General features: G+C 30.7%; 51 protein-coding genes (1 of these 51 running past the window's edge). 46 read left to right on the forward strand and 5 right to left on the reverse strand.

The window, feature by feature from the left end:
* The first annotated feature begins 352 nt into the window (after nucleotides 1-352).
* From L3B96_RS21590 to L3B96_RS21710, 25 genes are all read left to right on the forward strand, one after another.
* Complete coding sequence (locus L3B96_RS21590; protein ID WP_238948537.1) at nucleotides 353-1,147, forward strand: phage replisome organizer N-terminal domain-containing protein; 795 nt, start codon at nucleotides 353-355, stop codon at nucleotides 1,145-1,147.
* 303 nt (nucleotides 1,148-1,450) lie between these two features.
* Entirely contained in the window at nucleotides 1,451-2,659 is a 1,209-nt protein-coding gene (locus L3B96_RS21595; RefSeq protein WP_238948538.1) for an NADP-dependent isocitrate dehydrogenase, read from the forward strand.
* Between the two features lie 813 nt (nucleotides 2,660-3,472).
* On the forward strand, nucleotides 3,473-3,682 hold the full coding sequence (locus tag L3B96_RS21600; protein ID WP_012060355.1) for a FeoA family protein: 210 nt from the start codon (nucleotides 3,473-3,475) through the stop codon (nucleotides 3,680-3,682).
* Between the two features lie 13 nt (nucleotides 3,683-3,695).
* A complete protein-coding gene (locus tag L3B96_RS21605) occupies nucleotides 3,696-3,917 on the forward strand; it encodes a ferrous iron transport protein A (protein WP_012060354.1) in 222 nt (73 codons plus the stop codon).
* A 74-nt stretch (nucleotides 3,918-3,991) separates the two neighbouring features.
* The gene (feoB, locus tag L3B96_RS21610; RefSeq protein ID WP_238900576.1) at nucleotides 3,992-6,151 is read left to right on the forward strand and encodes a ferrous iron transport protein B; all 2,160 of its coding nucleotides are present in this window, start codon (nucleotides 3,992-3,994) and stop codon (nucleotides 6,149-6,151) included.
* Between the two features lie 63 nt (nucleotides 6,152-6,214).
* On the forward strand, nucleotides 6,215-6,379 hold the full coding sequence (locus tag L3B96_RS21615) for a FeoB-associated Cys-rich membrane protein (RefSeq protein ID WP_012060352.1): 165 nt from the start codon (nucleotides 6,215-6,217) through the stop codon (nucleotides 6,377-6,379).
* Between the two features lie 397 nt (nucleotides 6,380-6,776).
* The gene (locus L3B96_RS21620) at nucleotides 6,777-7,823 is read left to right on the forward strand and encodes a sulfate ABC transporter substrate-binding protein (protein ID WP_275297309.1); all 1,047 of its coding nucleotides are present in this window, start codon (nucleotides 6,777-6,779) and stop codon (nucleotides 7,821-7,823) included.
* Nucleotides 7,824-8,365: 542 nt separating this feature from the next.
* Complete coding sequence (locus L3B96_RS21625; RefSeq protein ID WP_343073104.1) at nucleotides 8,366-9,409, forward strand: sulfate ABC transporter substrate-binding protein; 1,044 nt, start codon at nucleotides 8,366-8,368, stop codon at nucleotides 9,407-9,409.
* A 199-nt stretch (nucleotides 9,410-9,608) separates the two neighbouring features.
* Entirely contained in the window at nucleotides 9,609-10,433 is an 825-nt protein-coding gene (gene cysT / locus L3B96_RS21630; protein ID WP_238900577.1) for a sulfate ABC transporter permease subunit CysT, read from the forward strand.
* 27 nt (nucleotides 10,434-10,460) lie between these two features.
* Entirely contained in the window at nucleotides 10,461-11,276 is an 816-nt protein-coding gene (gene cysW, locus L3B96_RS21635) for a sulfate ABC transporter permease subunit CysW (protein WP_238900615.1), read from the forward strand.
* 5 nt (nucleotides 11,277-11,281) lie between these two features.
* Nucleotides 11,282-12,346, forward strand: coding sequence for an ABC transporter ATP-binding protein (locus tag L3B96_RS21640; protein ID WP_012060347.1), 1,065 nt, complete (start codon nucleotides 11,282-11,284; stop codon nucleotides 12,344-12,346).
* A gap of 46 nt (nucleotides 12,347-12,392) precedes the next feature.
* On the forward strand, nucleotides 12,393-14,099 hold the full coding sequence (locus L3B96_RS21645; protein ID WP_238948539.1) for an adenylyl-sulfate reductase subunit alpha: 1,707 nt from the start codon (nucleotides 12,393-12,395) through the stop codon (nucleotides 14,097-14,099).
* Nucleotides 14,083-14,400 (forward strand): ferredoxin family protein, encoded by a 318-nt coding sequence (locus tag L3B96_RS21650; protein WP_236896386.1) that lies wholly within the window; start codon nucleotides 14,083-14,085, stop codon nucleotides 14,398-14,400. Before L3B96_RS21645 ends, L3B96_RS21650 begins: the two co-directional genes overlap by 17 nt.
* Nucleotides 14,401-14,472: 72 nt before the next feature.
* Entirely contained in the window at nucleotides 14,473-15,372 is a 900-nt protein-coding gene (gene cysD, locus L3B96_RS21655) for a sulfate adenylyltransferase subunit CysD (RefSeq protein WP_023973163.1), read from the forward strand.
* Nucleotide 15,373: 1 nt separating this feature from the next.
* The gene (locus L3B96_RS21660; protein ID WP_238948540.1) at nucleotides 15,374-17,062 is read left to right on the forward strand and encodes a GTP-binding protein; all 1,689 of its coding nucleotides are present in this window, start codon (nucleotides 15,374-15,376) and stop codon (nucleotides 17,060-17,062) included.
* Nucleotides 17,063-17,328: 266 nt separating this feature from the next.
* Nucleotides 17,329-18,375, forward strand: coding sequence for an HD-GYP domain-containing protein (locus L3B96_RS21665; RefSeq protein WP_238948541.1), 1,047 nt, complete (start codon nucleotides 17,329-17,331; stop codon nucleotides 18,373-18,375).
* A 666-nt stretch (nucleotides 18,376-19,041) separates the two neighbouring features.
* A complete protein-coding gene (locus L3B96_RS21670) occupies nucleotides 19,042-19,467 on the forward strand; it encodes a chemotaxis protein CheW (protein WP_238900581.1) in 426 nt (141 codons plus the stop codon).
* Nucleotides 19,468-19,478: 11 nt separating this feature from the next.
* Complete coding sequence (locus tag L3B96_RS21675) at nucleotides 19,479-21,635, forward strand: chemotaxis protein CheA (protein WP_238948542.1); 2,157 nt, start codon at nucleotides 19,479-19,481, stop codon at nucleotides 21,633-21,635.
* Between the two features lie 33 nt (nucleotides 21,636-21,668).
* Nucleotides 21,669-26,090, forward strand: a complete 4,422-nt coding sequence (locus L3B96_RS21680) for a methyl-accepting chemotaxis protein (protein ID WP_238948543.1) — start codon at nucleotides 21,669-21,671, stop codon at nucleotides 26,088-26,090.
* Nucleotides 26,091-26,250: 160 nt separating this feature from the next.
* A complete protein-coding gene (locus L3B96_RS21685) occupies nucleotides 26,251-27,063 on the forward strand; it encodes a protein-glutamate O-methyltransferase CheR (protein WP_238900584.1) in 813 nt (270 codons plus the stop codon).
* The gene (locus L3B96_RS21690; RefSeq protein WP_343073105.1) at nucleotides 27,063-28,127 is read left to right on the forward strand and encodes a chemotaxis response regulator protein-glutamate methylesterase; all 1,065 of its coding nucleotides are present in this window, start codon (nucleotides 27,063-27,065) and stop codon (nucleotides 28,125-28,127) included. Before L3B96_RS21685 ends, L3B96_RS21690 begins: the two co-directional genes overlap by 1 nt.
* A 240-nt stretch (nucleotides 28,128-28,367) precedes the next feature.
* A complete protein-coding gene (locus L3B96_RS21695; RefSeq protein WP_238948545.1) occupies nucleotides 28,368-29,183 on the forward strand; it encodes a MerR family transcriptional regulator in 816 nt (271 codons plus the stop codon).
* Nucleotides 29,184-29,336: 153 nt separating this feature from the next.
* Entirely contained in the window at nucleotides 29,337-30,014 is a 678-nt protein-coding gene (locus L3B96_RS21700; protein WP_238948546.1) for a DUF554 domain-containing protein, read from the forward strand.
* 35 nt (nucleotides 30,015-30,049) lie between these two features.
* Nucleotides 30,050-30,373, forward strand: a complete 324-nt coding sequence (locus tag L3B96_RS21705; protein WP_238948547.1) for a hypothetical protein — start codon at nucleotides 30,050-30,052, stop codon at nucleotides 30,371-30,373.
* Nucleotides 30,374-30,765: 392 nt separating this feature from the next.
* Complete coding sequence (locus L3B96_RS21710; RefSeq protein WP_238948548.1) at nucleotides 30,766-30,906, forward strand: hypothetical protein; 141 nt, start codon at nucleotides 30,766-30,768, stop codon at nucleotides 30,904-30,906.
* A gap of 272 nt (nucleotides 30,907-31,178) precedes the next feature.
* Here the strand turns inward: L3B96_RS21710 and L3B96_RS21715 are convergent, their stop codons facing one another.
* A complete protein-coding gene (locus tag L3B96_RS21715; protein ID WP_238948549.1) occupies nucleotides 31,179-31,793 on the reverse strand; it encodes a transposase in 615 nt (204 codons plus the stop codon).
* A gap of 319 nt (nucleotides 31,794-32,112) precedes the next feature.
* Nucleotides 32,113-33,201 carry a PrpR N-terminal domain-containing protein gene (locus L3B96_RS27355; RefSeq protein WP_275297311.1) on the reverse strand — a complete coding sequence of 363 codons (1,089 nt, stop codon included), beginning with the start codon at nucleotides 33,199-33,201 and terminating at the stop codon, nucleotides 32,113-32,115.
* Between the two features lie 265 nt (nucleotides 33,202-33,466).
* Here L3B96_RS27355 and L3B96_RS21730 point away from each other — a divergent pair, with 265 nt between their 5' ends.
* Complete coding sequence (locus L3B96_RS21730) at nucleotides 33,467-33,967, forward strand: hypothetical protein (protein WP_238948550.1); 501 nt, start codon at nucleotides 33,467-33,469, stop codon at nucleotides 33,965-33,967.
* Between the two features lie 198 nt (nucleotides 33,968-34,165).
* On the opposite strand, the gene L3B96_RS21735 is transcribed toward L3B96_RS21730, so the two are convergent.
* Both L3B96_RS21735 and L3B96_RS21740 read right to left on the reverse strand, forming a co-directional pair.
* Nucleotides 34,166-34,855: a ribulose phosphate epimerase gene (locus L3B96_RS21735; RefSeq protein ID WP_238948551.1), complete on the reverse strand. Its 690-nt coding sequence runs from the start codon at nucleotides 34,853-34,855 to the stop codon at nucleotides 34,166-34,168.
* Between the two features lie 113 nt (nucleotides 34,856-34,968).
* Entirely contained in the window at nucleotides 34,969-36,375 is a 1,407-nt protein-coding gene (locus L3B96_RS21740; protein WP_238948552.1) for an MFS transporter, read from the reverse strand.
* Between the two features lie 549 nt (nucleotides 36,376-36,924).
* Here L3B96_RS21740 and L3B96_RS21745 point away from each other — a divergent pair.
* The 9 genes from L3B96_RS21745 to L3B96_RS21785 all read left to right on the forward strand — a co-directional run bounded on the left by L3B96_RS21745 (nucleotide 36,925) and on the right by L3B96_RS21785 (nucleotide 47,230).
* On the forward strand, nucleotides 36,925-37,998 hold the full coding sequence (locus tag L3B96_RS21745; RefSeq protein WP_238948553.1) for a zinc-binding dehydrogenase: 1,074 nt from the start codon (nucleotides 36,925-36,927) through the stop codon (nucleotides 37,996-37,998).
* A 300-nt stretch (nucleotides 37,999-38,298) separates the two neighbouring features.
* Nucleotides 38,299-39,678, forward strand: coding sequence for an MFS transporter (locus tag L3B96_RS21750; protein ID WP_238948554.1), 1,380 nt, complete (start codon nucleotides 38,299-38,301; stop codon nucleotides 39,676-39,678).
* A gap of 76 nt (nucleotides 39,679-39,754) precedes the next feature.
* Entirely contained in the window at nucleotides 39,755-40,798 is a 1,044-nt protein-coding gene (locus L3B96_RS21755) for an NAD(P)-dependent alcohol dehydrogenase (protein ID WP_238948555.1), read from the forward strand.
* Nucleotides 40,799-40,832: 34 nt separating this feature from the next.
* Nucleotides 40,833-41,669, forward strand: a complete 837-nt coding sequence (locus L3B96_RS21760) for a ketose-bisphosphate aldolase (RefSeq protein WP_238948556.1) — start codon at nucleotides 40,833-40,835, stop codon at nucleotides 41,667-41,669.
* Nucleotides 41,670-41,671: 2 nt separating this feature from the next.
* The gene (locus tag L3B96_RS21765) at nucleotides 41,672-42,646 is read left to right on the forward strand and encodes a sugar kinase (protein ID WP_238948557.1); all 975 of its coding nucleotides are present in this window, start codon (nucleotides 41,672-41,674) and stop codon (nucleotides 42,644-42,646) included.
* A gap of 32 nt (nucleotides 42,647-42,678) precedes the next feature.
* The gene (locus L3B96_RS21770) at nucleotides 42,679-43,659 is read left to right on the forward strand and encodes an aldo/keto reductase (RefSeq protein ID WP_238948558.1); all 981 of its coding nucleotides are present in this window, start codon (nucleotides 42,679-42,681) and stop codon (nucleotides 43,657-43,659) included.
* Nucleotides 43,660-43,926: 267 nt separating this feature from the next.
* The gene (locus L3B96_RS21775) at nucleotides 43,927-44,685 is read left to right on the forward strand and encodes a DeoR/GlpR family DNA-binding transcription regulator (RefSeq protein ID WP_238948559.1); all 759 of its coding nucleotides are present in this window, start codon (nucleotides 43,927-43,929) and stop codon (nucleotides 44,683-44,685) included.
* A gap of 942 nt (nucleotides 44,686-45,627) precedes the next feature.
* The gene (locus tag L3B96_RS21780) at nucleotides 45,628-46,107 is read left to right on the forward strand and encodes an RNA-binding domain-containing protein (protein ID WP_238948560.1); all 480 of its coding nucleotides are present in this window, start codon (nucleotides 45,628-45,630) and stop codon (nucleotides 46,105-46,107) included.
* A gap of 208 nt (nucleotides 46,108-46,315) precedes the next feature.
* The gene (locus tag L3B96_RS21785) at nucleotides 46,316-47,230 is read left to right on the forward strand and encodes an AEC family transporter (protein ID WP_017211410.1); all 915 of its coding nucleotides are present in this window, start codon (nucleotides 46,316-46,318) and stop codon (nucleotides 47,228-47,230) included.
* A 9-nt stretch (nucleotides 47,231-47,239) separates the two neighbouring features.
* Here L3B96_RS21785 and L3B96_RS21790 read toward each other — a convergent pair whose 3' ends face one another.
* Nucleotides 47,240-47,791: an XRE family transcriptional regulator gene (locus L3B96_RS21790; RefSeq protein ID WP_017211411.1), complete on the reverse strand. Its 552-nt coding sequence runs from the start codon at nucleotides 47,789-47,791 to the stop codon at nucleotides 47,240-47,242.
* A 120-nt stretch (nucleotides 47,792-47,911) separates the two neighbouring features.
* On the opposite strand from L3B96_RS21790, the gene L3B96_RS21795 reads away from it, so the two are divergent.
* The 11 genes from L3B96_RS21795 to L3B96_RS21845 form a co-directional block, all read left to right on the forward strand.
* Nucleotides 47,912-48,646 carry an AzlC family ABC transporter permease gene (locus L3B96_RS21795; protein ID WP_238948561.1) on the forward strand — a complete coding sequence of 245 codons (735 nt, stop codon included), beginning with the start codon at nucleotides 47,912-47,914 and terminating at the stop codon, nucleotides 48,644-48,646.
* Entirely contained in the window at nucleotides 48,643-48,963 is a 321-nt protein-coding gene (locus L3B96_RS21800; protein ID WP_012060333.1) for an AzlD domain-containing protein, read from the forward strand. The genes L3B96_RS21795 and L3B96_RS21800 overlap by 4 nt, the downstream gene beginning before the upstream one ends.
* 124 nt (nucleotides 48,964-49,087) lie before the next feature.
* Nucleotides 49,088-50,332, forward strand: a complete 1,245-nt coding sequence (locus L3B96_RS21805; protein ID WP_236896400.1) for a sensor histidine kinase — start codon at nucleotides 49,088-49,090, stop codon at nucleotides 50,330-50,332.
* Between the two features lie 27 nt (nucleotides 50,333-50,359).
* Nucleotides 50,360-51,250: a response regulator gene (locus L3B96_RS21810; RefSeq protein WP_236896402.1), complete on the forward strand. Its 891-nt coding sequence runs from the start codon at nucleotides 50,360-50,362 to the stop codon at nucleotides 51,248-51,250.
* 274 nt (nucleotides 51,251-51,524) lie between these two features.
* Nucleotides 51,525-52,247 (forward strand): amino acid ABC transporter ATP-binding protein, encoded by a 723-nt coding sequence (locus L3B96_RS21815; protein WP_077855316.1) that lies wholly within the window; start codon nucleotides 51,525-51,527, stop codon nucleotides 52,245-52,247.
* An 83-nt stretch (nucleotides 52,248-52,330) separates the two neighbouring features.
* Nucleotides 52,331-53,143 (forward strand): transporter substrate-binding domain-containing protein, encoded by an 813-nt coding sequence (locus tag L3B96_RS21820; protein ID WP_012060329.1) that lies wholly within the window; start codon nucleotides 52,331-52,333, stop codon nucleotides 53,141-53,143.
* Nucleotides 53,143-53,871, forward strand: a complete 729-nt coding sequence (locus L3B96_RS21825) for an amino acid ABC transporter permease (RefSeq protein ID WP_238948562.1) — start codon at nucleotides 53,143-53,145, stop codon at nucleotides 53,869-53,871. The genes L3B96_RS21820 and L3B96_RS21825 overlap by 1 nt, the downstream gene beginning before the upstream one ends.
* 2 nt (nucleotides 53,872-53,873) lie before the next feature.
* Nucleotides 53,874-54,506: an amino acid ABC transporter permease gene (locus L3B96_RS21830; protein WP_012060327.1), complete on the forward strand. Its 633-nt coding sequence runs from the start codon at nucleotides 53,874-53,876 to the stop codon at nucleotides 54,504-54,506.
* Nucleotides 54,507-54,874: 368 nt separating this feature from the next.
* Nucleotides 54,875-55,546, forward strand: a complete 672-nt coding sequence (locus L3B96_RS21835; RefSeq protein WP_023973148.1) for a response regulator transcription factor — start codon at nucleotides 54,875-54,877, stop codon at nucleotides 55,544-55,546.
* Nucleotides 55,543-56,556, forward strand: a complete 1,014-nt coding sequence (locus tag L3B96_RS21840) for a sensor histidine kinase (protein WP_238948563.1) — start codon at nucleotides 55,543-55,545, stop codon at nucleotides 56,554-56,556. The genes L3B96_RS21835 and L3B96_RS21840 overlap by 4 nt, the downstream gene beginning before the upstream one ends.
* A 381-nt stretch (nucleotides 56,557-56,937) precedes the next feature.
* Nucleotides 56,938-57,671, forward strand: partial view of an ABC transporter ATP-binding protein gene (locus L3B96_RS21845; RefSeq protein WP_017211416.1) — the 5' portion only. 34 nt of this gene lie beyond the right edge of the window; only the first 734 of its 768 coding nucleotides appear in the window; it begins with the start codon at nucleotides 56,938-56,940; its stop codon lies off the right edge, out of view.

Genomic DNA, 57,671 nt, shown 5'->3' on the forward strand with positions numbered 1-57,671 from the left:
CGATGCCTCTAAATATAAATATTTATTTTAAAAAACCTACTAAAAAAGTGTTGATTTTTCTTAGCAGGTTTTTGCGTATATATTAATTGGAAGGATAAATATGCACCGATAAAAAGAGCAGCTATGCACTACTGAAAAGAGCAGCTATGCTGCAATACGGAACATTTCTGCAATCAGTAACTTTTTTTGAGGGTAAGAACCTTTTTTGGATTAACTCGATAAGATGTAAATATGAAAGGGGATTGATGAGTATGAGAGAAAGAAAGTATGCACATTGAAAAAGAGCAGCTATGCTGCATATAAGAACATTTTTTTGAATTAATTAGTGGTATATGAGTATGAAAGGGGATTGATGAGCATGAGAGAAAGAAAGTATGTTAAATTTAGAGTTGATATGTATGATGACACAAAATTTAAAATAATAGATAGAATGTCTAATAGAGATCTTATTCACTATGTTTGGAACAGGATGGTTGTTTTAGCTGGAAAGGTAAATCAAGAGGGAGAATTATATATGTCAAGAAATATTCCATACACAGTAGAGAGCTTATCAATAGAATTTAATAGAGAGATAAGTGAAGTAAAAGCTGCGTTAGACGTTCTAGTGAATTTAGAAATGATTGAAATCGTAGATAATAATGTATACAAGGTGAAAAATTTTGTAAAGCATCAAAATATCAAAGTCAAGGAAAAATCTGAAGTTGTAAAAAAAGAAAATGAGATAGAAATTTTAGAAAAGACTGATATGGATAAAAGTAAGAATATAGAAGTAAGTTCTAAAGGTATGACTAACATACAAGGAAAAGTAGATATTAAAGAAAATAAGAATGATGAAATAGCACTTTTAAAGGTAGATAATCCAAAACTAAATAGTGAAAATAAATTTGATAACAATAGTAATGTGACGGAAGTAAAGAAGGATGAGATTGATCAACATAATAATTCTCCTGTAATTTTTGAAGTTAAAAAAGATGTAGGTAAGAAGAGAAAAGTAAATAAAAAGAAAAATGAGAGTATTATAGAAGTGTATGATGAGGATGATTCTACAGATAATAGACATAGGGATGATGCTATTTGCTGGCTTAGTGACGGTAATATTACTTTAGGAGAAGGAGAAACTATAATAGCTGAGTGGTCTTTTGAGTAATTGTAATATATATGGCAATTCACAATTACGGTTAAAATTCTTGCAATATTTTTAGAAGTATCATGAAGAATTATTATATATATTAAAATTGAGTTTCGATATTTTGCCTTAATTAAGTGCTTAGCCTATTAGAAATTTAAATATGAATTTATTATTAAAACATATATAATAATGCTAATTGTTTGAAAATAGGGAGTTAATATTGTATAATTATTTATAGAAATTAAGATATCTAAAAGGAAAAAGAAAGTTAGTTTCTAAAGATTTTTAAAGTAAATATAAGCAATATAGGAGGCAATAAATATGGAAAAAATAAAAATGTCAACTCCGTTAGTTGAAATGGATGGAGATGAAATGACAAGAATTATTTGGGGCGCAATAAAAGAGGAATTATTAAATCCTTTTATCGAATTAAATACAGAATATTATGATCTTGGATTAGAGTATAGAAATGAAACTGACGATCAAGTTACTGTAGATGCTGCAGAAGCTATCAAAAAGTATAAAGTTGGTGTGAAATGTGCAACTATTACACCAAATGCAGCAAGAGTTAAAGAGTATAATTTAAAAGAAATGTGGAAAAGTCCTAATGGAACTATAAGAGCAATATTAGATGGAACAGTATTTAGAGCACCAATTATAGTAGAACCAGTTAAGCCATATGTTAGAACATGGAAAAAGCCTATTACGATAGCAAGACATGCTTATGGGGATGTATATAGGGATGTTGAAATGAAAATAGAAGGTAAAGGTAAATGTGAACTTGTATTTACCTCTGAGACTGGCGAAGAAAAAAGAGAGTTAGTACATAACTTTGCAGGTGATGGAGTAGTCCTTGGTATGCATAACCTTAATAAGTCTATTGAAAGTTTTGCAAGAGCTTGCTTTAATTTTGCACTAGATACTAAACAAGATCTATGGTTTGCAACTAAAGACACAATTTCAAAGAAATATGATCATACATTTAAGGATATTTTTCAAGATATTTTTGATGATGAATATAAAGCTAAGTTTGATGAGGCAGGAATTGAATATTTCTATACGTTAATTGATGATGTTGTTGCTAGAGTTGTTAAATCAGAAGGTGGAATTATCTGGGCTTGTAAGAACTACGATGGAGACGTAATGAGTGATATGGTTGCTACAGCATTTGGTTCACTTGCAATGATGACATCTGTACTTGTCTCACCAGAAGGAAACTATGAATATGAAGCGGCACATGGAACTGTTCAAAGGCATTATTATAAACACTTACAAGGTGAAGAAACATCAACAAATTCTATTGCAACAATATTCGCATGGTCTGGAGCCTTAAAGAAAAGAGGAGAATTAGATAATAATTCAGCTTTAGTGGATTTTGCAGATAAATTGGAAAAGGCTTCAATTAAAACAATTGAAGATGGAATAATGACTAAAGACCTAGCATTACTTGCTGAGCATGATAACATTCAAACATTAAATACATTTGACTTTATTAAAGCTATAAGAAAGACATTAGAGGAGATACTTTAATCTTATTTTGTGTGATTTAATATTTAAGAATGAATACACACAATGTTATATCTGTGTTTTAATAATAGATTTATATTTAAAGTCTAGCACAACAAGTGCTAAGTTATGTTGAAAATTTAGAAATTTAACTAATATATATATAAAGTATAAATGAAAATAGGCTGTGCAAGATAGAATGTTTTTCTATTTTGGATAGTCTATTTTTTATATTCATTTTGAATAAAATGAATATAAAAAATATAGGAAACTTAGTTGATGATGTTATGTATATATATGTTGCAATTTAAAATGTACATTTTACAATTCACAATAATTCTAAAAAAATTTTGCAATATTTTTAGAGTTAGGATGAAGAATTATTTTGGTAATATATATTGAAATACACGGCATATGTTTGAGAATTCTAGTTAATAAAGTTTTTGAATAAGAGTAGAGTCTATATATTTAGCTAATAAAAATATATGTTTCTATAGTAAGAATTCTTATTTTTTATGAAAAAGTCATTTAAATTATTGAAGTTCATAGAATCAAATAATATATTAATAATTATAAATTTATTAAAATAATTAAGTAAATTTAACAAAAAAAGCAAAAATGCAATAATAAAACGTTACCAATTAATGAAAATATAATTTTTTAAAAAAGTCATTGAAAATCATTTTCAATGAGAGTGAAAAGTGCTATTATTATTTATAGAGAAGTTAATTAAAATCATTATCAATTGATTGTGACTTTAATTGGCGATAAAATATAAGGAATTATACATAAATAATTTATGCAAAAATTAGTGAATCTAATTAAGGGGGAAGCATTATGCCATTAATATTAGCTAATAAGGGAAATGAAATGAATATTAAAAAGATTACTGGAAATGATGAAACAAAAAGATTTTTAAACAGTTTAGGGTTTGTTACAGGTGAAACGGTTAAAATTATTTCTGAACTTGGAGGAAATCTAATAATAAATGTTAAGGATAGCAGAGTTGCATTAGATAAAAGAATGGCAAGTAGAATTATAGTTTAGGAGGATTTTTATAATGAACACATTAAAGGAGATTAAATGTGGACAAACTGTTAAGGTTAAAAAGGTTGATGGGTTAGGACCAGTCCGTAGACGTATTATGGATATGGGAATAACAAGAGGGTGTGAAGTGTATGTTCGTAAAGTGGCGCCACTTGGAGATCCAATAGAAGTAACAGTTCGTGGATATGAATTATCACTTCGTAAAGCTGATGCAGAAATGATACTTGTAGAGTAATTCAATACAAAAAAATATATACCATAGTTCAATTTAATAAAGAAAGGTATATATAGTGATGAGGAGGAATAGAAATGTCAATTAAAATAGGGCTTGCAGGTAACCCTAATTGTGGAAAGACAACTATGTTTAATGAACTTACAGGTTCATCACAATATGTTGGTAACTGGCCAGGGGTAACTGTTGAAAAAAAGGGTGGTAAGTTAAAAGGACATAAGGAAGTTGAAATTGTCGATTTACCAGGAGTTTATTCTCTATCACCATATACACTTGAAGAAGTTGTAACACGTAATTTTATGATAAATGATAGACCAGACGCAGTAATTAATATTGTGGATGCATCTAATATAGAAAGAAATTTATATTTAACAACTCAGATTTTGGAATTAGGAATTCCTACAGTTATAGCACTTAACATGATGGATATTGTAGAGAAAAATGGAGATAAAATAGATATTAATAAATTATCAAAAACTCTAGGGTGTCCAGTAGTTGAAACTTCTGCACTTAAAGGGAATGGTGTTAAAGCAGCAGCGGAAAAGGCTATAGAAATAGCTAATTCAAAGAAAAAGCCAAATTTTCAAGTGCCATTTTCAAAAGAAGCTAGAGATGCTTTTAAAGAGATAGAAAAAATTGTCCAAGGTAATATACAAGGTAAAGATACTAATATTAATTGGCTTTCTATAAAATTATTTGAGCGTGATAAAAACATAATAGATAATTTAAAAATTCCAGAAAAAATATTAAGTGATATAGAAGCAGTAATACAGAAATATGAAAATGAACTTGATGACGATAGTGAAAGTATTGTTACTTCAGATAGATATGCATTTATAGGAGATGTAGTTTCAAGTGCGATTAAAAAGAGCAGTAATGGAAGAGAAACAACATCAGACAAAATTGATAAAATTGTTACAAATCGTTTCTTGGCATTGCCAATTTTTGTGGTTATTATGTATGCAGTATATTATATTGCAATAACAATAGGGACAATAGGAACTGATTGGATTAATGATACGTTATTTGGAGAGATAATTCAAGGAAGTGCTTCAGATTGGATGGCAAGTGCAAATGTAGCTGACTGGTTACAAGGATTAGTCATTAATGGAATAATTAGTGGAGTAGGTTCGGTAATTGGATTTGTACCACAGATTATACTTTTATTCTTATTCTTATCTGTACTTGAGGACTGTGGATATATGGCCCGTGTAGCATTTATTATGGATAGAATTTTCCGTAAGTTTGGTCTTTCAGGGAAGTCATTTATACCAATGCTTATTAGCTCTGGTTGTGGTGTACCTGGTATTATGGCAACACGTACAATGGAAAATGAGAGAGATAGAAAAATGACAATTATGTTAACTACATTTATTCCTTGTAGTGCTAAGTTGCCAATTATAGCTTTAATTGCATCAGCATTCTTTAATGATTCAGCGTGGGTAGCTCCATCAGCATATTTCTTGGGAATAATAATGATTGTTGTTTGTGGAATTATATTAAAGAAAACAAAATTATTTTCTGGAGATCCTTCACCATTTGTTATGGAATTACCACAATATCATATACCAAGCGCAAAAAGTGTAGTCATTCATATGTGGGATAGAGTAAAAGCATTTATAGCAAAAGCCGGAACAATAATTTTAGTTTCTTGTGCAGCAGTATGGTTCTTACAATCATTTAATTGGTCATTCGAAATGGTAGACGCAGATAATAGTATATTAGCAAGCCTAGGAAATATTATTGCACCTATATTTGCACCACTTGGCTTTGGAAATTGGCAATCATCAGTTTCAACAGTTACAGGACTTGTTGCAAAGGAAAATCTTGTTGGAACATTTGGTGTCTTATATGGAATAGCAGATGCATCTGAAACTGATCCGACATTAATTAATAATGTTGGTGCAATGTTTACAGCAGCAAGCGGGTTTGCATTTATGGCATTCAATTTACTTTGTGCTCCTTGTTTCGCGGCAATTGGTACAATAAGACGTGAAATGGGAAATTGGAAATGGACATTTATTACTATAGGATTCCAGACAGCAACTGCATATATAGTGGCACTTGTTATTAACCAAGTTGGTAATTATATATTGGGGGTTGGAAGTTTAGTTGGAGCTGTAGTTTCAATTATAATTGCAGTAGCTGTAGTATTTATAGTTATAGCAACAGGAAGAAAAGGATCAAAAGGATCAAAAGAAAAAGTAGTTAATGCTAATTTAAGTTATACAAAATAATGTTTATACAACTAGATTTAAGTATAACGGTTTACTTAGATTAAGATTTGAGGAGTGATAATTATGGTGGCAACAATTATATTAGCTGGTATAATATTTGGATTTATGGCATTTGTAATAGGGAAGCAAATAAAAAAAGCTAAAAATGGAGAAAGTGGTTGCGGATGTGGATGCTCCGGTTGTTCATCAGCTAATGCATGCCACGGAATAAAAATAAAGCAAAAATAGAATGCTAATAATTAAATATGTTGCAATTAGAAACCTATATTTTAGTATTAAATGAGCAATTAGTTTATTAGTATATTAGATGTAAATATTGCGGCATATATGTTAAGTAGTTGTTTAAGGCAACTACTTTTTTTATTCTCCAGATTCTAAAGTCTCCTATGATTTTGTTCTTTTCTTGAATAAATGTATTGACAAAGTGAATAATATAAACTATAGTATAAATCATATAAATCCTATTGAAATAATAGGGATTAAAACAAATATGAGTATAACCAATAAAATAATACGAATTATTGATGTTGTTATAAATTCTTTAATTGAGATTTAGATAGGCAATTATAACTAAAAGCCTACTAAACATATATGATAAATAATGGATTTGAAAGGGGCAAATGTTATGAAGAAGAGAAGAATATTAAGTGTTACGCTTTCTATAGCTTTAATAATGGGGGCTTTTATAGGTTGTGGAAAGCAAGAAGCTAATAGTGAAAATTCAGACAGTAAAAAACCTGTAGAGCTTTTGAATGTATCATATGATCCAACAAGAGAATTATATACAAAATTTAATGATAGTTTTATAAAATATTGGAAGGAAAAGACTGGACAAGATGTAACAATAAATCAATCTCATGGAGGCTCTGGTGCACAGGCGCAATCAGTAATTGGCGGATTGGAAGCTGATATTGTAACCTTAGCTCTAGGCTATGATATAGATGCTATAAGTCAAGCTGGTCTTGTAAATAATGATTGGCAAAGTAAATTTAAAGAAAATAGTTCACCATATACATCGACTATAGTTTTTCTTGTTAGAAAAGGAAATCCTAAGAATATAAGGGATTGGGATGATTTGACAAAGGATGGAGTTTCAATAGTAACCCCGAATCCAAAAACATCAGGAGGAGCTAGATGGAACTACTTGGCAGCTTGGGCCTATGCATCGAAAAAGTATAATGGTGATGAAAAGGCTATAAAAGATTTTATGTCAAAATTATACTCAAATGTAGTAGTATTGGATTCAGGAGCTAGGGGGGCAACAACAAGTTTTGTTGAGAGAGGATTAGGTGATGTACTTATAGCATGGGAAAATGAGGCCCTTTTATCACTTAATCAACTTGGAAAAGATCAGTATGAAATAGTAGTGCCATCATTAAGTATTTTGGCAGAACCGCCTGTTGCTGTAGTTGATAAAGTTGTTGATAAAAAGGGAACTAGAGAAGTTGCGCAGGGGTATTTAGATTATCTATATACTAAAGAAGGACAAGAAATAGCAGCAGAAAATTACTATAGACCTAGAGATAAGGAAGTTGCTGAAAAGTATAAGAGCACATTTCCAGAAGTTAATTTAGTTACAATAGACAGTGAATTTGGAGGATGGGCGAAAGCTCAGGAAACTCATTTCTCAGATGGAGGAACATTCGATCAAATTTATATTCCTAAAAAATAATGATTCGATGAGCCCAATAAGTTAATATTAAGTTTATAATCATAAATACAAACTTTGGTAATTTCAAAATATAAACAAGATTTTACAAAATAATAATTTCAAAAACTTACTAAATAAAATTTAACATTTTCATTTGGTAAGTTTGGTTTTTGTTAAAAATTAATATTTTTAAGTTAATTTTATTGACAAAAACATAAATTTCCCTTATAGTATATTTCATATAAAGTTTATAAAATTAGTAGGAAATAAAAAAGACATTATACATATTTAGTTAAACGGTGCAATCATCACATCAAGCATTATTTTATATAATACATTGAGATAAAGTTTTAATAATATGTGAATTAATTAGGTTTCTATATGGCAGTCTCAATTGGATCTTAGATTAATAAAACTTTAAGTGTAAATTTATTACTGCAACGTATACTAAAGCTTGTTATTTGCAGGGCGTTATTTAATTAAAACCCTACTAAACATATATGAATATTGATTTTTTACATATGAGCAATAAATATTTATGAAAAAAGATTGGGGAGAATATTGTGAAAAAAACTGGGATTTTATGTTTGATGCTTTCTATTACATTAATTACTGGGGCTTTTGTTGGATGTGGAAAGCAAGGAACTAATGGCGATAATAGCAAAAAACCAGTGGAACTCTTGAATGTATCATATGATCCTACAAGAGAATTATACACTAAGTTTAATGAAAGTTTCATAAAGTACTGGAAAGAAAAAACTGGACAAGATGTAACAATAGATCAATCTCATGGAGGATCTGGTTCACAAGCGCAGGCAGTTATGGGAGGATTAGATGCTGATATTGTGACTTTAGCATTAGGATATGATATTGATGCCATAAGCAAAGCTGGTCTTTTGAATAGTGATTGGCAAAGTAGGTTTAAAGAAAATAGTGCACCATATACTTCAACTATTGTTTTTCTTGTTAGAAAAGGAAATCCAAAGAATATAAAAGATTGGGATGACTTAACAAAGGATGGTGTTTCGATTGTAACACCAAATCCAAAAACTTCAGGTGGAGCTAGATGGAATTACTTAGCGGCCTGGGCTTATGCATCAAAAAAATATAATGGTGATGAAAATTCTATAAAAGAGTTTATGTCCAAGTTATATTCGAATGTAGTTGTATTAGATTCAGGATCAAGAGGAGCAACTACTAGTTTTGTTAGAAGAGGATTAGGTGATGTTCTTATAGCTTGGGAGAATGAAGCTATGTTATCACTAGAGCAGCTTGGAAAAGATAATTATGAAATAGTAACTCCATCTTTAAGTATTTTAACAGAGCCATCGGTTGCAGTTGTAGATGAAGTTGCTGATAAAAGAGGTACTAAAGAGGTTGCTGAAGCATACTTGGGCTACTTATATACTAAAGAAGGACAAGAAATAGTAGCTCAAAACTATTACAGGCCAAGAGATAACGAAGTTGCTGAGGAATATAAGGATACATTTCCTAAATTGGATCTTGTAACAATAGATGATTCCTTATTTGGAGGATGGAAAAAAGCTCAAGAGACTCATTTCTCAGATGGAGGAACATTTGACCAAATCTATATTCCTAAAAACTGAGAATATTAGAGTATAAAGTGAAAATCGATTTAGAGGGGGATACCAAAAGGAATTTTAGTTGGACTTATACCATCAAGGAGAATCAAATCTGGGAGATTGCCAGTTTTATATCCAACTTAAATAAGAGGAAGATAAAAGTGGCTAGGTATCAGAGAAATTCTTAAATATAGTAATTATTTTGTTAGAGTGGGGGATGAATATGAGCAAGACAAAAAGAGTTATTCCTGGATTTAGATTGACAATGGGTTTTTCTCTTGTTTACCTAAGCCTTATAGTTTTAATTCCTTTATCAGCTTTAGTCATAAAGTCAGGGGGAATGGGATTAGATAAATTTCTTAGTACAGTATTAAATGCTAGAACATTACACGGATACTTGGTAAGTTTTGGTGCTGCATTTATAGCAGCGATAATAAATAGCATATTCGGAGTTATCTTAGCGTGGGTTTTAGTCAGATACGATTTTCCATTTAAAAGATTTATAGACGGAATAATTGATTTACCATTTGCACTGCCAACAGCTGTTGCAGGTATCTCACTTACTACCTTATATTCTGAGAATGGTTGGATAGGAAAAATACTTTATTCATTTGGAATAAAATCATCATTTTCTATTTTAGGAATTGTTATAGCTTTAACATTTATAGGAATTCCGTTTGTTGTAAGAACAATTCAACCGGTTCTTGAAGATTTAGATGGACAATATGAAGAAGCGGCGGCAATGCTTGGAGCCAGTAGAGTAAGAACTTTTTGCAAAGTAATATTTCCAGAAATATCAGCACCATTATTAACTGGATTTGGTTTAGCCTTTGCAAGAGGTGTTGGTGAGTATGGAAGTGTAGTGTTTATCGCAGGAAATCTTCCAATGAAAACAGAAATTGCACCTCTTTTAATTATGTCAAGATTGGAACAATACGATTATAGTGGTGCTACGGCTATAGCTTTAGTTATGTTAGGTGCTTCATTCTTAATATTATTCGTTATAAATGGAATTCAACTATACAATAGTAAATTAAAGCAGATATGAGGTGAGTAGTAAGTGAAAAAAACATCGATGAATAGAAGTGAAAATAAATTATTGAAATACGGTTTGATAGGTATAAGTATAGTTTTTCTTACATTAATGCTTATTATTCCACTGATATCGATAATTTCTGAAGCTTTGGCTAAAGGATTTAGTGCATATATTAAAGCAATTTCAGATGGATATACTCTTAAAGCTATGAACCTCACATTAATAGCTACGTTAATAGCAACAATCATGAATACTATATTTGGTATATGTGTTGCATGGACTATAACAAAATTTAAATTTAGAGGGAAGAACTTGCTAGGAACCTTAATTGATTTACCATTTGCAATATCACCTGTTATTGCAGGATTAATATTCGTATTAACATTTGGAAAAGGGAGCTTTTTAGAAAATATTTTAGTTCCAAATAATATAAAAATAGTATTTGCTGTACCAGGGATAATATTAGCAACTATATTTGTAACCTTTCCGTTTGTAGCGAGAGAGATAATACCTTTAATGAATGCTCAGGGAACTGATGAAGAAGAAGCAGCAGCGATGATGGGAGCTAATGGATTTAATATATTTAGAAAAATAACTCTTCCTAATATTAAATGGGGACTTATATATGGAGTAATACTTTGTGCAGCAAGAGCAATGGGAGAGTTTGGGGCAGTATCAGTGGTATCTGGTCATATTAGAGGAAAGACAAATACTCTTCCATTACACATTGAAATCTTATATAACGAATATCAATTTTCAGCAGCTTTTGCAGTTGCTTCAATATTGGTAATCATTGCAGTTATTGTTTTAATATTGCGTAATATTGTGGAATGGAAAACTAAGAAGGGGGTGTAGTATCTATGTATGTGGAACTAAAGAATATTAATAAAAGATTCGGAGATTATAAGGCGTCTGACAATGTTAGTTTTAGGATAGAGCAGGGAAAATTAATTGGTCTTTTAGGCCCAAGTGGAAGTGGTAAGACTACTATACTTAGGATGATAGCAGGTCTTGAAACTCCAGATGAAGGAGATATCATTATTAATGGAGTTAAAGTCAATGATATAGAACCGGGAAAAAGAGGAATTGGCTTTGTATTTCAAAGTTATGCTCTATTTCGTCATATGACAGTTTATGATAATGTAGCGTTTGGTCTTGTGGTACAAAAAGCTAAAAAAGATTATATACATGAGAGAGTTATGGAACTTATAGAGCTTATTGGTCTTAAAGGTCTTGAAAAAAGGTATCCAGGCCAATTGTCTGGTGGACAAAGACAACGTGTAGCTTTTGCTAGAGCACTTGCTCCTAATCCACAGTTGTTACTACTAGATGAGCCTTTTGCAGCAATTGATGCGAAGGTAAGAAAAGAACTTAGAAGATGGCTTAGAGAAACAATATCGAAATTGGGAATAACAAGCATTTTTGTAACCCATGATCAAGATGAAGCTGTAGAAGTGGCAGATGAAATAATAATAACAAATAGAGGGAAAATTGAGCAGAAAGGTAGCCCAGTTGAGATATATAAGAATCCAAAGACTCATTTCGTAGCGCAATTTATTGGTGAATCCAATCTAATAGATGATTATACTAAGCTAAAAGGATTTGAAGTTGTGAACCCTAAAGAAACAAAAGCAATAGTACGTCCTGAGTTTATACAAATTGCTAAAAATGATAAGGAGATTTTGACTCCTCTTGCAGCAGAAAAGGGAATTGTAAAAGGTATTGCATTTAGAGGAAATAATCTTGAAATAGACGTACAGGTAGGGAACCAAATATTTTATGGATATCGTAGTTTGGAAGATGAAGAATTAAAAATTGGTGAAGAAGTTTTCGTTTTAATCCATAGAGTTTATGCATTTGATGAAAAAAGTGCAAATGTTGTGGAAAATAAGATTAAAACAGAAGAAATGTCTGTATTTATTTAACACGGCACAATCAAAAAATATTGACCTTAAAAAAAGGAGATATGCTATGAGTAAGAACGTTCAAGTAAAACAATTAGAAACTGATATATTAATTATTGGAGGAGGTACTGCTGGGTGCTATGCGGCCTTAACCATACGTGAAAATTCTAATGCATCCGTACTTATACTTGAAAAAGCTAATATTAAGAGAAGTGGGTGCTTAGCAGCCGGAGTAAATGCAATCAATGCATATATAGTTAAAGGAAGAAAGCCTGAAGACTATGTGGATTACGCTAAAAAAGATGCAGATAATATTGTGCGTGAAGATCTACTTCTTACAATGTCACAAGGTTTAAATAAGGTAACAAAAAAGTTAGAGGATTTAGGGCTTGTTATCTTAAAAGATGAAAATGGCGAATATGTGGCTAGAGGAAATAGAAATATAAAAATTAATGGTGAAAATATTAAACCTATTTTAGCAGATGCAGTGCAGGAACTAAACGATGTTACTGTTATGAATCAAGTTAATGTTATTGATTATATTGTAAAAGATAATCAGATACTTGGCGCTTTTGCAGTTGGTGTAGAAGAAGAAATTCTATATGAAATTAAAGCAAAAAAGGTAATATGCGCAACTGGTGGAGCAGCAGGTCTTTATAAACCTAACAATTCAGGTTTTTCAAGACATAAAATGTGGTATCCTCCGTTCAACACTGGTGCAGGGTATGCTATGGGAATAAAAGCAGGGGCTGAAATGACTACTTTTGAAATGAGATTTATTGCTTTGAGATGTAAAGACACGATTGCACCAACGGGTACAATTGCTCAAGGTGTAGGCGCAAAGCAGGTAAATTCAAAAGGAGAAGTTTATGAAACAAAATATGGTCTAACTACATCAGAAAGAGTTTATGGAACAGTAAAGGAAAATCAAGAAGGAAGAGGGCCTTGTTATTTAAGAACAGAAGGTATTACTTCCGCTCAAGATGAGGAATTAAAAAAAGCATATTTAAACATGGCTCCTAGTCAAACTTTAAAATGGATAGAATCAGGAAAAAATCCAAGTGAGCAAAATGTAGAAATTGAAGGAACAGAACCATACATAGTAGGTGGACATACTGCTAGTGGATATTGGGTTGACACTAAAAGAGAAACAACAATAAAAGGTCTTTATGCAGCAGGTGATGTAGCTGGTGGATGTCCACAAAAGTATGTTACAGGAGCATTAGTAGAAGGCGAAATTGCAGCAAAGGCAGCAGTTGAAGCAATAAATAATAGTGATAAAAATGTTATTACTTTATCAACAGTTGAAGAAGATTTACTTATGAAGAAAAAGAAATTAGAAGTTGAAAAAGTATTAAACTCTGAAAATCAGATATTTAATTTTGAACAACTTGAAGAAGCAATGCAGAAGGTAATGGACACTTATGCAGGTGGAATTGGAAGTAGTTATCAGTTCAATGAAAAGCAGCTTGAACTTGCAATGGAGAAAATTGAGCAAATTGAGAAATCGAGTGAAAGTCTTTATGCAGAAGATATGCATGAATTGATGTTTGTATATGAATTAAAAGAGAGACTTACTCTTTGTAAATCTGTAATTGCCCATTTAAAAGCGAGAAAAGAAACTAGATGGCACAGCTTTGCAGAAAACCTTGATTATCCAGAGAAAAGCGATGAATGGTTAAAATATGTTAATTCGAAGCTTGTAGATGGCAAACTTAAAATGTTATATAGAGATTTAGTGGGAAGAGGTGAAACATATGAGCATAGCAATTAATAAAAATAAATGCATAGGATGCAAAAGATGTTTAGCTGTGTGTCCAGGAAGTCTTATAAAATCAACTGAAGATGGCAAGAAAGTATATATAAGATATCCTAAAGATTGTTGGGGATGCTCTTCTTGCATAAAAGAATGCCCTACAGGTTCGATTTCGTTATATCTAGGAGCAGATATGGGTGGAAGAGGAAGCAAACTTACAGTTAAATTTAAAGATGATATTGCAGATTGGAAGATTGAAGAAACTGATGGAACAGAGCATTCAATCAAAATAAACCGTAAAGATTCAAATCAATATTAGAATTAATGCACAATTCACGATTCACAATAAATATATTTAAAAATTTAGATTAGCAAATAGGGGGACTAATATATGAGCGAATTATCACATCTTGACAAATTAGAAGCAGAAGCAATTTATATTATTAGAGAAGTAGCAGCAGAATGTGAAAAGCCAGTAATGCTATATTCAATTGGTAAAGACAGTTCAGTTATGTTACATCTTGCAATGAAAGCATTTTATCCTGAAAAGCCACCATTTCCTTTCATGCATATAGATACAACATGGAAGTTTAAAGAAATGATCGAATTTCGTGATAAGACAGCAGAAAAATTAGGAATTGAGATGATTGTCCATTCAAATGAAGAAGGTATAAAGCAAGGGATTAATCCTTTTGATCATGGATCAGCATATACTGATATCATGAAGACACAAGCTTTAAAACAAGGATTAAGTAAATATGGATTTACAGCAGCCTTTGGTGGAGGACGTCGTGATGAAGAAAAATCTCGTGCAAAGGAAAGAATTTTCTCTTTCAGAAATGAAGCGCAAGCATGGGATCCTAAAAATCAAAGACCAGAAATGTGGAAGCTTTATAACACTAAAATAAATAAAGGTGAAAGTATGAGAGTTTTTCCAATTTCAAATTGGACTGAAAATGATATCTGGCAGTATATAAAGCGTGAAAATATTGATATAGTTCCTTTATATTTTGCAAAAGAAAGACCATGCATTGAGCGTGATGGCAATATTATTATGGTAGATGATGATAGATTAAAGCTATTACCTGGTGAGAAGGTTGAGCATAAAAAAATAAGATTTAGAACACTTGGATGTTATCCGTTAACAGGTGGTTTTGAATCAGATGCAGTTACTTTGGATGCTATTATTGAGGAAACCCTTAGTGCCGTATCATCTGAAAGAACAACTAGAGTTATTGATAGTGAAGCAGCAGGTAGTATGGAAAGAAGAAAGAGAGAGGGGTATTTCTAAGATGAAGAGCTTATTAAAGTTTATAACATGTGGTAGTGTAGATGACGGAAAATCTACTCTTATTGGGCATATTTTATATGATTCAAAGCTTTTATATGCAGACCAAGAAAAAGCTTTAGAATTAGATAGCAAAGTTGGAAGTAGAGGCGGAGCAATAGACTATTCTCTATTATTAGATGGTTTAATGGCAGAACGTGAGCAAGGAATTACAATAGACGTTGCATATCGTTATTTCACAACTGATAATAGAAGTTTTATAGTAGCAGATACTCCAGGACATGAAGAATATACTAGAAACATGGCAGTAGGTGCATCCTTTGCAGAGCTTGCTATTATATTAATAGATGCAAAGCAAGGAGTGTTAGTACAAACAAGAAGACATGCAAGAATTTGTTCTTTGATGGGTGTAAAACATTTTGTATTTGCAGTTAATAAGATTGATTTAGTAGGTTACAGTGAAGAAAGATTTTTAGAAATTGAAGAGCAAATTAAAGAATTAGTAAATGAACTTTTATTAGAAAATGTTCATTTAATTCCTGTATCAGCTACGGAAGGGGATAACGTTACTAAGAAGTCAGAAAATACTCCATGGTATCAAGGGGAAGCGCTTTTACCATATCTAGAAAATGTAGAGATTGATAGTAAGTCAGAAGAAGGCTTCTATATGCCAGTTCAAAGAGTATGTAGACCGAATCATACGTTTAGAGGATTCCAAGGAGAAATTGAAGCTGGAAGTATTTCTGTAGGAGATGAAATTACAACACTTCCTAGCAATGAAAAAGCATTAGTAAAAAGTATTCATATTACTGATAAGGAATCGCAAAGTGCTGGAAAAGGTCAATCTGTTACAATACAGCTTAATAAAGAAGTTGATGTATCGAGAGGCTGTGTACTTACAAAAGAAACTGATATTACTACAAGTAAGTTAATTAGTGCAAAGATTCTTTGGATGGATGACTCGGAATTAACGGCTGGTAAAGAGTATTTTGTAAAAGTAGGTACTAAGATGCTGACTGGTGTTGTTACAGATGTAAAATATAAAATTGATGTTAACACAGGAGAGCATTTACCAACTGGTTATTTAACAAAAAATGAAATAGCAGCATGTGATATTCTATTATCTGAAAAGATAGTTGTTGATAAGTTTGATGCGCATAAAACATTAGGAGAACTTATTTTAATAGATCGTATCACTAATATGACATCAGCTTGTGGTGTTATAGAAGATGTTCATAATAATGATACTAAAAATGCAAAATTTGCTTTTGAGTACAATGAATTAAAAGCAAGAGGAGATATTTTTGAAGAATTCTATTATGATACAGAAACTTTATCTATATTCAAATATAAACCAGAAGAAAAGACTTATACTGTAGGCGATGAGCTTCCAATAGAAGGTGATAGCTACAAATATCCAGATAACTTTGATTTACTAGTTCTTCGTGACTCAATAGTAATTGAAATACGTGATAAGAAAATTACAGATATTAAATCTATTGGCGATTATAAATATCAAGAAGTTCCAGTTATTAATGGCAGAGGATTTGAAGTTAAGGTAAATTCTAATGAAGAAGTTGTAAAATTCTTAAATGAATATAAAGAAGCTAACGAGAAAACTCTAGGAGATTTCTTAAATAGATGGGTTAGATTTGAAACTTATAGAAGAGTAGTTTTTCATAGTACTAAATAGAAAATGTATAAAGGTGTTGTCTTAAATACAGAATATAAAAAATAAATCAAAGAAGCCTTAAAAATGATTGGTAAATTATTTTTGAGGCTTCTTTTACTAACGTTTATTATTAATAAATGCAATTACTAGATTTTAAATTCGAAGTTATATAATGTATTATTATGTTATAATATTAGGAAAAATATACTATATTTATATTTGTTTTATTGAAAAAGGAATTATTTGATGATAAAGTTTAATGTAGGTAGATAGGGGTGATTAATTTTATGAAACATAAAATATTATTGTTTAATTGTAAACCTGGCATGATTTTGGCTGAGGACATAATATGTAATGGTTTAAAATTAGCGTCTAAGAATACAATACTCAATTCATATATAATAGATAAATTGATTAGTCTTGGAGAATATAGTGCTCATATCTATGTTTCGGGAGAAAACAATAGCTTGGGTAAAAGTAATATGGATAAAATTAAAGAATTTGAAGAGGATTATGATGTAAGTATATTCGATATTAAAGAATTAATAAGAGGATTGATTACAACAAATAAAATGAATTCTGAGAGTATTTCTAAAATATCTAAATCGATAATAAAGTATTTAGATGAGCCTAACATCATAATTAAGTGTCTAGTTGCGTTAAATAAAGCAGATGAGTATACTTATACGCATTGTATAAATGTAGCAATATATTCAATGCTTATAGCAAAATGGATGAATTTATCTTCAGGCACAGTTAAAGAAATTATTGAATCAGGACTTCTTCATGATATCGGCAAGATTAAAATAGACAATGAAATATTGAACAAGCCAGGTCAGCTAACAAGAGAAGAATTTGATGAAATTAAGAAACATACTATTTTAGGATATGATATAATAAATGATTATGATTATTTTAGTAGAAGTATAAAAGATGCAATACTTATGCACCATGAAAGAATTGATGGATCTGGATATCCGTTTGGAAAGTTAGGAATAGATATTACATTAAACGCAAAAATTGTTGCAGCAGCAGATACATTTGATGCAATGATATCAAATAGAGTATACAAGAAAGGCGTAACTCCACTTAAAATATTTCAAATGTTTTTGACTGAAGGAGTAAAATTGTATGATACTTCAGTTATTTTTACACTCTTAGAAAATATAAGCCCATATTATATAGGAATGAAGGCAAGGCTTGAGGATGGTAGGATAGGTGAAATTATGTATATACCTCCAAATGATATACTAAGTCCTATTGTAAAAATTAATGATGAACTTATTGATTTTTCAAGAAGAAAAGACTTGGATATAAGTGATATATTTGTATAACAGTTAGTAATATAGGAATGTGGAAATTTAAAACTTAAAAAAATACTGTGTGTATATGTCGAATCGTAATTCCATTTTTGGAAATAATATAGATAATAAAATTAGAATATTAGTATATCTAGATGAAAACTTTTATTAATGCAAAAAAAGCAAATAGAATATAAGTTGACAATTATATAGAGTATTTTTCGCCAAACATAGACTCGAAGTAGATTTTAAGCTACTTTGAGTCTGTTTTTTTTGTAGAAATTTATAGAAAGGGCAAAATGAAATTTTAATATAAAAAGATTATTTGATTATATAATTTGATAAAAATTATTAGATGATAATACCAATTAATGCAATATATTATTACATTAAACAATATAATATCATTATTGACAAATAAGACCAAAAATTATAATATAAAATTAATAAAAATTAATATTTTTTTATAGTAAAGATAATAAAGTGTTGTTTTTTAAAAATATATATAAAATTAAATTATAAAAAGTAAAAAATATAAAGAAATTTGTGCGTGGAGGAGTGGATGCGAAAAGGATTCTTGGAATCTATAATTAATGGAGCTAGAGGATTCATTATAAAACCATATAAAGAAGATTACTTAGCTGATACTTTAAAAAAATTATAGTGAATTTTACTAGAATATTTGTGGAGGAAGACTATATGAATGAATTATTGGATATTCAACACATTGCTTTTGAATTAGCAAGCGAGAAGTATGCTCTTAAGATTAGTGATGTTTATGAAATTATTAGAATGCAGCAAATATCTCCAACACATAATAGTAAATTCTTTTTGGAAGGCGTTATTAATTTAAGGGGAAAGGTAATTCCGGTAGTTAATTTACATAAAAGGTTTAAACTAATAGAATGCGCTAGAACTAAAGAAACTAGAATAATAGTGGTAAAAAGTAGGGAAGAGATGATTGGTATAATTGTGGACAAGGTTGATTCAGTCATACAATTCGATGATATCCAACCAACGCCAAAAGTTGTTGCAGGTATTGATGGAGAGTACTTTGAAGGAATAGGAATTACAGAAAATGGAGTGATAAGCTTATTGAAGATAGATATAGTTCTTCATGATTAGGGGGGTGTGAAATGTCTAATATATATGAAATGCCTGAAATGGTAAGTGCATTTTTGGATGAAGTGGAAGAGCAGATACAACTTTTAGAACAAGGAATTTTAGAATTAGAAAAGAAAGATGAAGTCAGCAAAGTTATACAAGATATTTTTAGGGTAGCACATACATTGAAGGGATCCTCTTCAGCTATGGGGTATGAAAAGATGAAATCGCTTACTCATGAGATGGAAAATGTACTTGATAAAATTAGGAATAATTTTATGGAAGTAACGGAGCCAATAATTAACGTTTTGTTTGAATGTACTGACTGCTTAACTTTATTAAAAAGAGATTTTATAGAGTATAAGAATGATACAGAAGTAGACATTGATGATATCATAGGAAAACTTAGGCGTATACAAAGTATTGATGTGGACAAAACTGAAGGCAATCAATTTATGGGAGTAAAAAGAGAAATTAGTCATGAATATGACAATGAGATGATAGTATTTGAGCTAGATGATGAGAAAAGGCATACAATAGAAAATGAAAGGCTAAATGGGCGCTCTTGTGTTGTTTGTGAGATTAAGATCTCAGAGGATAGTCTTATGAAAGCAACGAGAGCTTTTCTTATACTTAATTCGTTAAATGATATTGGAGAGGTTGTAGGATCTAGTCCTAATGTATTAGAACTATTGGATGAAGATGAAAATATTAATACTATAAATTATTTATTAATTTCAAAATTGGGGACAGAGGAAATTGAATCAAGAATTAAGCATAAATTAATGGATATTGATGATGTTAATGTGTTTGATTATGAATTTACAAAATTAGATAAAGAAAAGATAGATACTAAAGATATAGAAAATATAGCTAAGATAGAAGGAGAAATAGTAACGGATAAAATTGATGAGATAAACGGTGAAAAGAAAGTTCTACAAGAGATTAAAAATGAAAAAAAATTATCACAAACTATTAGAGTCGATATAGAACGTCTTGAACATATGATGAATTTGGTTGGAGAGATGGTTATTGAACAGACTAGAATTGCTCAAGTAAGCAATACTTTACATAACAAATATATAGCTGATGATTCAGTTGAAGATTTAATTGGAATATCAAGTCGTGTATCAAGAGTAGTTAGTGAACTTCAAGAAAGCATAATGAAAGCTCGTATGGTACCAGTGCAACAGCTATTTAGTAGATTCCCGAGGTTGGTAAGAGATCTTGCTAATTCATTAGAGAAAGAGGTGGAGTTGGTTCTTGAGGGTGGAGAGACAGAAATGGACAGAACTATAATTGAAGATATTACTGATCCTTTGATTCATCTTGTAAGAAATTCCCTAGATCATGGAATAGAAAAACCTAGTACTCGTATAGGCAAAGATAAGCCTTCAAAAGGAACTTTGAAAATAAAGGCATTTCACCAAGAAAACCATGTGATTGTGACAATTGAAGATGATGGTGCTGGTTTAAATTTAGAAAAGATAAAGCAATCAGCAATTAAGAAAGAAGTAATTTCAGCTCAAGAAGCAGAAATATTATCAGACCAAGAGATAATAAATCTTATTTTTCAAACAGGGCTATCAACAGCTAATAATTTAAGTGACGTTTCAGGTAGAGGCGTAGGAATGGACATTGTTAGAAATCATATAGATAAACTAAATGGGATTATTGATGTAGAAACAAAAGAGGGAGAAGGAAGTAAATTTACGATTAAACTACCACTAACGCTTGCAATACTTGCAGGGTTATTAGTTAAAATTCATAATGAAATTTATGCTCTTCCAATGAGTAACATAATTGAGATAGTAAGAAAACCAAAGAGTGAAATTGAATATATTAAAAATCAATCTGTTGTTGTGATTAGAGACAAAGTCCACCCCCTAGTATGGTTGCATGATTATTTTAAGTTACCTAGAGAAAACAAAAAGAGAAATGTATTTATTGTGGTTTTAGGTATTGCAGAAAAAAGGTTCGGTATTGTAGTTGATGAATTAGTTGGAAATCAAGAAATAGTAGTTAAACCTTTAGGTTCTTACATAGGAAAAATTGAGGGGATATCGGGTGCAACAATACTTGGTGATGGAAGTGTTGCTCATATATTCGACGTAGTAGGAATATCAAAAATGATTAGTAACAAAAATATAAAAGATAGTGATAATTTTAGTAACAATGAGATTCAATAAGCAAAAGATCAGAAAGTGTGGAGGCGTATATAAATGGGTAGTTTTAAAAGAAATATCGGAATTAAGCTTATGGGAGGTTTAAGAAGTGTAGATAATACAGTTCTTGCATCTAAAAAGCTTGATGAGAAATTAAAAGAATTATCAAGTATAAATGAACAAGTTACAAAAGGAACAATTGATCAATCAGAAGCTGTAAAATCAGTAAATTCTCTTACAAGTGAAATGTCTAAATCTATAAATGGAGTTGTGATAAATGCAGAGCAATTAACGAATGCTGCTCAAAAGTCGCAAAGATCACTTGAAGAAATAGCTGTATCAGCAAAACAGGTCGCAGGTAATAGCGAAAGTGTATCAGGTTCAATTGAAGAAATATCAAATTCAATTGAGGAAATGGGAAAATCAATTAAAGTGGTCGCAGGCAATGCGGAAGAAATGACTGGATCAGCTAAGGAAGTTTCAGAAGCAATACAAGAAATGGTGGCATCAATTCAGCAAGTAGCAGGGAATGGAGAGAGCGCATCAAAATCAGTAGAAGAAATCTCTTCCTCAGTAGAGCAAATGGGGAAATCAGTTAAAGGAGTAGCAGGAAATGCAGAAAGTTTAACTTCTTCAGCAAAAGAGGTGACTGCATCAATTCAAGAAGTGGTGGCATCAATTCAGCAAGTAGCAGGAAATAGTGAAAGCACAGCAAGTTCAGTAGAACAAATATCAGCATCTATTGAAGAAATGGGAAAATCAATACAAGGTGTTGCAAAAAATGCAGAGGGATTGAAGGATACTGCCGAAAATGCAGAAGAATCGGTGCAATCAATTGTGGTATCAATTGAACAAGTTGCAAAAAATAGTAAAAGTACAGCAAGCTCAGTAGAACAAATATCATCATCTATAGAGCAAATGGGAAAATCAATAAAGAGAGTGGCAGGGAATGCCGAAAGTTTGAAAGGTTCAGCAGAAGAATCTACAATGGCTGTTCAAGAAGTAGTAGCATCAATTCAGCAAGTAGCAGGAAATAGTGAAAGTACAGCAGGTTCAGTAGAACAAATATCATCATCAATAGAACAAATGGGAAAATCAATAAAGGGAGTAGCCGGGAATGCCGAAAGTTTAAAAGGATCAGCAGAAGAAGCTACAGAAGCAGTGCAAGAAATAGTAGCCTCAATAGAACAGGTAGCTGGAAACAGTGAAAGCACAGCAAAATCAGTAGAAGAAATATCAGTTTCAATAGAACAAATGGGAAAATCAATAAAGGGAGTAGCAGAAAATGCAGAAAGTTTAAAAGGATCAGCAGAAGAAGCTACAGCAGCAGTACAAGAAATGGTAGTTTCTATTCAACAAGTGGCAGGAAATAGCGAGAGTACGGCAAGTTCAGTAGAAGAAATATCATCATCAATTGAAGAAATAGGAGCTTCAATAAAAGGAGTAGCAGGTAATGCAGAAAATTTAAAAGGATCTACAGAAGAATCATCAGTTGCAGTTCAAGAGATGGTAGCATCAATCCAACAAGTAGCAGGAAATAGTGAAAGTACAGCAAGTTCAGTTGAAGAAATATCATCATCAATTGAAGAAATGGGTGTATCAATAAAAGGAGTAGCCACTAATACAGAAAGTTTAAAAGTTTCAACAGATGAATCAGCAGCGGCCATACAAGAAATGGTAGCATCAATACAGCAAGTAGCAGGAAATAGTGAGAGCACAGCAAGTTCAGTTGAACAAATATCGTCATCAGTAGAACAAATGGGTAAATCAGTTAGGGGAGTAGCAGGAAATGCCGAAAGTTTAAGAGGATCTGCAAATGAAGCAGCGGCTGCAGTTCAAGAGGTAGTAGTATCGATTCAGCAAGTAGCAGGAAATAGTGAAAGTACCACAAGATCAGTAGAAGAAATATCTGCGTCCATAGAAGAAATGGGAAAATCTATTCAAGGAGTAGCGGGTAATGCTGAAGAACTGCAAAAAGCTTCAAATGAAACTTATAAGACGGTTGAGGACATGGCGGCATCAATAAGTCAAGTGGCTCAAAATGCTCAAAATGTAAATTCATTAAGTGATTTAGTGAAATTGGATGTTAAGGATGGACAAACAGCTGTAGCTAATACATTAGTCGCTATAGGTGAAATATCTGAGGTTATCCACAAGGCAGAAAGTGTAATAACTAACTTAGGAAAGAGTTCTGATAAAATTGGAAGCATTATAGATGTAATAGATGATATAGCAGATCAAACAAATTTGCTTGCGTTAAATGCAGCAATTGAAGCTGCAAGAGCAGGGGAACACGGAAAAGGATTTGCGGTAGTAGCTGATGAAGTGAGAAAACTAGCTGAGAGAACGGCTACAGCTACAAAGGAAATATCTGAACTTATAAAAGGAATCCAGGGAGAAACTACCAATGCAATTAAGGCGATAGAAGTTGGCACTGAGAAAGTTGAATATGGATCAAGATTAAGTAATGAAGTTGGGACTGTAATAGAAAAAATAGTTGGTGGAATAGAAAATGTGACTAATGAAATCAAAGAAATAACTCTGGCAACTGATAGTCAAAATAAAGGAAGTAGAGAAATACTCGAATCTATGAGAAATGTTACTAATCAAGCATCTATGGTTACACAGGCTACAAGGGAACAAGCTATAAGTGTAGAAAATGTAATAAAAGGTGTAGCAAATGCAAGAGAACAAGTAGTGCAAATTAATATAGCAATGAATGAACAATCTAAACAAGGACAAAATATTGTTGGAGCTGTCGAAAATGTAACAAATCAAGCAGATGAAGTTGCAATAGCAGTAAAAGAACAAGTTATTGGCATAGATGAAATAATAAAAGGTGTCGAAAATTCAAGAGAACAAGTAAGACAAATAACAGTAGCGGTAAAAGAACAAGCAAGTCAAGGGGGAAATATTAGTAAAGCCATAAATAACGTTGTTAATCAAACAAATGAGGTTACAATAGCAGTAAGGGAACAAGCAGCTGGCGTAGAGGAAGTAATAAAAGGTGTTGTAAATGCTAAGGAACAAGTAAGGCAAATAACAGTAGCAGTGAAAGAACAGGCAAAACAAGGAAAAAATATCGCTTTGTCTATAGAAAATGTTGTTAATCAAACAAATGAGGTCGCAGTAGCAGTAAAAGAGCAAGCAGCGGGAATTGATGAAGTAATAAAAGGTGTAGCGAACGCAAGAGAGCAGGTAAGACAAATAACAGTAGCAGTAAAAGAACAGGCAAAACAGGGACAAGATATTGTTGGATCTGTAGAAAATGTAACAAATCAAGCAGCACAGGTGACTACGGCTGTTAAAGAACAAGCAAATGGAGTAGATGAAGTAATTAAAGGCGTTGTAAATGCAAGAGAACAAGTAATACAAGTAACACTTGCGGTAAAAGAACAAGCAAAACAAGGTGGAGATATTGTAGCAGCGGTAGAAAATGTAACAGATCAAGCAGCTCAAATAGCTTTAGTAACTAATGAACAAACAATAGGCGTAGAAGAAATAGTTAAAGGAATAGTTAATGCAAGAGAGCAAGTAAGACAAATTACTGTCGCAGTAAAAGAACAGGCAAAACAGGGACAAGATATTGTTGCATCTGTAGAAAATGTAACAAATCAAGCAGCACAGGTGACTATGGCTGTAAAAGAACAAGCTAATGGAGTAGATGAAATCATTCAAGGTGTAGTAAATGCAAGAGAACAAGTTAAGCAGATAACTGATGCAATGATGTCACAGACGATACAAGGGAAATCAATGACTAAGCTAGTAGGAGAGGTTACAAGTCAAACTGCAGAAGTAACACAAGCTATGAAAGAGCAAGCAGCTGGAGTATTTGAAATAGTAAAAGGAATAGAAAATGCCAGAGAACAAGTAAAACAAATAACAGTAGCAGTGAAAGAACAAGCAAAACAAGGGAAAGACATTGTAGCTTCTGTAGAAAATGTAGCAGAACAATCAGAGCAAGTGACAAGAGCATTGAAAGAACAAGCTATAGGAGTTGAAGAAGTAGTCAAGGGAATAACTAATTCTAGAGAACAGGTAAGACAAATAGCTATAGCAGTAAAAGAGCAGGCAAAGCAAGGAAAGAATATTGTAAATTCAGCAGAAAATGTTACAAGAGTAGCACAACAAGTTACTGAGGCATCTAAAGAGCAGGCATCAGGAGTAGAAAATATTATAAAAGGTGTAAGACGTTCTAGGGAAGATATGAAGCAGATAACTTGGACTATGAATGAACAAACAAAATCTACTGATAGAACCACAGATAACTTTAAGAATGTTACGGAACAAGCAAGTGAAGTAACAATGGCTACTAAGGTACAGGCAAGAGAAGTTGAAGAGCTTAGAAAACATATTGAAGATATAAATAATGTAGTTAATTTAAATGTAAGAGATGTTCAAAAAACTTCAAGTATTACTAGAGAACTTTCTGAGTATACGTTAGAAATAAAAAAATCATTAGAGGAGTTAGTTGAATAATTAGATAATAAATTCTATATGAGTATATAAGTTGCTAAGGGAAAATTATATTAAGGTTAATTATTAGAATTTAGTAATTCTAAATTTTAAAATATTTAAAGCAACTTATATATCAAAGGAATAAATTGTGGTTTTAAATATAAGGAGGAAATTTTAAATTATGAGTATTATGGCATTAGAACAATTGGCGAGTTATATATATGAATTCTGTGGCATTGACTACTCCAAAAATCTTCCTTCACTTGAAAGTAAGATAACCTATAGAATTAAAGAGCTTAGACTTAGTATTTGGGAATATTGCGGGTACGTTAAAATAGAAGAAAAAGAAAGAGATACATTAATTGAACTAATAACAGTAAATGAAACTTATTTCTTTAGAGAAGAAAATCTATTAAGAGAATTGCAAACTAATATTTTACCAAAATTTGAAGACTATTTAAAGGAAAAAACTTTTAGAATCTGGTGTGCGGCATGTTCAAGTGGGGAAGAACCCTATACATTAGCAATGTTAATAAAAGAAACAATGCTTTTTGAAAAAAGTTCTGTTGAAATAATAGCCTCAGATATTAATAAAAAAGTATTAGATAAAGCTGAGAAGGGAGTATACAGTAGTAAATCTTTGTCCTTTAGGAAGATGCCTTATGGAATGTTAGATAAATATTTTGATAAAATTGAAGATGACTACAAGGTTAAGGATGAAATAAGAAAACTTGTAAAGTTTAAGAATTTAAATATGTTTGATAAAAATATCGAACAAGAAGTTGGAAGAGTTGATATAATACTCTGCAGGAATGTTTTGATATATTTTGATACAGAATTTACTAAAAAAGCTGCTCTTTCGTTTTACAATATTCTTAATGAAACAGGATATTTATTTTTAGGCCATGCAGAAACAGTTACTAATGTCAATCCAGGCTTTGATACTGTTTATACTCCATCGATCTTTTATTATAAGAAGGGAGAGAAAGCATGATGAAACAATATGGTGTTTTAGTTGTAGATGATTCCTCCTTTATGAGGAGATGTATAAGCCTTATTATAGAAAAAGATCCTCAATTTTTTATAATAGGAATCGCGAGAAATGGATTGGACGCAATAGAAAAGATACAAAGATTAAAACCTGATATAGTAACATTGGATGTAGAAATGCCAGAAATGGATGGAATAAGTGCCCTAAAAGAAATTATGAAAACTTGCCCTGTACCAGTTGTGATGCTGAGTAATCATACGGAAGATGGTACTAGGACAGCACTAAAGGCTTTAGAGCTCGGAGCAATCGATATTTTCTTAAAAGGTTCATTAGTAGGGGAGAACATAAAAGAGGAAACAATAAATGATTTTCTTAGTAAACTAAAAGTAATTGCAGACAGTAGTAAGGTACAAAAGAATAAAGAAGATAGTAATGCAGATTTAGAAAATATTAAATATGATAAACAGCAGATTAATTGTGGTGAAAAACTCATGAAGAGGGAGCTGCTTATTATTGGGTGCTCAACAGGAGGACCATCCGCACTTCAATCAATATTGCCAAGATTTCCAAAGGATTTATGCAGGCCAGTTATTGTAATCCAGCATATGCCTCCAGGATTTACTGGACCGCTAGCTGAAAGATTTGATACCATATGTAATCTACATGTTAAAGAAGTAGAGAATGGAGATATACTTGAACGAGGAAAAATATATATAGCACCAGCGGGATTTCAAACACTATTAGAAAAAAGCCAGGATAATAGCATAATTTTTAAAGTTGAGGATATGAAAAATGTAGACAGCCTATACAAGCCATCAATTAATGTTACTTTAAATTCGGCAGCGCCTATTTTTAAAGATAAGCTAGTCTCTGTAATTTTAACGGGAATGGGTAATGACGGGTTAGCAGGCTGCCAGAATGTAAAAGATAATAATGGATATGTTATAGTTGAGGCAGAAGAATCCTGTATAGTTTATGGCATGCCTAAAGTAGTGTTTGAAGCAGGTCTTGCAGATAGTCAGGTAGCACTAAGCGACATGTTTGAGACAATAATGTTGAATTTATAGCTTAATAGTAATTATAACCTAATAATGTACCTAAGTAATGGAGGAGAACCAAGCCCAGATGGAAATGGAGGAGGTTATCCTTCTTATTTTGTTTCTAGAAGAAAGTTAATGATAGAGCCTGTGGATATAAAAATATGTATATAGAGTTAGGAAATTAAGGTATCATAAGAACATATTATAATTAATTTACAACAGTAATATTATATGTTACTACATTTTTAACATTAGGAGAAAAGCTATATGAAAGATTTATTTACAATTGGAGAAATGTCAAAGTTGTTTAATATTAATATTAAGACATTAAGATATTATGATGAAATAGATTTATTTAGACCTATATTTATAGATAGAACTAATAACTATAGGTTTTATTCAACAGAGCAATTTGAACAGTTAAACACAATAATGTATTTAAAAGCAATTGGAATGTCTTTGAGTACAATAAATTTTTATTTAAATAAGCGAAGTATTGATAACATAACTGAATTATTAAAACAGCAAAAAGAAATTACAAGGAAAAAGATAAAGGAACTGCAGTTTATAGAAAAGAAAATTGAAAATAGATTAAAGCAAATTAACTATGCAAGGCAATATGATAAATTAGATGTAATTCAGGAAATTGAATTTGATGAGAGAAATATTGTGTTATTAAAACAAAAAATAAAATCAGATAAGGATTTAGAGTTATCTATTAGAAACTTAGAGAATAAGACTAACAAAAATGCTTCTATTTTCAATGGGAAAGTAGGAGTATCAATTTCTAGAGATAATTTAAAAAATGGAATCTTTGATGAATACGATTCGATTTTTTCATTTACAGAAGGCGAAAAATACAATAAAAAATCAATTAAAATTTTACCTAAGGGCATTTATGTTACTATTCGTTTTAATGGAACTCATAAAGGTTCTCCTAAGTATTATGATGAGATTTTAAAATATATTGAAGAAAAGGAATATAAAATTATTGATGACTCAATAGAAATAACACTTATTGATTTCGGTTTAACTACTGAAAAATCAGAGTTTGTAACTGAAATTCAGATATTAATAAATTAATATTGACACTCCAGTTACTGGACACTTTATAATTTCTAACATAGATTAAGTGAATCTTAGTTGAACTTATCTAGGGTCGTGCCACTGTTATCTCGCATCTTAGAGGATGGTAGTCTTACAGTGGCTAGACATCAGATAGCAGGAGGTGTTAAGGTGATTGGAACAATAGTAAATTGTATTTCTATTATAAGCGGTAGTATTTTAGGAGCAGCTTTTAAAAAAGGAATAAAAGAAGAGTACAAGGATATAATGCTGCAAGCAATGGGATTATCAGCAAGTGTTCTAGGGATTAGTTCAGCTGTTAATAGCATTTCTAAGAGCAAATATCATGTTTTATTTATTATAAGTATCGCTATAGGTGGACTTATTGGACAAAAAGTTGGTCTAGAGAGGAAAGTTGATAGTGTTATATCAAAATTTTCCAAAAATAATTTAGTAGAAGGATTATCTACAGCAGTATTATTGTTTTGTGCAGGGACATTATCAATTTTAGGGCCACTTGAAAGTGCTCTAAAGGGAGATAAAACATTGTTATATACTAATTCTATGTTGGATGGTATTACTTCAATTGTTCTAGCTTCAAATTTTGGAATCGGAATAATAATTTCATCTATTATATTATTTATATGGCAAGGTCTTATTTATCTATCTGCAAATATTGTATCAGGATATATAACTGCTGATTTATTAAATGAGATATCAATAATTGGTGGTATTTTGATATTAAGCTCAGGATTAAACATATTGGAAATTAAGAAAATAAAGGTTCTGAATTTATTACCATCTTTGTTTATTCCTATTATATTCTTTATTATTAAGGATTTAATATAAGTAAATTATAAAATGATATTTTGAGGAGGATAATTATGAAATTTAGTGTATCAAAAGAAGTCTTTGATAAAATGGATAATATATGTTTTGGAATTGTAGTAGCAAATGGAATAAATAACGAAGAAAATAAGGAAATAACTGAACTTTTGAAAAGTAGTATAGAATTAATAGAAACAAAATTTCAAGATAAAAAAGTAAAAGAATTAGAGGAAATAGAATATTATAGAGATTCATTTGTGAAATTAGGTATAAATCCTAATAAATTTATGAGTTCTATAGAGGCAATAATTACAAGAGTAGCAAAAAAGAAAGGATTTCCAAGCATAAATCCAATTGTTGACTTAGGAAATGAAGTATAAATAAAATATCTTGTTCCACTTGGAGCTCATGATATAGAAGCTTCAGAAGATGATATTTGTATTAGATTTTCAAAGAAGGGGGATAACTTTATACCATTTGGAGGAAATTAAGAGGAATGTTTAGATGATGGTGAACTTATTTATTCTGTAGGCAAAGAAGTAAGAATAAGAAGATGGATATGGAGACAAAGTGAACAAGGAAAAATTACTAGGGAAAGTAAAAATATATTTTTTCCCATCGATGGATTTAAAGATAAAAACTATAATAATGTAATTGGTGCGAGGGACGAGCTAGCAGAATTATTAAAAAAGTATTTTAATTGTCAGGTAAAGATAGGATTTGTTGATACAAATAATAATGAATTTGAATTTTAACTAAAATATTAATCATAGTGTCTTCATTTGTATTATCTATGCTTTTAGTAGAGCTATTTAAACCATTTACTGGTAGAAGCTTTGGAGAAATGTATTACGGATTTTATACATTTGATAAATTTAAAAGTTCAGATAATAATGGCAAAACTTTAGGCTAAAATATTTTCGTCACAGACTTTATGTGATTTTAAAATATTATCAGATAATTAAGTTATAAAGAGGGATATCACTTATTGGTGATACGGTGAGCCATATTATAAACAAATGCGGACTTTACTAAAACTGGATATAAATTTGTTAAAACAAAACTTAGCATATAAAATAAATATGGTAAGTTTTGTTTTTTTATTTGTATGCTATAATAGTGCAGTTTTGCTTTAATAATTTTACAGTTGAATAAAAAACAGATTCTTAAGTTACTTTTAATGACTCAAAAATTTTTTCTATCGGCGTACCGCTTGCGGCAGCTTTGTAAATATATATTACTTTGGACTTTTCTAAATTTTTTAGCAACTTTATATCCAGTATTAAAGTGAAGAGAATCAGTACAGTATATTTTGCAATAAGTATAATTTACTAACATTATGATTAGATATCTATTAATGCTTTTTCCACTTCTTACTTGATATCCATCTAGTCCTAAGTACGTTTTGCAATCTCTAAAAAATGGTTCGATTGCCCATCGGTCAGTATATTGAGTTAAAATATCTAACGGTGCTAATGATTTCTCTAAGGAAATAAAAGTTTTCAATGCTCCATCTTTTTGGAAAGCATCTTTAGGATAACTTAAAACAATAGAAACATTCTTTCTATCTTTTAAGTTGCCAACATAATTGTAAATGTAGTATTGCTTATCTTTGACGGTGACGAGGTCAAAGTCTTCAATATTTAATAATTTAGCAAACTTATGAAGTTTTATTCCTAGCCTTTCATGGCCATATGGAAAAATAACTCTATTAGTTTTCAAAGCACCAATATAGCTATAGCCGGCTTTTTCAGAAGCATTAAAAATATCCTTACAACTATACCAACTATCTGCTAACACATAGCCTTTATTTTCAGGCTTTGGAAGTGTTGTAATTAATTTTGAGTTAATTCTATTTTACTCATATATTCTTTATCATAGATATAAATTGAGTATGGCAGCACCAATCCGTCACACGATAGTAAAGAAACTACTATTTGATGACTATATACATTCTTACCTTTTAAATGAGAATATAATTGTGTTCTGAAACATTTATGTATGGCTCCTTGCTGGCATTGTTGTGTGGTAACTCAATTATAACAAGGATTTATCATAGATGTTTTTCTATTTTATTCAGTTGTAAAATTATTCAAGCATTTTTGCACTATTATAGGTACTAGTTTGTACAATATGAATTTGCCAATTCTAGTAGTTTTTTACTGACTATTTTCAAACCATCCAACATTTCAGTAAGTTCCTGTGTGGCACCAGCTTGCTCATGAGTAATTATTTTGCTTTGTTCGGCGTTTTTCAACACCTGATCGACTGAATCACAGAAGTTATTAATCATGCTTTCTATTTTTAGGGTAGATTTATTGCTCTCTTCAGCCAATTTACGTACCTCTGAGGCTACAACCGAGAATCCTCGACCAAATTCACCAGCTCGTGTGGCTTCTATGGCTGCGTTAAGGCCCAATAAGTTACTCTGTCTAGACACTCTTCGAATAATTTCAAGAATATCAGAGGTCCTTTCTACTTCACGACTTGTATTTTTAGCAATATTAGCAGCTTCATTACTAAATGCAACTATTTCTTGAGATGATGCGCTTAGTTCCTCAACAGCAGCGACTGCTCGTTCAAGAGCAATATTAATTTCAATAACACGTTGTTGGATTTGCTCTGATCTCTCAAAATCGCGCGTACGTTCTAATTCCTGAGCCTTAATAATTCTAATTGCCTCGTTGATTGCTGTTTTCAAAGATATTGGTCCAGAATTAATAATTTCAGCGCTCAATCCAATCTCTTTTGCTTTTTGAACAACTGTTTTATCACCTACTATACCTTCAATCCCATCGCGAAATAATTTTTCGACAGTTGGAATAATGTCTTTTCCATTTTGACATGGATGCATAAAAATTTCTAAATCTCCGATTCTATAATCCTTCACTATACCTTCTATAAAATTGTCCATACCAACTATCCCTACCTTTTTTACACCAGAGCTTGTAATCTGGTGTAGAGGTAAAATAAAATCATCTAATGTAGCTGTTATTGCTACTATCATTTTGTTAGGGATTTTTCGTAGATCATTCACCGTACCACCACGACTAACGATAACATTAATATCAGGATATCTCTTGGCTATATCTATAGCGGTATTATTAGTACCAATTTCGATAATATAACTTTGATTAGTTTCTTTCATAATCGATTGTATCATTTCTTTCATGCTTTGTGACGGTATAATGAACAAAATTGATTCCATGAGCTTTAACCACCTTCCATATTAACATCAGTTTATTATTATATATTTTATCGTTTTAACGTTTACAAAAACTTGATGTTTATTCTTGTCCATATTCATATACTACTATCATAATTCTTTACTGTCAAATTTAATTTCTTTACTTCAAACATAATAAATTGTTTACAGAAGTATTTATTTATTATAATTTGATATATTTCTTTGATTCAAACATGATAATATGTTATTATATATTTATAATCAATAAAAAATAGGAGGTATTATTATGTCTCGTAAATTAGTTGACAATATTATAAATCAAACCAAAACACTGCTTTTTAATTTGAAAATCACACTTCACACGTGTCAAATGGATGATGTACTGTTTAAGGTGCCAATTTGGCAACGTTTATACTACAATATGCATTCTCTTGATCAATGGTTCATTAGTCCTGAATGCTATTGTGAACCATCGTTTCATGAATCTGGTCTAAATTCACTTGATGTCCCTAGTGAAAAGGTTTTGAGCCGAATGGAGTTGGAAACTTATTTTGATGAAATTGAAAATAAGATTATGGAGTATTTAAATCAATTGGATGATAATATGTTAGGTGAAAAACCGGAAAATTGCTCTTATACACGATTAGAACTAATATTAGGTCAGTATAGGCATCTAATGTATCAAGTAGGAATTATTAATACTGCTACTACCTTAAAAACAAACAAGCAGCCTAAGATAATTGGAATGATGGCAAACTTTCCAGATGAAGAGCATTACTATGAATGAAACTAATTGTGAAATACTCTTAATTATAGAACAAATTAAGCAGATTTATTAAAGTGCACTTAAAACAGAAAAATCTCTCAATAATTAAAATTGAATGATAATTATTGAGAGGCTTTTGGGTTTTAAGCGAAGAGAAGTGTTGCTCATGATTAAAAATTAATCATGAGCAACACTTATTTGATTTCTGATTTTTATATATTATCGTACTATATCCATTGTAGCATCTTTAATTTCTTTCTCCATGATTTCCCACGCCTTTTTTATATCTGGATTCTTATTCCATAAAGCAGGTGGTCCTAAGACTACAACATCTGTTCCAGCTTCATATAGGGGGCCATATACATCACCATTCATGGATCCATCTGCTTCAATTAGGAAATTTAATTTCATCTCTTCTCTCCATTTTACAAGAGTTCTAATTTTATCATACATCTGTACAATAACTTTTTGTCCTGCATATCCTGCATCAACAATCATTATCGTTACTTTATCAAGAAGTGGTAAGTAATAACGAATTGCTTCAAGTGAACTTGCGGGGTTCATTGCAATACCAGCTTTGCACCCCAATGATTTGATTTTATTCAGAGTTACAAAGGCATCACTTTCAACGCAGTCGGTGTGTACAGTAATATATTCTGCACCTGCATTTGCAAACATTTCAAGAAAATTTTGTGGATGCTTTACCATCAAATGTGCATCCATAGGCGTTTTGACCTTGTCTTTTATATAATTTAAAAAATCAGGTCCTATACCAAATGTCTTTACGTAATTTCCGTCTTTTACATCCATATGCAGAAAATCTGCATGCTCATCAATAAATTTAATTTGTTCCTCCATTTTAAACATATCACAACAACCTAAAGATGGCGCAATCATTAATTTTTTCATTTTTTATCTCTCCTCTAATATATTATTTTTAAAAATGAATTTAATATAAATTATCTTCATTTTTGTATTGTACACGAGAAATTTATTTACAGCCTTTTGTGATTTAAACATAATTATTTAAAAGACTTTTTCGATATGTTATTTACTCCTGAACTTATTTCTTCGATTGATTTTTGTCTAGTTTCAATACCAATAGTGGCAATAATAAAAGCTACAAAAATAAGAACTGTTCCAAGAACGATAAAAACCGCAATAGATCCATAATTAGTCATAAGCCATGCTACTCCAAATGGTGTGAAAATTGTTACAACTCTTCCAATGGCATTACATATTCCGGAACCCCTGAGACGAATTTCAGTGGGCCATAGTTCAGGAACATAAACTGCAGATGCAAAACACACATACATATAAAGAAAAACGATTAATGAAAACCCTAGTATAACAATCATTACTTCTGAGCGTTGAATTGAGTAAATATAACCTAAAACAGAAATTAAAAGTAACAGTATAACTCCCATCCACTTACGAGAAAATTTGTCTATTATTCGTGTTGTAATAAATACTCCTAGTGGAGCACCAAACATAATAAGGGTAGTCATAAGAATAGACTTGGTGATATTTATACCAGATGACACAAATATTGTTGGAATCCAAGTAGTAATACTATAAAGTGCTGTATTCATTCCTATAAGCACAAAACTTCCAAGAATTGTTCTTTTTAATAGAAAACCTTTAAATAAACTTGTAAAAGGTATCTTTTGTTTATCAGAAGATTCCTCAGAAGATTTTTCAACAGTTTGTCCATTTACTGGTGGTAGTTTGATTCCTTTTTCAAATTCTATTTGTTTTTCAATTTCAGAAAGTATTTTATCAGCTTTATCATTAAGTCCACATGAGGCATACCATCGTGGTGATTCGGGAACATTGTGTCTTGCAAACCATAGAGCCAATGCACAAAGTCCACAAATGAGGAACATTGCACGCCAACCATAATTAGGACCTAAAACTGGCATTACCAAAAGACCAATTAAAGTAGCTAATGGAGGTGCACAGTTACCGACTAATGATAATGTAGCGGACCATTTACCGCGATTCTTTGCAGAAATAAATTCGGTAAATGTAGCAAACCCAGCAACGATCTCAGCACCTAATCCAATACCTGCGAGTCCACGTAGTACAATAAGCATAGTCATATTAGTTACAAATGCTGATGCTATTGAAGCGAGACCAAATATAAGTAGGTTAATTTGGTAAGCAAATTTTCTTCCTAGATGATCACCAGAAAAACCTGCAAATAGAGAACCTAGGAAAAGCCCAGCCATGGTACAAGAAGTAAACATTGCATTTAAATAGTTATTTGACCAACCATTTTTTACCAATTGAGCTAAAACGATTCCACCTAAATAATTATCAACGCCGTCTATTAATAAACCCAATCCAATCAACCAGAAAATTTTATAATGCCATTTTGATGTAGGTAAACGATCAATTCTGGCACCAATAAGATTTTGTATGTCCATATAAATTCCTCCCTAAATTGTATTAAAAAAATATAGAAGTATAAATGTTATTAGTTTTTTTTAATAATCTCATTTATTAAAAAAAGTATACCTTTACAATAAGCACCTCTAGTATATAAAATAGTATATTTTTTGTTTAATGTCAATAATAAATGTTTGTTTTAAAAGAAAAATATTGTTTTTTAAGATTTGTTTATTGAATAATGTTAAAAGGAATAATTGCGCATATAATTGGGCTATTTCAGTTATTAATTCTGTATATAAACTTGTAAAGTAAGCATTAACTATTTAATTTACACGCTAATTTATGAATGATTACAAATGAATACATATTTTGAAACACTATAAAATGTGAGTTTCAATAAAAAAATGTCTGAAACAAATATTATTTTGTTGACAATTAATAAATTTGAATGTATCATGATATTTGTAAACTGTTTCAAAAATAATTTTTCTGAAACAAAATAATAAAAATAGGAATTAGTTAAGTTTAAGATACTGTAAATATTAACTTAGCTAATTGCAATATAATTTTAGGAGGAATTAGTTATGAAAGCATTAGCAAGGTATGGTAAAAAATTTGGGGGATACAGATTTATTGATGTTCCAGAACCAAAATGTGGAGATGAAGATATTATTGTAGAAATTAAAGCAGCAGCAATTTGTGGTGCAGATATGAAGCATTTCAAAGTTGAAAATGGATCAGATGAATTTAATTCAATCCGTGGACATGAGTTTGCAGGAGACATTGTTAAAGTGGGGAAAGATGTTAAGGATTGGAAGGTTGGCCAAAGAATAGTTTCTGATAATACTGGTCATGTATGTGGGACCTGTCCATCTTGTGAATCAGGAGATTTTATTACATGTCCTGAAAAAGTTAATTTAGGATTAGACAATAATAGATGGGGTGGAGGTTTTACTAAATATTGTGTAATTCCTGGAGAAATTTTAAGAATACACAAACATGCTATTTGGGAAATTCCAGAGAACATTAAATATGAAGAAGCAGCAGTACTTGATCCAATATGTAATGCATATAAAGCTATAGCTCAAAGATCTAAACTTCTTCCTGGACAAGATGTAGTTGTGTTTGGTACTGGTCCATTAGGATTATTTTCAGTGCAAATTGCTAAAATTATGGGAGCAGTTAACATTGTTGTTGTTGGATTAGAAGATGATACTAAAGTCCGTTTTGGAGTTGCAAAAGAATTAGGTGCTACTCATGTAGTAAATGGATCTACAGAAGATGTTGTTAAAAGATGTAGAGAAATTTGTGGTAGAGACAATCTTGGTTTAGTTGTTGAATGTTCAGGTGCTAACATTGCATTAAAACAAGCTATTGAGATGCTTAGACCAAATGGTGAAGTTGTCCGTGTAGGAATGGGATTCAAACCAATGGAATTTTCAATAAATGATATTACAGTAAATGCAATTAGCATTATTGGTCATATGGGATATGATACAACATCTTGGAGAAATGCGATTCGCCTTTTAGAAAGTGGTCAAATTAAAGTTCAACCATTAATTACTCATAGAATCGGTCTTTCTGAATGGGAAAAAGGTTTTGAAGCAATGGCAAATAAGGATGCAATAAAAGTTATAATGCACTATGACTGCGATTAATAAAATAATTACAGCAATAATTTATTATATAGAAAATACCACCGGTTAGACCGGTGGGACTTACTAAATTTCTGAAATAAAGAGAAATTAATACTTTAATCTTATAAAATCTGATTTGTTTTACTATAAAAGTTTTTTTAGATACTCATATTTTAGGGAAATTAACTTACTTAATACATTATGAACAATAAATAATAGAAACTCATAAAAAAGATATCGTTACTAATGTTGTGGTTTATCAAAATAGTAAATTCATAACTAATCATTTGTAAAGTAATTATGTTTGGAGGATTTTATATTATGAATAGTAAAGTGGCAAAACCAAATTGTGGTGCAAGGCTTGATCGTCTCCCTAGTTCTTCTTGGCACTGGCAAATGTTTTCTTTAGTTGGATTAGGATTATTGTTTGGAGGAATGATTAATAGTGTTGGGGGGATAATTCTAGCACAGTTAAAAGTTCTTGGGTGGACAGATAATTCTACAAGTGCTATATTTTCTTCTTTGACAACTGCTGGTATGTTTTTGGGATCAATTTTAGGCGGAATTATTGGTGATAAGTTTGGACGTAGAAATGGATATAGGATATGCATGATACTATATATTATTCCAATGATTGCTGCAGCTTGTGCACCAAGTATGACATTTATTATAGTATGTCGTTTCTTAATGGGCTTTGGTCTTGGTGCATTACTTGTAACATTATTTGCAGGATTTACGGAGTATGTACCAGGGGATAGCCGTGGTACATGGTCTGGAAGAAACTCATTTCTTGGAAACTGGGCGTATCCAATTTCATCATTGATTTCAATGGTTATTACACCTCTTGTTGCGCCAGATATGAGTTGGAGATTAATGTTTGCAATTCCAGCTATACTTTCAATTATCCTTTTCTTTTTTGTAAATGCAAAATTCCCAGAATCTCCACGTTGGTTAGAGTCACAAGGCAGATATGAAGAAGCAGAAAAATTAATGTCAGCAATTGAAGCAGAAGTGGAACGTAAGACAGGTCAAAAATTAGCTCCTGTTGAAGAGATACCTGCGGAAAAGGCAAAGGAAAAAGTTATTCCATATTCTCATTTATTTAAAGGGGAATTATTAAAAAGAGTTATTCTTGGTGCGTTTGTATTAATTGCAATGAATGTTATTCAATATACATTGATTAATTGGTTACCTACAATTTTTCTTCAACAAGGTGTTGATATTAAAAAGTCTGTACTTATGAATACAATGAGTATGTTTGGAGCCCCACTTGGTGTATTTATTGCAGCAATTGTAATGGATAAAGTTCCACGTAAAGTAATGGGTATTGGATTATTAGTATGTATGGCGGTACTTGGATATATTTATTCTTTACAAACTGATATGACTATAATTAGTATTATTGGATTTTTCTTAATTACGATTGTTTATATGTACGTTTGTTATGCATCGGCTGTATATGTTCCTGAAATTTGGCCTACTGAAGCAAAATTACGTGGTTCAGGTCTTGCTAACTCAATTGGACGTATTAGTGGTATTTTAACACCATATGCTGTAGCAGCATTATTAACAAGTGCTGGAGTAAAAGGAGTATTTACTCTATTAGGTGCAGTAGCTATTATTGCAGCATTAGCAATAGGATTTTTAGGTATTGACAGTAGAAAAGCTTCAGTTGAAGAAATAGGTTCTATTGCAGAATAATAAATATGTTGTAATGGGTTTGTTCTAATATACGACAAACCATCCATCAAAATGTGACAGAAAGGATTTGAGATAAGTGAAAAATACAGAAGCAATTTTAGTTGTCCCTGGAACAATGGAGATAAAAGAAGCTCCAATGCCTGTTCCAAAAGAAGATGAAGTATTAATTAAAGTAGAGTATGTGGGAATCTGTGGATCAGATGTGCATGGATTTGAATCTGGACCATTTATACCACCATCAGACCCAAATCAAAAGATTGGATTAGGACATGAGTGTGCTGGTGAAGTTGTAGGAATTGGTACTAAAGTAACTAAGTTCAAAGTAGGAGATAAAGTTTGTATTGAGCCTGGAGTTCCTTGTGGGAAATGTCGTTTTTGCTTAGAAGGTAAATATAATATTTGCCCGGATGTAGATTTTATGGCGACTCAGCCTAATTATAGAGGTGCTTTGACAAATTATTTATGCCATCCTGAAAGTTTTGTATATAAGCTTCCTGATAATATGTCAACAATGGAAGGGGCATTGGTTGAACCAACAGCAGTTGGTATGCATGCAGCAATGGAGGCAGGTGCAAAGTTAGGTAAAAAAATTATCATTCTTGGTGCAGGCTGCATTGGTCTAATGACTTTACAAGCTTGTAAAGCTATGGGTGCGACAGAAATTGTAGTAGTAGATGTTTTACCTAAAAGATTAGAACTAGCAAAGAAACTTGGGGCAATGGAGGTTGTTAATGGACTAGAAGAAGATACAGTTGCAAGGTGCAAAGAGATTCTTGGTGATTTAGGAGCAGATATTGTATTTGAAACAGCCGGATCACAAATAACAGCAAAACAAGCACCACTTTTAGTAGTACGTGGTGGGAAAATAATGATTGTAGGTACTATTCCAGGTGAAACTCCAATTAATTTCTTGAAAATTAATAGAGAAGTAACAATTCAGACTGTGTTCCGCTATGCAAATCGTTATCCAACTACTATAGAAGCAATTTCATCGGGTGGTATTGATGTAATATCAATGGTTACTCACATTTACGACTATAAAGAGGTGCAACGGGCATTTGATGAATCTGTTAATTGTAAACAAGATATTATCAAAGGTGTTATAAAAATAAATAATTAGAAAAAAATTAAAGAATGAAAAGGAGAATAAAATTATGTTAGCAGATATTAAATATTGGGAAAATAAAGCAAAAGAAGGTGGCTATGCAATTCCACATTTCAATGTATGGAATGCAGAGATGCTTATGGGGGCTATAGATGCGGCCGAAGAAGCAAAGGCTCCAATTATTATATCTTTTGGGACAGGCTTTGTAGGAAATACATCTTTTGAAGATTTCTCTGAAATGATGGTTTCTATGGCGAAAAAAGCAACAGTACCAGTTATTACTCACTGGGATCATGGACGTAGTATGGAAATTGTACAAAATGCATATAATCATGGAATGAATTCTGTTATGAGAGATGCATCTGCATGTGATTTTGAAGAAAATATAAGGTTAACAAAAGAAGTTGTAGATTACTTCCACCCACTTGGAATTCCAGTTGAAGCAGAATTGGGTCATGTTGGAAATGAAACTGTATATGAAGAAGCTCTTGCTTCATATAAATATACAGATCCTAGTCAAGCTGCTGAATTTGTAGAAAGAACTGGTTGTGATTCTCTAGCAGTTGCAATTGGAAACCAACATGGAGTATATACTTCAGAACCTAAATTAAACTTTGAAGTAGTAGAGAAAGTTAGAGATGCAGTTTCTGTTCCTTTAGTATTGCATGGTGCTTCAGGTATTGGTGATGAAGATATTAGAAAAGCAATTTCCCTTGGTATTACAAAAATTAACATTCATACTGAACTTTGTCAGGCTGCAATGGAAGCTGTTGTTGCAAATCAAAATGAACCATTTTTACAATTAGAAAGAGCAGTTCGTGCAGCAGTTAAGCAAAGAGCATTAGAAAAAATTAAATTATTTGGAACTGATGGAAAGGCGGAGTAAAATTGAGCGAAAAATTGGATGTCATATGTATTGGAGCTGCAATTGTAGATATTCCACTACAGCCTGTTAGTAAAAACATATTTGATATAGAATCTTATCCATTAAATAAGATATCCATGACTATTGGTGGAGATGCCATTAATGAAGCAACAATTATATCTCGTTTAGGTCACAAAGTAGCACTAATGAGTAGAATTGGTAAAGATGCAGTAGGAAACTTTATTTTAGAAGCATGTGAAAAAGACAATATTGATGTAAAGAGTATGCATATTGATGAAAATATTGATACTTCAATCAATGTAGGATTAGTAACAGAAGATGGAGAAAGAACCTTTGTTACCAATAGAAATGGAAGCTTGTGGAAAATGACTATTGAAGATGTAGATTTCGATAGGTTTAAAGATGCTCGTTTATTATCTTTAGCAAGTATTTTTAATAATCCATTGTTAGATGGTACAGCTTTAGTAAAAATATTTCAAGAAGCAAAGAGAAATAATATGATTATCTGTGCAGATATGATTAAAGCTAGGTTATGTGAGACTTTAGAGGATATTGGAGAAGCACTTAGTTATGTAGATTATTTCTTCCCTAATTATGATGAAGCATCTATAATAACTGGAAAAACAGATATTAACGAAATAGCAGATATTTTCTTAGGATGTGGAGTAAAAAATGTTGTTATAAAAACAGGTAAAAAAGGCTGTTATATTAAAAATAATAAACAGACCTTAGAGATTCCTGCCTGTAAAAATATTAAAGCCATTGACACAATTGGAGCTGGAGATAATTTTGCTTCTGGATTTATTACAGGTATACTGGATGGAAAGACATTAAAAGAATGTGCAGAATTTGCAAATGTTACTGCAGCTATTTCAGTACAGAGTGTAGGTGCTACTACAGGAGTACAAAATAGAGAGCAGGTAGAAAAGCTTTGGCAGTATACCAAAAGGAAAAATAGTATTAATCATACTAAATAAATTACAGTTTGAAAGGCAGGTTGATTATAAAAATGAATACAATGAAATTAGGAAAGACTGGAATAGACATTTCGAGAATGGGACTTGGAACATGGTCAATTGGAGGAGGGCCAGCATGGGGCGGAGATAAAGATCTCCAAACTTCTATTAACACAATACGTGAGTGTCCTAAATTAGGAGTTAATTTAGTAGATACAGCTCCAGGTTACAATTTTGGAAATAGTGAAGTGATTTTAGGTAAAGCACTTCAAGGGATTAAGCGTGAAGATTTTGTTATAATTACAAAATGCGGTATTGTATGGACTAGAGAAGGAAGTTTATTTAATAAAGTTGGAGATACGCAGTTATATAAAAATTTATCTAAAGAATCAATTCGTGAAGAAATAGAGTTAAGCTTAGAGCGTATGGGAATTGATTATGTTGATGTTTATATGACTCACTGGCAATCTGTAGAACCATACTTTACACCAATTTCTGAAACAATGGAAGTTTTAAATGAGCTAAAAGCAGAAGGAAAAATAAAAGCAATTGGCGCTGCGAATGCTACAATAGAGCATATCAAAGAATATTTAAAATACGGTGAGTTAGATATTGTACAAGCAAAATATAGTATACTTGATCGTGAAATTGAAAAGGAGTTAATTCCTATTTGTAAAGAAAATAATATCACAATTCAAGCATATTCACCGCTAGAACAAGGCTTATTAAGTGGATGCTTACCAAGAGATTATGTTCCAGTAGGTGCTCAATGTAACAAAAAATGGTTTCAATCTGAAAATATGCAAAAGGCAATGGATATGATGGATGCATGGAAACAACTTTGCGAGAAATACAATTGTACAATTGCAAATTTAGCACTGGCATGGATATTAGCTCAAGGTGATTTTGTTAATTTATTAAGTGGAGCAAATACAGTAGAGCAAATTAAGGAAAATGTAAAATCAATTGAGATCCAATTATCTAAAGAAGATATACAAAAGATGCGTGATATGGCTGAAGCTATTGATAAGTAATGGAAACAACGTTCCTAATTAACTAATTATATAAATACACGGACTTAGTAGTTGTCTTTATTAAATATTCATATACTACTAAGTTCGTGTTTTTTTATATAAAATATGTTAAATAAGGGCATTAAATTTGTAATTCAAACAAAATAAGTCTATTTCACAAAAAAAAACTTTCAAAAATCTTTGTTTGTGTGATATAATATAAAATAAAAGTATTATGTAGATTTATAATACTTAAATTGTTAGGATTAAGATGGAAAGGAAGTTATTATGAGAGCTAAAGAAAGACTAGATATTATTAAGCAGCTAGTAACAAATAATAAAAAAGTTCTTGTTTCAGAATTAAGTGATAAGCTTGATGTCACTGAAGAAACAATTCGCAGAGATTTGGAAAGATTAGAATCAGAAGGGATAGTAACGCGTACATATGGTGGAGCAGTACTAAACACAAAAGGTTCTTTTGATGGTATAAACTTTTATAATAGAGCTACTATTAATTTGGAAGAAAAACAAAAGATTGCTATTAAGGCAATGGAGTTACTAAAAGATAAAACTACTATAGCAGCGGATTCAAGTTCAACTGTAATTGAAACTTTGAAATTAATAAGAGATAGGAAGGATGTTGTATTACTGACAAATTCTACGGAGGTTCTACGAGAATTCACTCAATCGGAATTAACAATAGTTTCAACTGGCGGAATATTCAATAAGGATTCATTATCATTACAGGGTAGTATGGCTAAAGATATGATAAAAAGGTATAATGTTGACATTTTATTAATGAGTTGTAAAGGACTAGATAAGGAAAAAGGTGCCCTAGACTCTAATGAAGTGGAAGTTGAATTTAAAAAAGTTTTGGTTAAACAAGCATCAGAAGTTGCGCTTTTAGTAGACCATACAAAGTTTGATCGAAGTGCATTTATGCAACTTGTAGATTTTAAAAATATTGATTATATCGTTACTGACAGATGTCCAGATGATATATGGATGAATTTTTTTGAAGAAAATGAAATTCAAGTGATTTATTAATGAAGACTATATAATCATAATGGAATTTTACAATAAAATGTATCATTATTAAAGGACATTATAAAAAATGTTATTTTAATTTAACTAAGATGATTGCTTTAATGAAAAAATTATTATTTATATGCTTACTCTTTTTGAGATTATCCTTTAAATAAGTGTCAGATTACTATGAGTATTTATTTCTAATTTCAAAAAGGCGGCAAAATGATTGTACTTTAACCACGTTTTTTTATATCAACATAGAATTTAAGTTTATTTATAGTTCAGTAGATAGTTAAATGCGTATGAAAAATCCACGTTCTTATCTATATCAATTGAATGGAAGCAAGATAATAGTGAATTTAGCTGTTCATTTATTTTTGAGAACACAATTTAATTATAATTTTATCATATAGCTTATAGTGTATTTGCACCTTTGTATAATGAAATCTTTGATTATATAATATTAAGTATGGTTATTGCTAAATAGATAAAACAATATCCATTTTTATTAGTATAATCGAATAATTCGCATAACAATCAAACTTTGTACTGAATTTACTTTGAAGGATATCATCATTCTGCCCTTCTTCTGACCATCAGTAAAATATAACATATAAGGATATAATATTTTTTATCTAATGTTTGATTTATTTCCAATAAAAAATAGGTATAATAAAATACGTTAAGTTATAATTTAATGAAACTCTTCAATACACGCCTCGCATTGAAACTAGTGTCCAACATAAGGTGTGTTTTGTAATGCTTGTAGTTAGATATTTTGATGAAAAAATCTAGTCTGTTCTCATGAAATCTAAAAATTATATCAAACTTTTAGATAATAGCGGCTTAGTATATAATTCAATTACAAAACTAAAATATATTAATATAATAAAATGGTGAATTACAATAATATGGAAAAGATAAAGTGATTAAATTAAAATATAAATTTTTTATTTGAATATGAAGAAGGTGAGCGCTAAAATCACTGATATAGAATCACTGGAGATATTGAAAATTTGTGAAACTGTTGATGTAGAATGTAAAGAAGGAGAAAATAAAATTCCTAATTCTTTGTGGAAAAGTTATTCTGCTATGGCGAATATAAATGGTGGAATAATAATTTTGGGAATAAAGGAGAATAAAGGAAAGGGTACATTCGAAGTTCAAGGCGTTAAGAATGTTGATAAAAGGATACAGGATTTTTGGAATACTATAAATGGAAGCACAAAGTTAACTGAAATTCTTGAAGGAATGAATGTTTTAATTATAAATGTGCCTAGAGCTAATTATAGAGAACGACCAATATATTTAAATGAAAATCAATACAAAGGAACCTATAAGCGTAATGCAGAGGGAGATTATCGTTTTGGAAATCCAGATCATCCTTGGAATGCATTTGATATTAAAGAATTTATTGAATTAACAAAGATGAGGTATTAATACTTGCAACAACATATTTAGAAGGTAGTGTAAATAATGCTCGTATTCAATTAGTGATGGATAAGCATTATGATATAGCTGGAATATTACATGCTCTATAGTTAATTGATATAATATTTTATCAGAAGGAAGGATTTAGTTTATAATTAATTATCATATAGAGACGTATGTATTTAAAGTTATTTTTAGAACGGAAGGATAAAATATTATGGAGATTATTTTTACAATAGTTGGACAAGTGAGCATCATGTATATATTGATGGCAATTGGCTTTATAGTCTACCGCAAAAAATTAATTAATGAAGATGGAGCCAAACAAATATCTAATCTTTTAGTTTGGGTTATTAATCCGATGATTATGTTAACGCGGTATCAAATGGAATTTTCTATAGATAAGTTAAAGGAGCTAGGAATTTCTTTTTTTATTTCGTTATGTGCAATGTTAATAGGCTTTTTTGTGGGTAAAATTGTCTTTAAGAAAGATCAGAGAATAGATAAATTTGCAATCGGATTTGCAAATGCGGGATTTATTGGAATCCCACTAGTTACTAGCATAATGGGGATAGAAAAGGTGTTTTTTTTATCAGCATACCTAGTTTGTTTTAATATACTGAGTTACACTTATGGAATATATACAGTATCAAATAATAAAAGCTTAATTACCTTAAAAAGTGTTTTATTTAATCCTGGAATAATAGCTGTGGCATTTGGATTGCTTGTTTTTATTTCACCCGTAAAGCTGCCAAAGCTTTTTTATGATGCGTTTAACTTAGTTGGACAAACCAATACGCCTATTGCTATGATTTTACTTGGTACGTATATTGCTAAGTCAAAACTAATTACATTATTTAATGATAAGCATGCTTACTTTGTAGCATTTATAAAACTTATCGTTATTCCAGTTATAATAATGATATTATTTAAATTTTTACCACCGTATTTAATAGAAATAAAAAAAGTTGTATTAATAGCTATGGCTACGCCAGTAGGTCTAACAGTACCAATGTTTTCTCAGATGTATGGAGGAGATTATGAGTATGGAGCTAAATTGGTTGGCCTAAGCACATTGCTATCACTGATTACTATACCAATAATTTTGTATCTGGCAAATGCTATTTGGTAAGCGGCTAGCTTATATAACGTAATAGTTAATTATAGTCATTCTTATCATGCTATTAGTCAAGTTTGTATATGAATGTGGCTTGGATGAATCAAACACTATGGAATCACCAGGAGTTAGGATATAAGTTATATTATCCACATTTAAAGATAACTCACCATCATAAACTATTATATATTCTTGAGTCTTTTCGCCATGAGAATTGGATTCATATGTGCTATTGCCATCTAGTTCTACAGTAAAAAGTTCAAAATTCCTATTTGAATTGCTTGCAAAATAGCAATAAACTCTATATTTATTATCAGGAGATTCTTGGTGCTTAGAATCTTCTTTTTTTATTAAAATATCATTTTTTATTGGCTCATCAATAAGGGATGTATATGGAACCCTAAGTCCACCAGCAATTTTCCATATTGTATTAATAGTCGGATTAGATTCACCACGTTCGATTTGTCCTAGCATTACTTTACTGACGCCACAAATATCAGAAAGTTTACTTAAACTTAATTGTCTTTCGTTTCTTAATCTTTTTAAATTCCCAGCAATAATATTATTTAAATTCATATTTTCACTCCTTGACAAATATAAAGTACAAATGTAAGATATAGCGTAATATAAAGTATAACGTACAATACATATAATATATATTACGTTTTTATACAAAAAGTATCAAGGGGGCATTTTATGGAATTGGGGAAAATACCAAATGATTCTTTAGAAATAAAGAATAAAAACAATTCGTATTATTTTATTCAGGGAGTGAAAGACTGTATTCCAACTATATTTGGGTACATAAGTTTAGGGCTTGCATGTGGAATTTTGAGTAAATCTTGTGGTTTGACAGTTTGGGAAGCAATGGGAATGAGTGCTTTTATATATGGAGGATCATCTCAATTTATAGCTTCAAGCATGATTTTATCATCTTCACCAATACCTAGTATAATATTTACCATTTTCTTTGTTAACTTTAGACATTTGTTTATGAGTGCATCAGTAGCTCCATATTTCAAAGAGAATTCAGTCTCAAAAAACTTTTTTATAGGATTGCTTTTGACAGATGAAACTTTTGTAGTTGCATCAGCAGAGGGATTGAAGAATAAGAAAATTAATAATTTATGGATTACAGGTTTAAACATTACTGCATATATAAATTGGATTCTTGCAACAGGAATTGGCGTTCTTATTGGCGGTTTTATTCCAGATTATAAGACTTTAGGGTTAGACTTTGCATTAACAGCCATGTTTATAGGATTGCTAATTTCATCTGTAAAAGGAAATATAAAGATAAGAAAAGCTTTAATAATTATTATTGTATCTTCAATAGTGTTAATAGTAAGTGCAATATATGTATCTACTAGTATTGGCGTTATTATATCAGCAATTGCTGGTGCTTTAATTGGGGTGGTGATTAAAGAATGAATTCTTATGTATGGAGTGTTATCATAGGTGGTTGTATTGTAACTATGTTGCCGAGAGTTTTACCAATAACTATATTATCAAAGATAAAATTAAATAAGAAAGTGGAAGAGTTTTTGACATATATACCTATATCTATACTAGCTTCATTAATAGTGGCAGAACTTTTTATTACCGATAATAAATTTTTACTTCAAGGAAAATCTCCAGAATTGCTTGCTACAATACCAACAATACTGATTGCTCTTAAGAAAAATAATTTATTATTAACAGTATTAACAGGAGTTATTTCAATAGCAATTTTAAGATTAATATTTTAATTTGTAAAAACTTGAATTAACTTGATGATAATCTAAGCGTATTATTTTCTATAAATAAATTATAGAGCAATAATGGATTTTATTATATGGTGAAGGAACAAATATAATGATGTATAAAATTAAAATGACAGAGAGAACTAAGATTTGTTTAAAGAATAGTGTATTATTTTCTGTTCTGATCAGTATTTTGGCGCAAATATATATTTATCCATTTAATAGTAGGTTTGTTTTGGGAGTTGGAGTCATTGTAATTGGGCTTATATTTTCTATATCGGAAAATATATATCCTGTTTTAATCGGAATAATCACAGGAACTATAACTGCCTCTATTCGTAGCATTGGATTATTAATGTCATCTTCTAACTATTCAAATGATATTATAATGCAGTTTATGCCGGCAGCTATTTTTTATATTATTTATGGTATTTTAGGAACTATATTTCCACTAACTAGGAGAAATAAGTCTATAATACATTTATACTTGTCATTAATAAGCTTTGATATAATATGCAACACAGCAGAAATACTTGTTAGAAATATGTTTTCTATATCAACTATAAAAGTTATTATAGTAACAGCACTTGTTAGAGCATTTATACAATGTTCAGCTTTTTTAATATATAAATATCAAAAATTATATATTAAGACACTAGAGCATCAAAAACGTTATGCTGAATTAAATTTAATGGTGTCAAAAATATATGCGGAGGCTTTTTATTTACAAAAATCAACAAATGATTTAAATACTATAATGAGGGAAGCTTACAATTTGTATGAAATGAATAAGGATAAAGAAGAATTTTCAGTTAAGGCGTTATCACTTGCACAAAATGCTCATGAAATCCGTAAAAATAATGACCGGGTTCTTAGAGGAATCAATCAATTAGTACAAAATGTTGAGAAGGCGGAGTACATGTCTATGTCAGAGATTTTCTGCATAATATCTGATAATACAAAAAGACAAATAGATAATGTAAATTCTAATATATTTATAAAATTCAAGCTAGAAGAAGATTATTCGATAAAAAGATATTATGATATATTTGCTATTCTAAATAATTTAATTATTAACGCAATTGAGGCATGCAGTGGCGATAATATGATAAATGTGATTGGGGAAATTTCGCAAAAAGAATTACTACTTGATGTTTCAGATAATGGGACAGGTATTGATAAAGATGTACTTCCGTATATATTTAATATAGGATTTTCAACAAAATTCAATGAGGAGACAGGGGCGATGTCTACGGGGATTGGGTTATGTCATGTAAAAAATCTCTTAGAGAATTTGGGAGGAAGTATAGAAGTTGAAAGTGATATTGATAGGGGCACTAAGTTTTTAGTGAAAATACCGTTATCTAGTATATAAATTATTTTCATAATAAGGGGGCTATTTATGGAAACAACGTTTGTTATTATTGATGATGATATGGCAGTATGTAAAATATTGGAGCAAGCAATTAAAAAAAATAACTTCGGAAAAGTATTATCCATTTTAACGACAGGTAAAGGTGCCAAAGATCAAATAATAAAATTAAAACCTGATATCGTATTAATTGATTTACTGCTACCAGAAGTAGATGGAATTGAAATTGTGAAAAGGACATTTAGCAGTGGATATACTGGTAAGATTATAATGTTATCTCAGGTTGAAGAAGGAAAAATGATTTCGAATGCTTACAAAAGCGGAATACTTTTTTATATTAACAAGCCAATTAATATGATTGAAACAATTAGCATTATTAATAATGCTAAAAAACAGATTGAATTAGAAAAATCTATATCAATGATTAAAAGTGTAGTTTTTGAGGGAAATACTGAGAAAGATAAAAAAGTTGAGAATGAAGCGGAAATTTATTCTCAAGAAGAAAAGCTATTGCGTATATTTTCTGATATTAACATTATTGGCACTACAGGAATAGAAGAATTAAAACTCGTAATACTGAATATCATTAATAAAAAGAAAATGAATCCATCTAAACCTTATCAACTAAAAGAGGTTTATATGGATGTGGCACTAGTTCTATATGGAGATTCATTAGCAACTATTAATTGCAGATCTATGGAGCAACGCATAAGAAGAACTATTATGAAGGCTATGGATTCAATAGCTAGTTTGGGAAGTGAAGATAGCGATAATAGCATATATAGGGAATATTCAGCATCACTTTTTGAGATAAAGCAGGTTAAACAGGAAATCAAGCATTTAAAAAATCCAATATACAGTCAAGGAAAAATAAATACAAAAAAATTCATTGAGGGTATATTAATAAAAATTCTAGGTTAACGCATATACAAACTACAGAAAACTACAAAAAACACAGTATGTTAAAAGTCATTGACTAGGGAAATGGAAAAATATATAATTTAATCAAGATTTAAAAAAGCAATGGAGCTTTGGTATATATGCCAGGGCTCCTTTTTGTATTTCAAAATTTACAGAGTCGAAATTACTATTGAAATAGAAATATTAGATAAACAGAATCATTGAAAAAATTAATAAAGAAAAAGTTGATTAATTTCTATTGAGTTAATATTGTGCCAAAATAGGGGGAGAATAAATGATTAAATTAGAGAATATAGTCAAGAACTTTGGAGATATACATGTTTTGAAAAATGTGAATTTAAATATAAATGAAGGTGAAAAGCTTGTTGTAATAGGGCCAAGCGGATCAGGAAAATCTACTTTAATTAGATGTATGAATTATCTTGAGGAGCCGACCTCGGGGAAGGTAATCATAGATGAATATGATTTAAGTCTGAAAAAAGATTTGGCTAGAGTTAGACAATCTACTGCAATGGTTTTTCAACAGTTTAACTTATATCCGCATATGACAGTGCTTGAGAATCTTATTTTAGCACCAATAAAACTCCAAAAGGTAAGTAAAAAAGAAGCAGAGGAATCTGGATTGAAGTATTTAGAAAAAGTGGGATTAAAGGAAAAGGCCGATGCTTACCCTAATCAATTATCAGGAGGACAACAGCAAAGGGTAGCGATAGCAAGAGCACTTAATATGCATCCTAAAATAATGTTATTTGACGAACCAACATCGGCGTTAGATCCTGAAATGATACAAGAGGTATTGGATGTGTTAATAGGATTATCTAAGGAAAATATAACAATGGTTGTAGTAACTCATGAAATGGGTTTTGCAAAGCAAGTTGCGGATAGAATTGTATTCATGGATGGAGGACAGATTATTGAAGAGGCTCATCCAGAAGAATTTTTTTCAAATCCTAAGAATGATAGGGCCAAAGCGTTCTTAAATAAAATTATAAGATAAGAAACATAATTCACAGTGTATAACGCATAATTAATGAAAACTTCTATGAAGTTTTAAAAAAATTTAAATAGGGGGATAAATATATGAAATTGAGAAAATTATTTTTAGCGGTAGGATTAGGTGTATGTATGATGATGGCTGGATGTAGCTCATCAACACCAACAAATACAGGAGGAAATACTGCGGAAGCAAAAGAAATACAAGCAATAAAAGATAGAGGCGTATTAAAGGTTGGGGTAAAAGTTGATGTACCTAAATATGGTTACAAAAATCCACAGACAGGTGAAATGGAAGGTTTAGAAATTGATTTATCAAAAGCAATAGCGAAAAAAATATTAGGAGATGAAAGTAAAGTTGAATTTCAAGGGGTTACAGCTAAAACAAGAGGACCACTTCTTGATAATGGAGAAATAGATATGGTTGCTGCTACATTTACTATAACTGATGAAAGAAAAAAGAGTTATAATTTTTCAGATCCATATATAAAGGATGGAGTTGGATTACTTGTTAAGAAAAGCCTTGGTGCGTCTTCACTTAAAGATTTAGATGGAAAGACTATTGGAGTTGCTCAAAGTGCTACAACTAAAACTGCGCTTCAAAAAGAAGCAGAAAAGGAAGGAATAACTCTTAAGTTTTCTGAGCTTGGTGGATATCCTGAACTTAAGGCAGCATTAGATTCAGGCAGAATAGATTGTTTTGCAGTTGATGCATCTATTTTGAATGGTTATGTTGATGATTCAACAGTAATATTAAATGATAGATATGATCCTCAAGAATATGGTATTGCAACTAAAAAAGATAATACTGAACTTGCGAAGGAAGTAAATGAAGTTATAAATGATATGAAGAGTTCAGGTGAACTAGATAAATTAATTGCAAAGTGGGATATTAAGTAATGAACGGACCTTTTGCAATATTTAAGTGGGAAGCACTTTTTAAAGATTTTAATATATTTCTTGAGGGATTCTTAAAAACACTTGAAGTATCAATACTAGGGCTTATACTTGCCTTAATGCTTGGAATTATTTTTGGAGTACTTTCTACAAGCAAAACAAAAATTTTTAAGGTAATAAATAGAATATATGTGGAGGTGATTCAGAATACACCTCTTGTAATTCAGGTATTCTTTCTATTTAATGGATTACCATATATAAAGGTGGTATTACCGGTGTTTTTAATTGGAATACTTGGAGTCGGTGTATACCATGGAGCATATATATCAGAAGTTGTGAGAACTGGTATAACATCAATACCAAAAGGACAATTTGAGGCTGCAAAATCTCAAGGATTTTCTCATACTCAAACTATGAGGTATATAATATTACCTCAAACTGTAAAGATTATAATACCACCACTTGCGAATCAACTGGTAAATCTAATAAAGAATACTTCAGTATTAGCTATGATTGCAGGTGGAGATCTAATGTATACAGCTGACTCTTGGTCAAGTGCCAATATGTACTATGGACCAGCGTATGTTATAACTGGAGCATTATATTTTATAATGTGTTATCCATTAGCAATGATTTCAAGAAAGCTTGAACTTAGAGAGAAAAAGAAAGCATTAGTTGATATTGAAGATTCTATAACAGAACAATCCGTTGCAACAGAGGGAGGGCTATAATAATGTCAAGTGTATTTAATCAAGCAAATATGATGTTTCTTTTACAAGGAATGAAATTAACCCTAATTATAGCCATTATATCAATTGTATTGAGTATGTTTTTTGGAATAATTCTTGCCATATCAAGAAATTTCTCTAAGGGAATTATGGGGAGAATTGCAACAATATATATAGAGACATTTAGAAATACACCTAATTTACTATGGATATTATCTATTAGGTTTTTGGTTCCAATAAAACCGATGTATTCAGGAATCTTATCTTTTACTTTATTTACTTCGGCGGTTATGGCGGAAATATTTAGAGGAGGAATGAATTCTGTAAGTAGAGGTCAATATGAGGCAGCATATTCTCAAGGGTTTACGAAGTTTCAAACATTACGATATATAATACTACCTCAAAGCTTTAGGCGCTGCATTCCAACAGTTCTATCCCAATCAATTACTGTAATAAAAGATACATCTTTTCTATGGGCCGTTGGGATAGAAGAATTTACAGGAAAAGGTATGATTCTTATGGGAAGTTTTGTTTCATCATCCCAGATATTTTTATTGTTTGGAGCTATAGCTGCAACATATTTCATAATAAATTTTACAATATCGTGTTGCGTTAGAACAATTAAAACAGAGTACTAGGTATAACCTAATTAATAGATTTGCAGATGTCTAACTTTAAATCTAGATTTATGATTTCTAGTGAAGATATGAACTTAAAACTTTAGAAAATTTGTAAGTGTTTTTTCTGATAAGTCAAAACCTTAAAATGAATAGAGATATAATTTTAGAGAATAATTTAAATTAGTCATTTAAATTATTCTCTTCTATTATTTGTATGCAAATAATGAAAACTATACTAAATAAATTAGTGCTTAGTATACATTTTTGTTATTAGGAATTTTATGCTAGAATTAGAAATAACTAAAATAAGATTTGATAATAAATTAAAGGTATTTTACAGATTATATTTAATTAACGATGAAGCAATAATTTTAAGGAGGATGTATATGCCTAAAATCATGATAATAGAAGATAATGAGAATATAAAAAAAGAGCTTGTAGAGTTTTTAAAAAGATATGGTTATGAAGCTTATGCACCAGCTAATTTTGAAAATATAGTAAAAGTAGCACTAAAGGATGAACCGGATTTAATTCTGTTAGATATAAATCTTCCATATTATGATGGTTATTATATTTGTAAGGAAATAAGGAAAGAAAAGAATATACCTATAATAATAGTAACTAGCAGAGATAGCGAGATGGATGAGATTATGAGTATGAATCTTGGAGCGGATGATTTTATAACAAAGCCATATAATACGCAAATACTTCTTGCAAGGATAACTGCTGTATTAAGAAGAACTCTAGGGAACAATTCGATTTCTGAGATAGTTGAACACAATGGTTTAAAGTTAAATGTCTCTAATGGAAGCGTGATATTTGGAGATGAAAAGATTGATCTTACTAAGAATGAATTTAGGATATTACTTTGCCTTATGAAAAATAAAGAGTGCATAGTTAGCAGAGAAGATCTAATGGATTATTTATGGAATTCAGATCTTTATATTGACGATAATACTTTGTCGGTGAATGTTACTAGATTAAGAAAAAAACTTCAGGAAATTGGATTTAAAGATGGAATAGAGACTAAGAGAGGAATTGGTTATATATTACTATGAATATAAAGGAATATTCTATTTCAAAGTTGCCATACATAATAATTAATCTAATAATATACTCTTTATTTGCAGCTATAATGAGCATAGCTAAAACACCAGTTGTAATACTATTTGTAGTTTTTATTATTTGGTTTTTACCACTATCAATCTATATAATCATTGAGTTTATAGTGAAAAAAAAATTCTATGATGATATTGTGGGAGTTAGTGGCAAATTAGATAAAAAGTATTTATTACCTGAGGTAATAAAAAGTCCAAATTATTATGAAGGAAAAGTTATTTATGAAGTATTAAGCGATAGTAATAGGGATATGCATGAGCATGTTAACTTCTATAAAAATCTTCAAAAAGAGTATAGAGAGTACATAGAAACTTGGGTTCATGAGGTAAAAACACCAATATCATCTGCAAGATTAATTGTAGAAAACAGCAATATTAATGAAAAGAAATCATTGGAAGATGAACTGAAGAAAATTGAAGAATATATAAACCAGGCTCTTTATTACTCGAGAAGTACAGATGTTAAGAATGATTATATTGTCAAAGAGTTTGAAATAAAGAACATAATTCAGGAGGTTATTAGAAACAACAGGCGTGATTTTATTAGCAAAAAGATTTCAGTAAGTATTGATAATATTTATGGGGCAGTGGTTACGGATCCAAAGTGGGTAAAGTTTATTATAAATCAGATTATTATCAATTCAATAAAATATAGTAAAGATAAAAATGGAGAAGTGAAAATTTACACAAGTAAAGGTAAAGAGAATATAATATTAACTATTGAAGATAATGGTATAGGTATTTCGAAAAATGATTTAAATAGAGTCTTTGATAAAGGGTTTACAGGGGAAAATGGAAGAGTATATGGAAAGTCCACAGGAATAGGATTGTATTTATGTAAAAAGCTATGTGAAAAGCTAGGACTCGGGATAACTTTAGATTCAATAGCTGGCGAAGGAACTAAAGTCAACATAATATTCCCTATTGGGGGATTTATGAGTTTTAAGTAAGACATATGAAAGAAAATAATGATTCCAAAATGTCATAATTATTTTTCAGTAGGTAAATTGCCAGAGTAGTCTAATATAGGCTTAGCAGAATTTTATGTATTTCTAAATTATATAAGACACAAAGTCTAGGAGATTGGTTCCTAGGCTATTTTTTGATATTGGGAATAAAAATGTTTTATAAATGATATTTATTATTTGCAGTTTTTAATTAAATTCAATTAATATTTCAAATTGTTATCTACATCTTACGAAAATGTAAGTTAAGTGAAAGATATTTCAATATGAGAAAAATATCAAAAGCTTTAAAATGTAGTCATGAGGTTAAATAAATTTGGAATGAATAGCGATTATAAAAGTTGCTATAAAAATAGGAGGAAGATTATGGAGAACATTTTAAACATTCAAAATGTAGAAAAATATTATGGAAATAAAGATAATGTCACAAAGGCACTTGATAATATAAGTTTTAGAGTAGAAAAAGGTGAATTTGTTGGTATAATGGGGCCTTCAGGCAGTGGGAAGACTACTCTTTTGAATTGCATATCTACAATAGATAAAGTGACTACCGGATCAATTATGATTGATGGAGAAGATATTACAAGGCTTAAAAGTAAGAAACTTGAAAGATTCAGAAGAGATAAGTTAGGCTTTATTTTTCAGGATTTCAATTTACTAGATACATTGACAGCATATGAAAATATTGCATTAGCATTAACTATTGCAGGAAAGAAAGGCAAGGAAGTCGATGAATTAGTAAGGAATTCAGCTAAAAACTTAGGAATACTCGAAGTATTAGATAAATATCCTTATCAAATGTCTGGAGGTCAAAAGCAAAGAGTAGCATCAGCAAGGGCAATAGTTAATAATCCAAAACTTATTTTGGCAGATGAACCTACAGGGGCTTTGGATTCTAAGTCAGCTAAATTACTTTTAAATTCTATTGAAACCCTAAATAAAGAATTAGAAGCAACAATTTTGATGGTTACACATGATGCGTTTACGGCAAGTTATGCACATAGGATATTATTCATAAAAGATGGAAATATATTTAATGAATTGGTAAGAGGCGAAGATTCAAGAAAAGATTTCTTTAACAAGATAATAGATATTGTTAC

The organism is Clostridium sp. YIM B02569 (genome assembly GCF_022320765.1).
GTDB classification, from domain to species: domain Bacteria; phylum Bacillota; class Clostridia; order Clostridiales; family Clostridiaceae; genus Clostridium; species Clostridium beijerinckii.

Coding starts and splice junctions, on each gene's coding strand:
- L3B96_RS21810 (WP_236896402.1), top strand. CDS start 50,360: ATGGAAACAACGTTTGTTATTATTGATGATGATATGGCAGTATGTAAA.
- L3B96_RS21820 (WP_012060329.1), top strand. CDS start 52,331: ATGAAATTGAGAAAATTATTTTTAGCGGTAGGATTAGGTGTATGTATG.
- L3B96_RS21780 (WP_238948560.1), top strand. CDS start 45,628: ATGAAGAAGGTGAGCGCTAAAATCACTGATATAGAATCACTGGAGATA.
- L3B96_RS21795 (WP_238948561.1), top strand. CDS start 47,912: ATGGAATTGGGGAAAATACCAAATGATTCTTTAGAAATAAAGAATAAA.
- L3B96_RS21830 (WP_012060327.1), top strand. CDS start 53,874: ATGTCAAGTGTATTTAATCAAGCAAATATGATGTTTCTTTTACAAGGA.
- cysW (WP_238900615.1), top strand. CDS start 10,461: ATGAATAGAAGTGAAAATAAATTATTGAAATACGGTTTGATAGGTATA.
- L3B96_RS21835 (WP_023973148.1), top strand. CDS start 54,875: ATGCCTAAAATCATGATAATAGAAGATAATGAGAATATAAAAAAAGAG.
- L3B96_RS21790 (WP_017211411.1), bottom strand. CDS start 47,791: ATGAATTTAAATAATATTATTGCTGGGAATTTAAAAAGATTAAGAAAC.
- L3B96_RS21815 (WP_077855316.1), top strand. CDS start 51,525: ATGATTAAATTAGAGAATATAGTCAAGAACTTTGGAGATATACATGTT.
- L3B96_RS21595 (WP_238948538.1), top strand. CDS start 1,451: ATGGAAAAAATAAAAATGTCAACTCCGTTAGTTGAAATGGATGGAGAT.
- L3B96_RS21615 (WP_012060352.1), top strand. CDS start 6,215: ATGGTGGCAACAATTATATTAGCTGGTATAATATTTGGATTTATGGCA.
- L3B96_RS21590 (WP_238948537.1), top strand. CDS start 353: ATGAGCATGAGAGAAAGAAAGTATGTTAAATTTAGAGTTGATATGTAT.
- L3B96_RS21760 (WP_238948556.1), top strand. CDS start 40,833: ATGTTAGCAGATATTAAATATTGGGAAAATAAAGCAAAAGAAGGTGGC.
- L3B96_RS21640 (WP_012060347.1), top strand. CDS start 11,282: ATGTATGTGGAACTAAAGAATATTAATAAAAGATTCGGAGATTATAAG.
- L3B96_RS21665 (WP_238948541.1), top strand. CDS start 17,329: ATGAAACATAAAATATTATTGTTTAATTGTAAACCTGGCATGATTTTG.
- L3B96_RS21650 (WP_236896386.1), top strand. CDS start 14,083: ATGAGCATAGCAATTAATAAAAATAAATGCATAGGATGCAAAAGATGT.
- L3B96_RS21600 (WP_012060355.1), top strand. CDS start 3,473: ATGCCATTAATATTAGCTAATAAGGGAAATGAAATGAATATTAAAAAG.
- L3B96_RS21705 (WP_238948547.1), top strand. CDS start 30,050: ATGAAATTTAGTGTATCAAAAGAAGTCTTTGATAAAATGGATAATATA.
- L3B96_RS21695 (WP_238948545.1), top strand. CDS start 28,368: ATGAAAGATTTATTTACAATTGGAGAAATGTCAAAGTTGTTTAATATT.
- L3B96_RS21735 (WP_238948551.1), bottom strand. CDS start 34,855: ATGAAAAAATTAATGATTGCGCCATCTTTAGGTTGTTGTGATATGTTT.
- L3B96_RS21775 (WP_238948559.1), top strand. CDS start 43,927: ATGAGAGCTAAAGAAAGACTAGATATTATTAAGCAGCTAGTAACAAAT.
- L3B96_RS21675 (WP_238948542.1), top strand. CDS start 19,479: ATGTCTAATATATATGAAATGCCTGAAATGGTAAGTGCATTTTTGGAT.
- L3B96_RS21785 (WP_017211410.1), top strand. CDS start 46,316: ATGGAGATTATTTTTACAATAGTTGGACAAGTGAGCATCATGTATATA.
- feoB (WP_238900576.1), top strand. CDS start 3,992: ATGTCAATTAAAATAGGGCTTGCAGGTAACCCTAATTGTGGAAAGACA.
- L3B96_RS21660 (WP_238948540.1), top strand. CDS start 15,374: ATGAAGAGCTTATTAAAGTTTATAACATGTGGTAGTGTAGATGACGGA.
- L3B96_RS21750 (WP_238948554.1), top strand. CDS start 38,299: ATGAATAGTAAAGTGGCAAAACCAAATTGTGGTGCAAGGCTTGATCGT.
- L3B96_RS21730 (WP_238948550.1), top strand. CDS start 33,467: ATGTCTCGTAAATTAGTTGACAATATTATAAATCAAACCAAAACACTG.
- L3B96_RS21680 (WP_238948543.1), top strand. CDS start 21,669: ATGGGTAGTTTTAAAAGAAATATCGGAATTAAGCTTATGGGAGGTTTA.
- L3B96_RS21745 (WP_238948553.1), top strand. CDS start 36,925: ATGAAAGCATTAGCAAGGTATGGTAAAAAATTTGGGGGATACAGATTT.
- L3B96_RS21740 (WP_238948552.1), bottom strand. CDS start 36,375: ATGGACATACAAAATCTTATTGGTGCCAGAATTGATCGTTTACCTACA.
- L3B96_RS27355 (WP_275297311.1), bottom strand. CDS start 33,201: ATGGAATCAATTTTGTTCATTATACCGTCACAAAGCATGAAAGAAATG.
- L3B96_RS21605 (WP_012060354.1), top strand. CDS start 3,696: ATGAACACATTAAAGGAGATTAAATGTGGACAAACTGTTAAGGTTAAA.
- L3B96_RS21645 (WP_238948539.1), top strand. CDS start 12,393: ATGAGTAAGAACGTTCAAGTAAAACAATTAGAAACTGATATATTAATT.
- L3B96_RS21770 (WP_238948558.1), top strand. CDS start 42,679: ATGAATACAATGAAATTAGGAAAGACTGGAATAGACATTTCGAGAATG.
- L3B96_RS21840 (WP_238948563.1), top strand. CDS start 55,543: ATGAATATAAAGGAATATTCTATTTCAAAGTTGCCATACATAATAATT.
- L3B96_RS21620 (WP_275297309.1), top strand. CDS start 6,777: ATGAAGAAGAGAAGAATATTAAGTGTTACGCTTTCTATAGCTTTAATA.
- L3B96_RS21805 (WP_236896400.1), top strand. CDS start 49,088: ATGACAGAGAGAACTAAGATTTGTTTAAAGAATAGTGTATTATTTTCT.
- L3B96_RS21685 (WP_238900584.1), top strand. CDS start 26,251: ATGAGTATTATGGCATTAGAACAATTGGCGAGTTATATATATGAATTC.
- L3B96_RS21800 (WP_012060333.1), top strand. CDS start 48,643: ATGAATTCTTATGTATGGAGTGTTATCATAGGTGGTTGTATTGTAACT.
- L3B96_RS21670 (WP_238900581.1), top strand. CDS start 19,042: ATGAATGAATTATTGGATATTCAACACATTGCTTTTGAATTAGCAAGC.
- cysT (WP_238900577.1), top strand. CDS start 9,609: ATGAGCAAGACAAAAAGAGTTATTCCTGGATTTAGATTGACAATGGGT.
- cysD (WP_023973163.1), top strand. CDS start 14,473: ATGAGCGAATTATCACATCTTGACAAATTAGAAGCAGAAGCAATTTAT.
- L3B96_RS21825 (WP_238948562.1), top strand. CDS start 53,143: ATGAACGGACCTTTTGCAATATTTAAGTGGGAAGCACTTTTTAAAGAT.
- L3B96_RS21690 (WP_343073105.1), top strand. CDS start 27,063: ATGAAACAATATGGTGTTTTAGTTGTAGATGATTCCTCCTTTATGAGG.